48 protein-coding genes, 3 tRNA genes and 1 riboswitch (1 of these 52 only partly in view) are annotated in these 56361 nt (G+C 61.1%); of the genes, 18 read left to right on the top strand and 33 right to left on the bottom strand.

From position 1 onward, the window contains the following. The 4 genes from GG26_RS03055 to GG26_RS03040 all read left to right on the top strand — a co-directional run. Window positions 1–2954: the 3' portion of an NINE protein gene (locus GG26_RS03055; protein ID WP_414388823.1), read on the top strand. Its footprint begins 1669 nt before the window's first position; the window shows 2954 of its 4623 coding nt (coding positions 1670–4623); the start codon falls outside the window, past its left edge; its stop codon occupies window positions 2952–2954. A 90-nt stretch (window positions 2955–3044) separates the two neighbouring features. Further along, window positions 3045–4355: a rod shape-determining protein RodA gene (rodA, locus tag GG26_RS03050; protein WP_414388821.1), complete on the top strand. Its 1311-nt coding sequence runs from the start codon at window positions 3045–3047 to the stop codon at window positions 4353–4355. Between the two features lie 349 nt (window positions 4356–4704). Next, window positions 4705–5931 carry a cysteine desulfurase family protein gene (locus GG26_RS03045; protein WP_011431661.1) on the top strand — a complete coding sequence of 409 codons (1227 nt, stop codon included), beginning with the start codon at window positions 4705–4707 and terminating at the stop codon, window positions 5929–5931. Window positions 5932–5964: 33 nt separating this feature from the next. Continuing rightward, window positions 5965–6564, top strand: a complete 600-nt coding sequence (locus tag GG26_RS03040) for a CPP1-like family protein (protein WP_099813293.1) — start codon at window positions 5965–5967, stop codon at window positions 6562–6564. Window positions 6565–6723: 159 nt separating this feature from the next. On the opposite strand, the gene GG26_RS03035 is transcribed toward GG26_RS03040, so the two are convergent. From GG26_RS03035 to lysA, 3 genes are all read right to left on the bottom strand, one after another. Beyond that, on the bottom strand, window positions 6724–7470 hold the full coding sequence (locus tag GG26_RS03035) for an isoprenyl transferase (RefSeq protein WP_011431663.1): 747 nt from the start codon (window positions 7468–7470) through the stop codon (window positions 6724–6726). A gap of 5 nt (window positions 7471–7475) precedes the next feature. Further along, the gene (gene cdaA, locus GG26_RS03030) at window positions 7476–8399 is read right to left on the bottom strand and encodes a diadenylate cyclase CdaA (RefSeq protein WP_011431664.1); all 924 of its coding nucleotides are present in this window, start codon (window positions 8397–8399) and stop codon (window positions 7476–7478) included. Between the two features lie 235 nt (window positions 8400–8634). After that, entirely contained in the window at window positions 8635–10011 is a 1377-nt protein-coding gene (gene lysA / locus GG26_RS03025) for a diaminopimelate decarboxylase (RefSeq protein ID WP_011431665.1), read from the bottom strand. Window positions 10012–10229: 218 nt separating this feature from the next. Here lysA and GG26_RS03020 point away from each other — a divergent pair. After that, window positions 10230–10315: transfer RNA gene (locus GG26_RS03020), tRNA-Tyr, on the top strand. Between the two features lie 4 nt (window positions 10316–10319). Then, window positions 10320–10391, top strand: a tRNA-Thr gene (locus tag GG26_RS03015). On the opposite strand, the gene miaB is transcribed toward GG26_RS03015, so the two are convergent. The 8 genes from miaB to rpmH all read right to left on the bottom strand — a co-directional run bounded on the left by miaB (window position 10391) and on the right by rpmH (window position 21362). Continuing rightward, window positions 10391–11752 (bottom strand): tRNA (N6-isopentenyl adenosine(37)-C2)-methylthiotransferase MiaB, encoded by a 1362-nt coding sequence (gene miaB, locus GG26_RS03010; RefSeq protein ID WP_414388817.1) that lies wholly within the window; start codon window positions 11750–11752, stop codon window positions 10391–10393. The genes GG26_RS03015 and miaB overlap by 1 nt on opposite strands. A 182-nt stretch (window positions 11753–11934) precedes the next feature. Beyond that, window positions 11935–13284 carry an adenylosuccinate synthase gene (locus GG26_RS03005; protein WP_414388815.1) on the bottom strand — a complete coding sequence of 450 codons (1350 nt, stop codon included), beginning with the start codon at window positions 13282–13284 and terminating at the stop codon, window positions 11935–11937. 157 nt (window positions 13285–13441) lie between these two features. Beyond that, window positions 13442–14962: a S41 family peptidase gene (locus GG26_RS03000; RefSeq protein ID WP_041438701.1), complete on the bottom strand. Its 1521-nt coding sequence runs from the start codon at window positions 14960–14962 to the stop codon at window positions 13442–13444. 179 nt (window positions 14963–15141) lie between these two features. Further along, window positions 15142–15729, bottom strand: a complete 588-nt coding sequence (locus GG26_RS02995; protein ID WP_414388813.1) for a Uma2 family endonuclease — start codon at window positions 15727–15729, stop codon at window positions 15142–15144. After that, window positions 15647–17032, bottom strand: a complete 1386-nt coding sequence (locus tag GG26_RS02990; protein ID WP_414388811.1) for an SH3 domain-containing protein — start codon at window positions 17030–17032, stop codon at window positions 15647–15649. Before GG26_RS02990 ends, GG26_RS02995 begins: the two co-directional genes overlap by 83 nt. A 100-nt stretch (window positions 17033–17132) precedes the next feature. Then, window positions 17133–20675, bottom strand: a complete 3543-nt coding sequence (smc, locus tag GG26_RS02985) for a chromosome segregation protein SMC (RefSeq protein ID WP_414388809.1) — start codon at window positions 20673–20675, stop codon at window positions 17133–17135. A gap of 75 nt (window positions 20676–20750) precedes the next feature. Beyond that, window positions 20751–21131 carry a ribonuclease P protein component gene (gene rnpA / locus GG26_RS02980; RefSeq protein ID WP_011431672.1) on the bottom strand — a complete coding sequence of 127 codons (381 nt, stop codon included), beginning with the start codon at window positions 21129–21131 and terminating at the stop codon, window positions 20751–20753. Between the two features lie 90 nt (window positions 21132–21221). Further along, window positions 21222–21362 carry a 50S ribosomal protein L34 gene (gene rpmH / locus GG26_RS02975; RefSeq protein WP_011431673.1) on the bottom strand — a complete coding sequence of 47 codons (141 nt, stop codon included), beginning with the start codon at window positions 21360–21362 and terminating at the stop codon, window positions 21222–21224. 241 nt (window positions 21363–21603) lie between these two features. On the opposite strand from rpmH, the gene dnaA reads away from it, so the two are divergent. Next, window positions 21604–23007: a chromosomal replication initiator protein DnaA gene (dnaA, locus tag GG26_RS02970; RefSeq protein ID WP_011428926.1), complete on the top strand. Its 1404-nt coding sequence runs from the start codon at window positions 21604–21606 to the stop codon at window positions 23005–23007. Window positions 23008–23201: 194 nt separating this feature from the next. Further along, window positions 23202–23867 (top strand): hypothetical protein, encoded by a 666-nt coding sequence (locus GG26_RS02965; RefSeq protein WP_206336916.1) that lies wholly within the window; start codon window positions 23202–23204, stop codon window positions 23865–23867. Here the strand turns inward: GG26_RS02965 and GG26_RS02960 are convergent. From GG26_RS02960 to GG26_RS02950, 3 genes are all read right to left on the bottom strand, one after another. Further along, a complete protein-coding gene (locus tag GG26_RS02960) occupies window positions 23864–24685 on the bottom strand; it encodes a class I SAM-dependent methyltransferase (protein WP_099812651.1) in 822 nt (273 codons plus the stop codon). The two genes, GG26_RS02965 and GG26_RS02960, sit on opposite strands and share 4 nt — an antisense overlap. A gap of 103 nt (window positions 24686–24788) precedes the next feature. Beyond that, the gene (gene ftsH, locus GG26_RS02955; RefSeq protein ID WP_414388805.1) at window positions 24789–26675 is read right to left on the bottom strand and encodes an ATP-dependent zinc metalloprotease FtsH; all 1887 of its coding nucleotides are present in this window, start codon (window positions 26673–26675) and stop codon (window positions 24789–24791) included. A 136-nt stretch (window positions 26676–26811) separates the two neighbouring features. Continuing rightward, complete coding sequence (locus GG26_RS02950) at window positions 26812–27687, bottom strand: SDR family NAD(P)-dependent oxidoreductase (RefSeq protein ID WP_414388803.1); 876 nt, start codon at window positions 27685–27687, stop codon at window positions 26812–26814. 372 nt (window positions 27688–28059) lie between these two features. Between GG26_RS02950 and GG26_RS02945 the strand changes: the two genes are divergently transcribed. Beyond that, window positions 28060–28563, top strand: coding sequence for a hypothetical protein (locus GG26_RS02945; protein WP_228375381.1), 504 nt, complete (start codon window positions 28060–28062; stop codon window positions 28561–28563). Between the two features lie 37 nt (window positions 28564–28600). Here GG26_RS02945 and GG26_RS02940 read toward each other — a convergent pair whose 3' ends face one another. After that, a complete protein-coding gene (locus tag GG26_RS02940; protein WP_011428933.1) occupies window positions 28601–31150 on the bottom strand; it encodes a DNA topoisomerase (ATP-hydrolyzing) subunit A in 2550 nt (849 codons plus the stop codon). A gap of 451 nt (window positions 31151–31601) precedes the next feature. On the opposite strand from GG26_RS02940, the gene GG26_RS02935 reads away from it, so the two are divergent. Further along, entirely contained in the window at window positions 31602–33005 is a 1404-nt protein-coding gene (locus tag GG26_RS02935) for a phosphoglucomutase/phosphomannomutase family protein (protein ID WP_099812648.1), read from the top strand. A gap of 58 nt (window positions 33006–33063) precedes the next feature. On the opposite strand, the gene GG26_RS02930 is transcribed toward GG26_RS02935, so the two are convergent. From GG26_RS02930 to GG26_RS02900, 7 genes are all read right to left on the bottom strand, one after another. After that, window positions 33064–33456 carry a VOC family protein gene (locus GG26_RS02930; protein WP_414388800.1) on the bottom strand — a complete coding sequence of 131 codons (393 nt, stop codon included), beginning with the start codon at window positions 33454–33456 and terminating at the stop codon, window positions 33064–33066. A 149-nt stretch (window positions 33457–33605) separates the two neighbouring features. Further along, window positions 33606–34973: a phosphomethylpyrimidine synthase ThiC gene (gene thiC / locus GG26_RS02925; protein WP_011428936.1), complete on the bottom strand. Its 1368-nt coding sequence runs from the start codon at window positions 34971–34973 to the stop codon at window positions 33606–33608. A 5-nt stretch (window positions 34974–34978) separates the two neighbouring features. Then, a riboswitch (TPP riboswitch) is annotated at window positions 34979–35079 on the bottom strand. A gap of 202 nt (window positions 35080–35281) precedes the next feature. Continuing rightward, window positions 35282–36049 carry a hypothetical protein gene (locus tag GG26_RS02920; protein ID WP_414388798.1) on the bottom strand — a complete coding sequence of 256 codons (768 nt, stop codon included), beginning with the start codon at window positions 36047–36049 and terminating at the stop codon, window positions 35282–35284. Beyond that, window positions 36013–36753: a DUF1995 family protein gene (locus GG26_RS02915; protein WP_011428938.1), complete on the bottom strand. Its 741-nt coding sequence runs from the start codon at window positions 36751–36753 to the stop codon at window positions 36013–36015. The genes GG26_RS02920 and GG26_RS02915 overlap by 37 nt, the downstream gene beginning before the upstream one ends. Window positions 36754–36800: 47 nt before the next feature. Continuing rightward, window positions 36801–37265 (bottom strand): GUN4 domain-containing protein, encoded by a 465-nt coding sequence (locus tag GG26_RS02910; protein WP_011428939.1) that lies wholly within the window; start codon window positions 37263–37265, stop codon window positions 36801–36803. A gap of 50 nt (window positions 37266–37315) precedes the next feature. Beyond that, window positions 37316–37843 (bottom strand): hypothetical protein, encoded by a 528-nt coding sequence (locus GG26_RS02905; RefSeq protein ID WP_011428940.1) that lies wholly within the window; start codon window positions 37841–37843, stop codon window positions 37316–37318. A 160-nt stretch (window positions 37844–38003) separates the two neighbouring features. Continuing rightward, window positions 38004–38768, bottom strand: a complete 765-nt coding sequence (locus GG26_RS02900) for a GvpL/GvpF family gas vesicle protein (RefSeq protein ID WP_099812645.1) — start codon at window positions 38766–38768, stop codon at window positions 38004–38006. A 200-nt stretch (window positions 38769–38968) separates the two neighbouring features. Between GG26_RS02900 and GG26_RS02895 the strand changes: the two genes are divergently transcribed. Then, window positions 38969–39589 (top strand): DUF3318 domain-containing protein, encoded by a 621-nt coding sequence (locus GG26_RS02895; protein WP_011428942.1) that lies wholly within the window; start codon window positions 38969–38971, stop codon window positions 39587–39589. On the opposite strand, the gene surE is transcribed toward GG26_RS02895, so the two are convergent. After that, on the bottom strand, window positions 39572–40303 hold the full coding sequence (surE, locus tag GG26_RS02890) for a 5'/3'-nucleotidase SurE (protein WP_011428943.1): 732 nt from the start codon (window positions 40301–40303) through the stop codon (window positions 39572–39574). The two genes, GG26_RS02895 and surE, sit on opposite strands and share 18 nt — an antisense overlap. Before the next feature lie 188 nt (window positions 40304–40491). Here surE and gap point away from each other — a divergent pair, with 188 nt between their 5' ends. Further along, window positions 40492–41523 (top strand): type I glyceraldehyde-3-phosphate dehydrogenase, encoded by a 1032-nt coding sequence (gene gap / locus GG26_RS02885; RefSeq protein WP_099884412.1) that lies wholly within the window; start codon window positions 40492–40494, stop codon window positions 41521–41523. On the opposite strand, the gene folK is transcribed toward gap, so the two are convergent. The 7 genes from folK to GG26_RS02850 form a co-directional block, all read right to left on the bottom strand. Continuing rightward, complete coding sequence (gene folK / locus GG26_RS02880) at window positions 41509–42015, bottom strand: 2-amino-4-hydroxy-6-hydroxymethyldihydropteridine diphosphokinase (protein ID WP_011428945.1); 507 nt, start codon at window positions 42013–42015, stop codon at window positions 41509–41511. The genes gap and folK overlap by 15 nt on opposite strands. 6 nt (window positions 42016–42021) lie before the next feature. Further along, window positions 42022–42393: a dihydroneopterin aldolase gene (gene folB, locus GG26_RS02875; protein ID WP_099884410.1), complete on the bottom strand. Its 372-nt coding sequence runs from the start codon at window positions 42391–42393 to the stop codon at window positions 42022–42024. Continuing rightward, window positions 42380–43249: a dihydropteroate synthase gene (gene folP, locus GG26_RS02870; protein ID WP_414388793.1), complete on the bottom strand. Its 870-nt coding sequence runs from the start codon at window positions 43247–43249 to the stop codon at window positions 42380–42382. Before folP ends, folB begins: the two co-directional genes overlap by 14 nt. A 637-nt stretch (window positions 43250–43886) precedes the next feature. Continuing rightward, the gene (gene ychF, locus GG26_RS02865) at window positions 43887–44978 is read right to left on the bottom strand and encodes a redox-regulated ATPase YchF (RefSeq protein WP_011428949.1); all 1092 of its coding nucleotides are present in this window, start codon (window positions 44976–44978) and stop codon (window positions 43887–43889) included. A gap of 153 nt (window positions 44979–45131) precedes the next feature. After that, a complete protein-coding gene (gene rlmD / locus GG26_RS02860; RefSeq protein WP_011428950.1) occupies window positions 45132–46526 on the bottom strand; it encodes a 23S rRNA (uracil(1939)-C(5))-methyltransferase RlmD in 1395 nt (464 codons plus the stop codon). Window positions 46527–46713: 187 nt separating this feature from the next. Beyond that, window positions 46714–48012 carry an O-antigen ligase family protein gene (locus tag GG26_RS02855; protein ID WP_071813484.1) on the bottom strand — a complete coding sequence of 433 codons (1299 nt, stop codon included), beginning with the start codon at window positions 48010–48012 and terminating at the stop codon, window positions 46714–46716. Continuing rightward, on the bottom strand, window positions 48005–48370 hold the full coding sequence (locus tag GG26_RS02850; protein WP_011428952.1) for a 2Fe-2S iron-sulfur cluster-binding protein: 366 nt from the start codon (window positions 48368–48370) through the stop codon (window positions 48005–48007). The genes GG26_RS02855 and GG26_RS02850 overlap by 8 nt, the downstream gene beginning before the upstream one ends. A 125-nt stretch (window positions 48371–48495) precedes the next feature. On the opposite strand from GG26_RS02850, the gene GG26_RS02845 reads away from it, so the two are divergent. Then, on the top strand, window positions 48496–48948 hold the full coding sequence (locus GG26_RS02845) for a phosphomannose isomerase type II C-terminal cupin domain (RefSeq protein ID WP_011428953.1): 453 nt from the start codon (window positions 48496–48498) through the stop codon (window positions 48946–48948). 7 nt (window positions 48949–48955) lie between these two features. Here GG26_RS02845 and GG26_RS02840 read toward each other — a convergent pair whose 3' ends face one another. Together GG26_RS02840 and GG26_RS02835 are read right to left on the bottom strand one after the other, a co-directional pair. Continuing rightward, complete coding sequence (locus tag GG26_RS02840) at window positions 48956–51337, bottom strand: M48 family metalloprotease (RefSeq protein ID WP_414388789.1); 2382 nt, start codon at window positions 51335–51337, stop codon at window positions 48956–48958. 180 nt (window positions 51338–51517) lie between these two features. After that, window positions 51518–51964, bottom strand: a complete 447-nt coding sequence (locus GG26_RS02835) for a Fur family transcriptional regulator (RefSeq protein ID WP_414346803.1) — start codon at window positions 51962–51964, stop codon at window positions 51518–51520. 330 nt (window positions 51965–52294) lie between these two features. Between GG26_RS02835 and GG26_RS02830 the strand changes: the two genes are divergently transcribed. Together GG26_RS02830 and GG26_RS02825 are read left to right on the top strand one after the other, a co-directional pair. Next, entirely contained in the window at window positions 52295–52675 is a 381-nt protein-coding gene (locus GG26_RS02830) for a hypothetical protein (protein WP_011428956.1), read from the top strand. 46 nt (window positions 52676–52721) lie between these two features. Further along, window positions 52722–53996 carry a D-alanyl-D-alanine carboxypeptidase gene (locus GG26_RS02825; RefSeq protein WP_099812638.1) on the top strand — a complete coding sequence of 425 codons (1275 nt, stop codon included), beginning with the start codon at window positions 52722–52724 and terminating at the stop codon, window positions 53994–53996. A gap of 196 nt (window positions 53997–54192) precedes the next feature. On the opposite strand, the gene GG26_RS02820 is transcribed toward GG26_RS02825, so the two are convergent. Continuing rightward, window positions 54193–54265 (bottom strand) — tRNA-Ile (locus tag GG26_RS02820). 183 nt (window positions 54266–54448) lie between these two features. Here GG26_RS02820 and GG26_RS02815 point away from each other — a divergent pair. The 3 genes from GG26_RS02815 (at window position 54449) to GG26_RS02805 (ending at window position 56030) form a co-directional block, all read left to right on the top strand. Continuing rightward, window positions 54449–55027, top strand: coding sequence for a TMEM165/GDT1 family protein (locus GG26_RS02815; protein WP_346426049.1), 579 nt, complete (start codon window positions 54449–54451; stop codon window positions 55025–55027). A 369-nt stretch (window positions 55028–55396) separates the two neighbouring features. Then, window positions 55397–55867 carry a photosystem I reaction center protein subunit XI gene (locus GG26_RS02810; RefSeq protein ID WP_099812636.1) on the top strand — a complete coding sequence of 157 codons (471 nt, stop codon included), beginning with the start codon at window positions 55397–55399 and terminating at the stop codon, window positions 55865–55867. Between the two features lie 49 nt (window positions 55868–55916). After that, on the top strand, window positions 55917–56030 hold the full coding sequence (locus GG26_RS02805) for a photosystem I reaction center subunit VIII (RefSeq protein WP_011428960.1): 114 nt from the start codon (window positions 55917–55919) through the stop codon (window positions 56028–56030). Window positions 56031–56361: the final 331 nt, after the last annotated feature.

The following is a 56361-nucleotide window of genomic DNA, read 5'->3' as shown; positions in this document are numbered from 1 at the left end:
CGGCCCGCTGGCAGAGGAGCGGTCCAGAAGCCGGTGAGACAGACTTTTCTGGGCTGGTGGAACCAACAGAGCGCTTGGTTTTGGGGCTAGGGGGATCCCTGCTGCTCTTGAGCCTTCCCTATCCGGCCATTCGCTTTTGGCACTTGCTTTTGAGCGCCGGGATCCTGGCCTGGTGGCTACAACAAAAGTCCAGATCAGGAGAAACTCCCAACTTTCTTTGGGTACTCCTGACCCACGCCTACGGAGTGGGGGCGCTGCTGGCCGGGATCCGCTGGCTTTTGCCCGACTTGTTCGCGCCAGCGGTGCGGAGCACTAGCCTGTCCAGTTGGGGAGTGGTTCTGCTGCTGGTGGGCCTATTGCAATGGGCAGGGCGGGTAGCTCTGGGTGGGTCAGAGCGCTTTTTTTGGGGAGTGCCTGCGGAGCTGTGGCAGCGAAGTGCAGATGGCATAGGGCTGGTGCTGGTGGGATCCAGCTACTTGGCGTTTTTGCTGCAACGGTTCCTTGATTCGTCTGCGACTGGTGAACAATCCATGGGCTGGCTGTGGCTGCTGGTGCCTCTTGCTTTAACGGCAGCTCAGGTATTGGCCCTGCCCCCCCTGGAGTTCATGCCCCGCTGGCTGCAGAGCCCAGAGCAAGGGGGATTGGGATCCCTTTCCTGGCGGCAGGGGATCCCAGTGCGGGGATCCCTGCGTCTTTGGGCCGTGCTCTCGCTGGTGATGGCGCAGTTGCTCACCTTGGGCAGGCCGGGCCCGGATCTGCTCGGGCTAGGGCTGGGGTTGCTGCTGCTAGCTACCCAGGTGTGGCTATGGGCTTGTCCCTTGCCAAGTTCCCCTACTCCTGGAGCAGAGGGGGAAGCCCTGCTGGCGGTGGCCTTCGGCTCAGGGTTCGGCCTGGTGGGGATCAGCCGGCTCTTGCCGACACTTACGGAAGCGGAATGGCTGCTGGTTTTGGCAGCGCTGCTGTTGCTCTTGAGCGGCTGTCGCTACGGCATCCGGCACCTCTCTTCTCGCCTGCAAGCCGCTTACCGGCCAGCCCTGGATGGCTGGGGTATACCCTTGGGGTTGGTGCTCTTGCTCTCCCTAACGTTGCCCACCGCGGCGGCCCTCTTCACCCCTTCCTCGCCCCCTGCTTTCTCGGCAGCCATACCGCTGGCCTCTGGGGTTACCTGGCTGGCCATTGGTCTCCGACTTTGGGTAGAGGTTGCTCCGGTCTTCTCTGCTCCCATTGCCGAGACGGGATCCTCTCCGACCCTCCCCCCTAGCGCTAGCGGGACGGAGTCCTCTCCGACAGGGGATGCCCCTGAAATTGCCCAAGCCCTTTCATCTGGCCAGATCAAGGGTCAGATGGATGGGTTGTTGTACGGGCTGGGCTGGGCTTTGGAGCTACTGGCGGCAAGCGGCGTGTTGTGGGCTGTGCAGGGATCCCGTCCTGTTGCCCCTCTGCTTGCCGTCATCAATCTGAGCCTGGGGATCCTCTTTTGGATTGGGCCGGAGAAACTCCTCTTTGAGCGGCCCGATCGCGCTGGTGGGACGGAGTCCTCAGGGGGACAACTCCTGCAGCGGGTCAAGGCTCTGAGTTGCTGGGGGACAGCGCCGCTGATCTATGCCGGCTTGGGCTGGCTGGGATCCCATGCCCAGTGGAGTGAGGTAACGGGCTTGGGCAGCTTAGGTCTCTCCATCGTGTTGCTGGGCCTGGGGCGTCGACAGGCGGTCCAACGGGCGCAAGAGCAAGGCCGGGAAGACCTCCGTCCTGCCAACTGGAAAGGGCTCCTGGGCGCTTGGGGCGTGTCTGTGGCCGCCTACGAGAGCTGGCTTTACTTCCTCAGCCAGCGAACTGGGGGATCCCTGGCAAATGGGTTGGTGTTGATCGCTCTGTTAGGGCTGAGCTTGGCCTGGGGCTACGGCTTTTGTCCCCCTTGGCTGGCGGCGACCCTGCAGCTTAAAAGAGCTGGGTTGCGCTGGATGGCCTTGGCCAACTGGGCTCTGGCCAGCCTTGTCCTCTGGTCTGCCCTTTTCGATCCTCGCCTCAGCCGTTGGGGACAGCTCCTCTGGGTGCTGACGGGATCCGGCCTGGTGGCCTATGCCGCCGGACAGGCGAGAACCTCAACTCTAGAATCTCCAACAGAGCAAAATTGGGCGCCAACGGTCTGGGGTTACCTCAGTGCTTGGCAGGGGGCTGGGGTTCTGCTGGGCAGTGTGTTCCTGGGGCTGCCACAGCTATCAATAGCGCGGTGGGCCGGATCCCTGCTCTGTGGGCTGGGGCTGGTTTACCACGGCTTGCCCTGGCGACGGTGGGGCTGGCCGGCGGCTCCTTGGCAGAATACAGCCTTGGTGCTGCCCCTGGCCGCTTTTCTGGTAACCGCGGGAGGAAATAACACCCTTAATCTGCTGCTGGGGGCAACCTACTATGCCCTGCTGGCTATCTGGAGATCCCAAGTGCGCCTGGGCTATGTCAGCCTGTTCTTGAGCAACTGGATCCTGTGGAGTTACGGCTGGCATCAGGATTGGGCTTCCCTGACGTTCTATGCCCTGCCCCTGGTGGGATCCCTGCTCTATGTGGCTCAGGTGGATCCGGGATTACAGGAAGCCAGCGGGCGACAGGGGCGACATTGGCTGCGGCTAGTTTCCTTGGGCACATGGCTGCTGGTGGTGATGGTGGAAACCCACGGGCAACTGTGGGCGGGATTTTGGCCGGTGGGGCTGGGCTTAGCTTTGGGTCTGCTGGGCTTGGCCTTGCGGGTAAGAGCTTATCTCTTCGTGGGCACGCTGGCTTTTGGGCTGGGGATCCTGCGGCAGGGATGGCTACTGGTGACAGCTTATTCGCTGCTGTTCTGGGCCACTGGGATCCTGCTGGGCCTGCTTCTGATTTGGACGGCAGCCAATCTTGAAGGGCGTCGAGAAGAGGTGGGATCCCGCCTCTCCGCTTGGCTAGGGCAACTGCAGAGCTGGGAATAGCTCCCCCCGTGGGAGAGGGGTCGAGAGTGAGCCAGTGGGGCAAGGGGCATGTCAAACTGGTGCTGGCCTTGCTTTGGAGGATGGGGTCTATTGCTGGGCAACGTTGACCCAAAGGTGTCTTCTCAGCCTAGGTGGAAAAAGCTTCTGCGGCAGATCTTGGCTCCTTGGCGCGAGTTCGATGGCATGTTGCTGGCCACGGTGCTGGCCTTGACAGGCATCGGCATTCTTGCCATCCGCAGCGCAGTCTGGGAGCGTCCTATCAGCCACTATTGGCTGCAGCAGTTGATCATGGCCGGGATCAGCCTGGTGTTTTTGGCGATGGTGGCGCGGATCCCCTATGAGCGGCTGCTGCGCTGGCACTGGTTTACCTATGGCCTGACCTTGGCAGGTTTAATTGCAGTGCTCTTTTTCGGCACGGCAGGAGGGGGGGCGGAGCGGTGGATCTCCATTGCCGGCGTCCAGGTGCAGCCTTCCGAGTTTGCCAAGTTGGGGGTCATTATTACCCTGGCGGCCATTTTGCACCACTGGCCGATCAAATACTTCAGCCAAATTTGGGTGGCCGTTGCCGTCATCGCCCCTCCTTGGGTTTTGATCTTCCTACAGCCCAACTTGGGCACGGCCCTGGTGTTTGTGGCCATCTTGCTGGCCATGCTCTACTGGGCCGGGGCCAAGGGCAGTTGGATCCTTTTGCTGCTGTCGCCGGGGGTGGGGGCCATCCTCTACGGCCTGCACACCCGCCCCGAGCTGAGCTGGATGCTCTGGGTCTGGCTGATCTGGTGCTTGGGCATGGCGAGCCTGGCGGCTTGGCGGCTGCCTTGGCGGTGGACAGGAGCGATGACCTTTGGAGTGCTCAACCTGCTCTCCGGGCATCTGGGCCAGGCGGCCTGGCACATCCTCAAGCCCTACCAGCGGCGGCGGCTGGAGATCTTCATCGATCCCATGCAAGAGCCCTGGGGATCTGGCTACCACCTGATTCAGTCCCGCATCGCCATCGGGGCCGGCGGGCTCTGGGGCCGTGGCATCCAGCAGGGCACCCAAACCCAACTGGACTTCATCCCCGAGCAGCACACCGACTTCATTTTCTCGGCCATTGGGGAAGAGATGGGCTTTGTCGGCACCCTGACGGTGCTGATTCTGTTTTGGATTCTCTGTGCACGGCTCATCTGGATTGCCCAGGGGGCCAAGGACAATTTTGGCTCCCTAATTGCCATCGGGGTGCTGGCCATGATCCTCTTTCAGGCAGTTGTCAATATCGGCATGACCATCGGCCTGGCCCCCATCACCGGCCTGCCCCTGCCTTTTTTGAGCTATGGCCGCTCGGCTCTGCTGACCAACTTTCTGGCCATTGGCCTGGTGGAATCGGTGGTCATGCACCGCCAACGCACCACCTTATTCAGGTAATTTCAAGAGTTTTCTTCCCCCTCCTTTTCTGGCGACGCTGGCTCAGGTCGGTAGCCATGCCGCTCCGCAGCGCTCTCCTATCCGCGCGCAACGCTGCTGACGAGCCAGGGATCGACCCCTGCTTCTACTCCCTCCTAGTCTTTTCGTCCTCTCTCCTGGAGGGCCCTGGCGCGGTTGAGATCTCGATGCACCTACCCCACTTGCCTATGCGGTGGGGTAGTCAGACGCTGCCCAAAACCCCCTCCCGCCTAAAGAGCTGGCACGACTGCAACGCCTGCGGCAAGGGGTGTAAATTGCCAACGCGCCAGCACTAAGATGGGGACATCGAGTCCTGGGTTGTCAAGCTCCCATGTCGCCTCTCGATCCCGCGCTTTACTTTGACCACAGCGCCACCACTCCGCCTCGGCCGGAGGTGATCGAGGCCATGCGGCTGGCGATGCAGGAAAGTTGGGGCAACCCCTCCAGCTTGCACGCTTGGGGCGAACGGGCGGCCATGGCCATGGAACGGGCGCGGCAGCAGGTGGCCGAGCTGCTCAACTGTGAGCCGGAGACGCTGCTGTTTACCTCCGGCGGGACGGAGTCCAACAACCTGGCCCTGTTTGGGGTGGCGCAGCGCTACTCCACTCCCCAGCACCTGATCATCTCCAGCGTCGAGCACGCCTCGGTGGAGAATGCCGCCCGCCGCTTGCAGGCCCAAGGCTGGAAGGTAACCCGCCTGCCGGTGAACGCCGCCGGCCAGGTGGATCCCCAAACCCTGCTCCGGGCGCTGCAGCCCACCACCGTGCTGGTCTCCATCGTCCACGGCCAGAATGAGGTGGGATCCCTGCAGCCCATTGCCGAGCTGGGCCGCCTCTGTCGCCAGGCGGGAGTTCTCTTCCACACCGACGCGGTGCAGACGGTGGGGCGGATCCCCTTGGATCTGGCGCAACTGCCGGTGGACCTGCTCTCCCTGTCTGGGCATAAGCTTTACGGGCCGCAGGGGGTGGGGGCGCTCTACGTACGCCCGGGGGTGGAGCTGCAACCGCTGCTGCGGGGGGGCGGGCAAGAACGGCGGCTGCGAGCTGGCACCCAGGGGATCCCTGCCATTGTCGGTCTAGGGGTGGCAGCGGCCTTGGCAGCCCAAGAGCTGCAGCAGGAGACGGCCCGCCTGCGGCAGTTGCAACGGCAGCTGGCCCAGTTGCTGGCCTCTGTGCCAGGTTTGCGGCTAACTGGCCCCTCGGATCTGGAGCAACGCCTGCCCCACCACCTCAGCTACTGCACTGCCGCCATGCCGGGGAATGTGCTGGTGAGGGAGATGAGCCGCCAGGGGATCGCCATCAGCGCCGGCTCTGCCTGTAGCAGCGGCCAACGGATCCCCAGCCGCATCCTTTTGGCCATGGGCTATTCCGAGGCCGAGGCCCTGGGATCCATCCGCCTCAGCCTGGGCAAGGCCACCACCCAAGCCGCAGTTGAACAGGTGGCGCAGTCGCTGCGGGCTCTTCTCCTCTCGGCTGCGGGCGCTGGATCCCTTGAGGAGAAGGCAACCCAACCCCTGCCAGCGGCTCCTGCCGCTGAATTGGCGGCTGGGCTAAGGTGATAGAGAGTTACAGGGCTGGTCGTTATGGCTGAGATGAGTCCCTATCAAGTGTTGGGAGTCAGCGAAGAAGCCTCCTTTGAGGAGATCCAATCGGCGCGGGCACGGCTCCTGGCCAGCTTGGGTGCGGATGAACAGCAGCAGGAGCGGGTGGAACAAGCCTACGACGCCATCCTGATGCAGCGCCTGCGCCTGCGCAAGGAGGGCAAGATCGCCGTCCCCGACCGCATTCGCTACGCTGAACAGCGGGCTGCCCGTCCAGAGACAGAACCGAGTTTGCCCCGTCCCGCTGCCCAAAATCCCCCCTGGATCAGCCGCTGGCTGGATAGCCCCTCTGCCCCGGATATGCTCTGGCCCGCCGTGTTGCTGGGAGGACTGGTGGGTTGGGTTGTCTTGGCTCCCGATGAGTATCCCTCCCTGCAACTGGCGCTGGGGCTGATGGCCTGTATCTATTTCCTGTACCGCAAAGAGCGCCGCTTCCTTCGCGCTTTTCTCTTGGCGCTGGCAGGACTGAGCCTGGGACTGATGTTGGCCTACGCCATTGCCCTTCCCCTCACCGGCGGCGATGCCCCCGGCGCCCTGTTGGTGGGGATCACGTTTGCGGTGATGTGGCTGGTCACAAGCTTTCTGCGCTAGCTGGGGGGCTTCAGGTACACATTCCTACATATGTGCTGCCTGTCCATCTAAGTCGTTCCCTAACTCCCCTCTCCCTGAGGGAGAGGGGTTGGGGGTGAGGGCAGGAGCGCTTGGGTCGGCCCCTAGTTGGATTTGACCAGGCGGGGATCCGTCAAGGTCTTATCTGCCGAAGCGCCGCTGCCGCGACTGATAGCTGAGCAGGGCTTGGTGAAAGGCGGCGCGGTCGAAATCCGGCCAGAGGATGGGGGTGAAGTACTGCTCGGTGTAGGCCATCTGCCAGAGCAGGAAGTTGCTGATGCGCATCTCGCCGCTGGTGCGGATCAACAGGTCGGGATCCGACAAGCCAGTGGTGTAGAGAAATTGGGAAAAGAGGGCCTCGTCGATCTGATCCGGTTGCAAAAGCCCCTGCTGCACCAGGGTGGCAATCGAGCGGCAAGCCTGCACGATCTCCTGTCTGCCGCCGTAGTTGAGGGCCACCGTCAGGCAAATGCCCTCGTTGTGCTGGGTGCGTTCCACCGCATGCAGGATCGTGTCCTGCAAAGATCGGGGCAGGGCCGACAACTGGCCGGCAAACTGGATGCGCACCCCCTGCTGCACCATTTCCGCCAGTTCCTGCCACAGCACCTGCTCGAACAAGGTCATGAGGAAATCCACCTCCTCGCGGGCGCGGCCCCAGTTCTCCGTGGAGAAGGCGTAGGCGGTGAGGAGGGGGATCCCCCAATCGTGACAGCAGCGGAGCAACTCCTTCAAAGCCGCTACCCCGCGCTGATGCCCGACACTGCGGGGCAAGCCTCGTTTTTGCGCCCACCGCCCGTTACCATCCATGACCACTGCCACATGGCGGGGCAATAACTGCGGATCTAGGTCGGCAGGCAACTGCAGAAGATGGACAGGAGAAAGGGTCATGCGGATCAGTCTTTAGGAAGGGTTTTCTCAGGTTTGCGAAGGAGTTTGGCTAGATCTGGCAGGGATCCCCACCAGCGCAACAGCCCATTGTGAATCCACGGGTGGGCCCACAATCCCTGCAGAGGAGCATCCCGTTTTTTGGCTTCGCGCGGATGGCGCAACCGCTGCACCAGCAGTTCGTGGAGCTTGGCACTGGTCAGAGGTCGCTCGAGGCGTCCGCCTTCTGCCAGTGAGATGGATCCCGTCTCCTCTGAGACCACAATACACAAGCAATTGGCCTGTTCTGTGATCCCCATCGCCGCCCGGTGCCTCGTGCCCAGTTGGCGAGAGGCAGTTCGCTCCGAAACCGGCAGGATCACCCCTGCCGCGCGAATCCGATCCCGATGGATAATTACAGCCCCATCGTGCAGGAGCGTCGAGGTCTGGAAGATCGTCTGTAAGAGCTCCCGGGACACCCGCGCCTGGAGAGGAACCCCTTTATCGGTGAACACCCGCGAGTCAATGGGCTGATCTGGCTCGATGACAATCAGCGCCCCTGTCCGATTTTGGGAGAGTTCTCGCACCGCCTGCACCACCTCCTCCACCAAATCCTCCTTAGGGTCATCCTCGTCATCGTCTGTGCTGTTCGGCCACTCAACGCAGATGGCCCTCGCCAGTTGCTCCAGGAGCCGCCGAAACTCCGGCTGAAAGAGTACCCCCATCGCCACAGCCGCGGCCAGGAGCAAGCGATCCAAAATCAGGTGCACCAGCGGCAGCGAGGCGGTGGCCAGATACAGGACCAGCAGCACCATAAACCCCCGCACCAGCACCCCGGCCCGGCTCTCGCGGGTGTAATAGAGGGCCAAAGCCAATAGCAAGACGGCCAGAGCCCAGTCCAACAGGCTGAGAACATTAAATTGCTGTAGCCAAGCCCATAAGGCCGCCAGCATGCCGAAAAACCCCGTTCACGCTCCCCTCGTTGCGGACCCTTTGCCTACGCCATCCTGCGCCCCAGAACCTTTTGGCTCCGGAACCCCTGTTGGACTGCGGCCCCCTGACCAGCCTACCACTCACCTCCTACCTGTCTTCCAGTCTTTCCTGCCCCAGAGCCAGCGGGGTCGCCGCTGCAGAGAAAGCCGGGCCCCGCCCTCAACGGCAACGGTTACAGGCAGCCGTCTCTGCCCTTCACCGCTGCAACCGCTCCGGTAAGATGTCCTGACGGATCAGATCTGCATAAGTTTCCCGCCGCAGGATCAACTGGGCCTTCCCTTGGTTGACCAGCACTGCCGCGGGCCGAGGGAAGCGGTTGTAATTGGAGGCCATGCTGTAGTTGTAGGCCCCGCTGGTCAACACAACTAGGACTTCGCCGGGCGCTGGGTTGGGCAAAAGCACATCTTTCAAGAGCACATCCCCCGACTCGCAGTGTTTGCCGGCCACTGTCACCCGCTGGGTGGCCTCGGCCTCAGGGCGGTTGGCCAGAAGGGCGGTGTAGCGGGCTCCGTAGGTGATAGGGCGGGGGTTATCGGACATGCCGCCGTCAATGGTGACGTAGAGACGCCCTTCGGGAAGGTCTTCGCTGGGCGGGATCCACTTCTTGCCCCCCAAAGTGTAGGCGGTTACAGCCGCTGGCCCAACCACAGACCGTCCAGGCTCGCAGAGCACCTTGGGCAGCGGGATCCCGGCGGCGGTGAAGCTCTGCTGCACTGCAGTGGCCACGGCTTCCACCCACTCCGGAATGGAGGGGGGATCGTCGGATTCGACATAGCGGATCCCTAGTCCGCCGCCCACATTCAGCTCCTGCAAGGGCAGCCCCTTCTCCAGCCCTTGGCGCCAGACCTGGGCCAGTACCCCTGCCAGATCCCGGTGGCCTTGTAGGTCGAAGATCTGGGATCCGATGTGGGCGTGGAGCCCGACGCATTGCAATTGGGGATGGGCTGCCAAAAAATCAAATACCTCCGGCAGTTGCCACTGGCCGATGCCAAATTTGCTGTCGGTTTGGCCAGTGCGGATGTACTCGTGGGTGTGGACGTCAATGCCGGGGTTGACCCGCACCAACAAGCGGGCCGGTCGTGCAGGGGTAGCCAGAGCGGCCAGTTGCTGTAGCTCGTAGAGGCTATCGGCCACCAGGGTGCAGCCCACCTCCAGGGCCATGGCCAGCTCCTCCGCCGACTTGGCGTTGCCGTGCAGGTAGAGCTCCTCACCCCTGGCTCCTGCTTGAATAGCGGTATAGAGCTCCCCGCCGGAGGCCACGTCCAGCCCCAGCCCTTCTTGTAAGGCCAAAGCGCAGATGGCCAAGCAGTTCCAGGCTTTCGTAGCATACAAGACCTGGGATCCCCCAGGGTAGCAGCGGGCCCAGGTGTCGCGGTAGAGCCGGCAGGCGTGTCGCAACGTCCACTCGTCCAGGATGTAGAGGGGAGAGCCAAACTGGCGCACCAGCTCTACCACGTCGCAGCCGCCGATTTCCAGGTGGCCCTGGCTGTTGGTGCGGCTGGTCAGGGGCAATAGCGACTGGTTGGGAGAAACTTGTTCGACGGAGGTGGAAGTGCCGAGGGTTGAAACCATAGGGACAAGTGAAGGGACTGTCCTCCACCCTATCAAGTTTTCTCTCCAGTTTGGCCAAATGCCCTCAAGCCCCTTGTTGCCAGCAGCCCCCGCAAGGTAGGGCATGATGTCTTGCCGGGAACTCCCTCCCTGTTTAGCTCCCGTCCCCAAGACAGCTCTTCTCGCCTGGATTCGATCTTGGGCAGCACTTTCTGCTAATATAGGAAGCCAGTGTCCAAGGGTCGATGCCCGAGTGGTTAAAGGGGGCGGACTGTAAATCCGCTGGCTTATGCCTACGTTGGTTCGAATCCAACTCGGCCCACCATGCCGCCCACGTAGCTCAGTGGCAGAGCACCCCCTTGGTAAGGGGGAGGTCACGAGTTCAATCCTCGTCGTGGGCTTACGTGCAGGCTCCAAGTTCCGCCGCTTGAGGTTTCTCTTCCCCTGGCTTGACGATCTCGCCGCTGAGGGAAAAGGCCCGCGTGGCAGTGATGCGCACTGGCACCAGGGATCCCTGCAATTGCTCGGGATCGCCGTCGAAGAAGACGATGCGATTGCCGCGGGTGCGCCCCATGGCCTGGCGGGGGTTTTTGGGATTGGGGCCTTCCACCAGCACCTCCTGCACCTGGCCCAGCAGCCGGGCGCTGCGGGCGGCAGCCACCTCCGCGACCAAGCGGTTGAGCCGTTGCAGGCGGTCGCTTTTTTCCTCTTCCGGCACCTGGTCAGGCCACTCGGCTGCCGGCGTGCCAGGGCGGGGAGAGTAGGCGGCAGTATTGAGGAAATCAAAGCCGATATCCTGAACCAGTTGCAGGGTTTCCTGAAACTGGGCTTCCGTTTCGCCGGGGAAGCCGACGATGGCATCGGCGCTGATGGTGGCCTCGGGCATGTACTGGCGGATGAGCTGGATGAGCTGGCGGTAGCGCTCCTGGGTGTAGCCCCGCCGCATCCGCTTGAGGACGGCGTCGCTGCCCGCCTGGAAGGGGATGTGGAAGTGCTCGCACACCTTGGGCAGCTCGGCACAGGTGGCGATCAGCTCTTCAGTAAAGTAGCGCGGGTGGCTGGTGGCAAAGCGAATCCGCTCGATCCCTTCCACCGAGTGGACAAAGCGCAGCAAGCTGGCCAGGTTGGTCTTGGGATCCAGATCCCGCCCGTAGGCGTCGATGTTTTGCCCTAGCAAGGTGACCTCGCGGTAGCCGGCCCGGGCCACGTCCTCCATCTCGGCGCGGATGGCCTGCGGCTGGCGCGACTGCTCCCGTCCCCGCACCAACGGCACAATGCAGTAGGTGCAGCGCTCGTTGCAGCCGTAGATGACGTTGATCCAGGCTGTCACCCGGCTATCCCGGCGGGGCTTGGTGATGTCTTCCGGGATCTCGACAGGCTCGGTGGCCACCACCTGGTTGCCCGCCTCCACCTGGGCCAGCAGATCCCCAAGGCGGTTGACGTACTGGGGGCCCATGACCAGATCCAACTCGGGGACGCGGCGCAGCAACCTTTCCCCCTCCTGCTGGGCCACGCAGCCGGCCACGATGAGCTTGATGGCTGGGTTTTTCCGCTTGCGCTGCGCCTGGATGCCCAGGTAGGAATACACCTTTTGCTCAGCGTTATCGCGGATGGTGCAGGTATTGAAGAGAACTAAGTCTGCCTGCAGCTCGTCTTCGGCGGGCACATACCCCAGCGACTCGAGGATCCCGGCCATGCGCTCGCTATCGGCCCGGTTCATTTGACAGCCGAAGGTGATGGTGTAATAGGTGGGAGCAGCCATGGCAAGACCAGAAGACAGGGTCAGCAATCTCTACCTTTTTTGAGCTTAGCGGATCCTTATGGGGCGGTAGCGGCAACGTAAGGGTTGGGGGGCAGATCCCTCTCCCTTGGCTCCCTCTGCGCGGCCCAGGCTGGTTTGCTAAGCAGTGTCCCTCAGCAGAGTAGCCACTGAGCTAGGGCGCGTCAGTCGGGCATGAGGGCGTGAACTTGCTTGCGGCCGTTGGGGTAGAGCAAGGCGCGCTTGGGGCCGTGGATGGGATCCTCCACGATAATGGTTTGGTCGCGGCTGGCTCCCAGGGAGACGATGGCAATCGGCACCTGCATCAACTGGGCCAAAAACTTCAGGTAGTCGTAGGCTTCGGGGGGCAAGTCCTCAACGGAGCGGCAGCCTTTGGTGGAGCACCTCCAGCCGGGCAGGGTTTTGTAGATGGGTTTGCACTGGGCAAAGACCCGAGCGTCACTGGGAAAGTGGTGGATCTCACGGCCCTGGTACTCGTAGGCCACACACACCTTGATTTCGTCCAGAGCATCCAGGACATCCAGCTTGGTGATGGCCAGGCAGTCGAGGCCGTTGATGCGCACGGCGTAGCGCCCGATTACGCCGTCGAACCAGCCGCAGCGCCGCTGCCGCCCGGTAGTGGTGCCGACTTCGCCGCCGGCAGATTGCAAATAGGCGCCAATCTCGTCTTTCAGTTCGGTGGGGAAGGGGCCTTCGCCGACGCGGGTGGTGTAAGCCTTGGCTACCCCGATCACCCGGTCGATGCTGGTGGGGCCAACTCCAGCCCCCACGCAGGCGCCGCCGGCGATGGGATGGGAGGAAGTGACGTAAGGGTAGGTGCCGTAGTCGAGATCCAACAGCGTGCCCTGGGCCCCCTCAAAGAGGATGTTCTGCCGCTCCTCGATGGCCTGGGTGAGGAGTAGGGCAGCGTCGGTGACGTAGGGGCGCAGCCGCTCCGCGTAGGCCAGGTATTGCTCGATGATCGGCTCGGGATCCAGAGGGGGTAGGTTGTAGATTTTTTCCAGCAAAACGTTCTTGTAGGGAATGGCCCAACTGAGGCGCTCCCGCAGTTGGTCGGGGTACATCAAGTCCACGACGCGGATGCCCATGCGCTCGGCCTTGTCGGCGTAGGTAGGGCCAATGCCTCGCCCGGTGGTGCCCAGCCGGTAGATGCCGCGTCGCTCTTCCTCGGCCACGTCGATGACGCGGTGGTAGGGCAAGGTTACGTGGGCTGTCTCGGCGATGTAGAGGTTGTGGGTGGAGATCCCCAGTTGGTGCAGTTGGTCGATCTCGGCCAGCAACACCTCAGGGTCGATCACCGTGCCGCTGGCGATGATGCAGCGCTTGTCGGGGTAGAGGATGCCGGAGGGGATCAGGTGCAGCTTAAAGATTTGGCCCCCCACCACCACGGTATGTCCTGCGTTAACCCCGCCTTGGTAGCGGACGACCACATGCGCCTTTTCACTGAGGAGGTCGGTGATCTTACCTTTTCCTTCGTCGCCCCACTGGGCACCGACAACCACAACGTTTGCCAAGGGCTTCTCCTACAGTCTCTGAACGGCACAAAAAATCCCCTTTGCGGGGTCGCTGCACTAATTTACCGCATTGCTCCAGGCAGTGTTGAGGGCTTCGGACAAAAACGTTAACAATCGATTAATTTCGACCCCTCGCTAGGGCAGCAGCCCGCTCCCTTTAGCTCCCCGGCTTGAACAGGCCAATGGCGGTGACCTGGTTGGATCCCGCCGCAAAGGCAAAGGACAGGCCAAGGGCGTCGTAGTTGACATAGTAGCGATCGTCGCGCAGATATTCTCGGCTCCCCTTGGGGTAGGGCACCACCTCGTTGTAGCCGTTCTCGCCAGGCCCGCCGTAAATGGCGATCACTTCCGAGTAGGTGGAGCCGATACGGATCCCTTCGCCAGTCATGGCTTCGGGTTGGGTGGTGTAGATGCGGTCGGCAAAAAAGCTATTGAGGACGCCCGGACGGCGGTAGGCAAAGAGGATGTAGTCCTGCAAGTAGAAGATCTTCAGGTCGCTGTTGGGCTGAAATACATTTGCCCGCGATTCGGCCGGGATCAAATCCACGTTGCCCAAGAGGTGGGTATCGACGTTGCGGGTATCCATGCCCAGGACAAAGCGACCAACACGGCCCTCTTGCACCAGGACGGTGGGGCGGGGGGGAGGGCTGGGGCGGCGGGGCAGGGCCAGCGCTTCTAGGGCGGCCTTTAGCCAGGCGTTCTCATCCCCCTCCACCTTTTGCAGGGGCACCAAACCCTGGGCTAGGGAGCGTCCATCGCCTGTCTTCCAGGTGGCCACGGCCAGTTCCACCGCCGCGCCAGAAGGAAGGGCAAAGAAGCGGGTCTGGCGTTCGCTGCCTTGAGTGGGTTGCCCTACTATAACGGTGCTGCCGCTGGCTCCCAACTGGGCCGCCAGGAGGGTGGCCCCCTGGCGGGTGTTGCCGTCGACCAGGACGGCCGATGGGATCCCAGCAGCCAGTGGCAGGTTTTCGCTGTTCCAGGGGGTAGGCTGGCCAAAGCGGTCTTCGGTAACCAGCAGCGGCTGCACGGAGCGGGGCAAGAATAGGCGTGCCACATCCGCTATCACTTGCGGGTCATAGCCCACCGAGCTGCGCAGGTCGAGGACAATGCCTTGGCTGTAATCCTGGGTGTAGAGGGCTTGGCGGATCTGCTGGGCTGTGGCAGGGGTGAGCTCCGGCACTGCCAGGTAAACCTGGCGCGGCCCAATCTGACGCGCCTGCAGGGGTGGACGAGGGCGGTTGAGCAAGTCCCTGAAGCTTTGGGGATCCCAGAAGCGATCGGCGGGATCCCCGTATTCGCGCAGAACCTCTCGAATCAGCTCGTACTCGACTTCGATGGGCGGACGGGGATCGCTGTAGGTGCGGGCCAACAGGCGGGTGTAGAGGTCGTTGTAGTTAACCGCAGCGGCTTGCTTGCCCGCCTGCCAAGACTCGTTGATGAACAACTCCACCAGATAGCGCAAATCCTGGCCCATTGCTGGCAAAGGAGGAGCTGCCGGGATGCCCAGATCGGGCGACGCACCCTGGAAGGGAGAAATCGGATTCGCAATCGGATCCTCAACTGAGGGCATGACCGGCACAGGGGGCAAGGCCGCTTGCCCCATCACTCTGCCAGAAAGGACTCCGCTGAGCGCCCCGACTGTGCCCCACACCTGAACTGCCCGCGCAAATCCCTTCATGGTGGCCTGCCCTTGTTTGCAGATGCTGTGAATAGGATAAACTCTGGGCAATCTCCTCTACCACTGTCGGCAGGGCCAAATACTTGTTTTTTAAATCATGAGACACTACTGGTTGTCTTGCCCTCTTGCCTCTGTCTGGGCGTTTCCCGGTTCGGATCCCGAAGCAGCGCGGGTGTGCCCTAGCTCTCGGCAGACCAGATTGTGCGGATAGGCAGGGTGAAGCCGGGGAGCACGTCTTCTCCCGACAAGGTTTCTGGGTCTTCCACTAGCTCCGGCGCCTGTCCTGCCCGGTAGATCATCACCCGCTTGGCCTTGGGATCCAAAAGCCACCCCAAGCGACAGCCGTTGTCTATGTACTCCTGCATCTTGGCCTGGGCTTGAACCCAAGAATCGGTGGGCGAGAGGATCTCCACCACAAAGTCAGGACACAGGGGCAAGAATCCCTGGCGGGTCTGGGGATCCAGAGCCTCCCACTTTTCCAGCGGGATCCAGGCCAGGTCAGGAGAGCGGTCGCTGCCTGAAGGCAGAGAAAACCCCGTGGAAGAATCAAAGGTTTTGCCTCGGCCTGATTGGCGATTCCAGAGGGTTAGCTCTGTGGTGATCTCTGCATTCCAGTGGCCAACTTCACCGCCAGTGGGGGACATGATCACCAGCTCTCCTCGGGCAGTGCGCTCTAGCTTTAGCTCAGGATTGGCCGCACATAGCCGGATAAAATCCTCTCGCGTCAGAGTCATCAAGGGGCTGAGATTGAGCGTCAAGGCCGTCATGGCATGAACTGGACATTCCCATGCAAAACTGGATTCCAGAATAACCCCCTGCTGAAGGGCAATAGGAAGCAATTGGGAGCCCTGGCTCTAGTTTATAAAGTCTCAGTCTGGTTTGGCTCTGATTCAACGTTTTCCAGGTCTTGAGAGTAGGGGAGAGAGTCTTGCTCTGGGCAATTTCCTGCTCGAAGTGTGTCCGGGCTTGAGGATGGATCCCTGCTGCGATGGCTTGCTGCAATACGTGACGACGCACCTCTTCAGTGTGCCTGTCAAGCACCATTTTCAGAGCATAAAACCGGTTGATGGCAAGCTTGTTGAAGTGGTCCAGCGCCGCTGCGGCAAAGGATCCCTCTGCACCCCGATAGAGGTATCGCACCAAGGTATCGGCGGCTTCTATGGCCAGTTCCCCTTCCAGAGAATGCAGAGCTTCTAGATTCTTTTCCACTTCTGCTAGCGAGTTGCCACAGGATACCCGTGTCAGACCCATCGATACCCAGCCCACCAATGGCTGTCGAATCTTGAGCCAGCCGTTGAGTACTTCCATGACCCGCACTTCGGTTCCATTGGGCAGTTGACCGATAACATTGCCTGCGGCTACAGCGGGTGTCGATCGTACATTAGTCGGCGGATTGGGATCCTCTATCTGAGTAATGCAGGGCAGGGGGACATCTGTGTACAAGGTGTCGTCGATCTCAACCTCCTTGCCGGCACTGCGAAGTGTATCAATTAGCCGACTGACAACATCTTTGGGCACATCTAGCACTGTCGAGAGCCAACTTGGATTAATGCTTAGCCCTGGCTCCCAGCCCGCCTGAGCCACCACTACCCACTGACCACTGTGTTTTTTAAGCAAATAGCAGCCATCAATTACCGGAAGGTCGCCAACTCCGGCAGAGACTTCAACCAGAGCATAGTTTTCGGCAATGGCGATTGCTCCGGTTTCCAGAGGATGAACCGGCACACCGGGAGATCGAGCTGCTGCTTGTCGGAGATACTCGTTGATCAATGGGTCGGTGAGCACAGCTTGCCTTATGGCAGTGCGATCACCAGAGCTGCCGGGGTTTGGCAAGGTTTGCGCGACCCAAGTTCTCGCTGTGGCAGCTGGCAAAGCCGACAAAACTTGAAGGGAAGCTGTAGGAGCTTCTGCCTTGGATCCACCCTTGTCCAGGAATTGCGCTGTTGGAGAAAAGACATTGCCGCCCAAAAGTAGTAGCGTTGGTGCTATCGACAATGCTGATGGGATTTTCCTCAAGCTCAATATCGATCGGCAGCTTTGGGATAGAAGAGCTTGCATTTTCATCAACATCTGCTGAAATGGTTTGCCCTGCGGAGTTTTTGGAATCTACGCTCTTCTCTAGATAGCAAGCGAGATGGGATCCCGCCGCGATTGCCGCCTGCTGGGTGCTTTAGCCGACGTGAGCGGTGGGGTTGACTAGGCCGATCACTTGAGTGTAGGCGCCGCGAGCTTGGGTCACTCCAATGGTGCGCTCCGCTTTTTCAAGCATGGGACGGCGCAGGCTGACCACCAAGAATTGCGCCTGGCGGGATTGCTGCCAGATCATGTCGGCCAATTTTTCTACATTGGCCCCATCCAAAAACATGTCCACCTCGTCAAAGGCATAAAAGCTAGAGGGGCGATAGCGCTGCAACGCAAAAATAAAGCTGAGGGCCGTCAAGGATTTTTCTCCGCCCGACATGGCGCTGAGACGACGCACTGGCTTGCCTTTGGGGCGGGCCACCAGGGTCAAACCCCCGGCCAACGGATCCTCTGGGTTCTCCAATTCTAAATAGCCCTCTCCCTCGGAAAGCTGGGCAAAGATGGTCTGGAAATGGCCGTTGATGGCATGGAAGGCATCCAAAAACGCTTGGCGGCGCAGGGTGGAAAAGTTCTCGATGCGCAGCAACAATTCGGTGCGCTCTTGGTGCAGGGTTTCCAGTTTGGCGCTGAGATCCCCTAGGCGGGCCTGGATCTGTTCGTATTCGGCGATGGCCAACATGTTCACCGGCTCCAGGGATCGCAATTGCTCTTCGATTTTGCGTTTTTGCCGTTGCAGCTCGTCCAGGGTCAGGTGGGGGGGCAGGGGGGGAAGGGGATCCGGCAGCTCTTGGGCCGCGGCTTGCAGTTGGGCTTGCAGTTGGGCAAGGATGGCCTCTTTTTCCTGCTGTTGGGTGAGGGCGTGGTAGCGTTCCCATTCCAGGCGTTGGAGCTGCTGCTGTTGGGCGCGCAGTTGAAATTCTTGCCGCTCCCGCTCTTGGCGCAGGTGGGCGAGGCGGGCTTCGATCTGGCCCATCTGTTGCCGTTGCTCGGCAATGTGCTGCTGGATGTGGGCGAGAGTGGCCTGGGCCTGGGCGATTTGCTCTTGAAGTTGGGCCTGACGCCGTTCGCCCTCTTGCAGGCGCTCCTGGTGGTGCTGGATCTGGGCCTGCTTCAGGTGTTGCTGGCTGAGGTTCTCCTGCTGCTGTCGCTCCAGGTGGGCCAGGTGGTGTTGCAGCTCCGCCAGGTGGCTCTCCTGCTGCTGTACCGCCTGCTGCAATTGCTGCCAGTGCTGGTTGACCGGGGATCCCTCCAGTTGGCTGAGCTTGCGGGCGAGATCGGCCAGGCGCTGTTGCAAGGGATCCCAGCGGAGTTGAATCTGGTGCAGCCGCTCTTGGATCTGCTGGCTTTCGCTTTGCCATTGCGCCAGGGATCCCTGCAGGTGTTGCAGGCGGGCCTGCTGGTTTTGGCAGTCGGCCTGGTGCCGCTCCAGGTATTGCTGGGCTTGCAGGGCGTCCTGGCGGGCCAGGAGCAGGGCCTGGGCCAGTTGTTTTTCGCGGGCTTGGGCGGCTTGGAGGCGAGGGGCGAGGGCGGCCAGCAGCGCTTCCAGATCGGCCAGGCGGGCGCGCAGGGCTTCCCCTTCCGAGTGTTCGCCCGCAGAAAAATGGACCCCAGCTCGTTGGGGGCCGGTGCCGCCAGTGATGGCTCCCGAGGTTTCCAGCAGCTCCCCTTCCAGGGTGACCATGCGGTGCTGGCCGATGTAGGGCCGGGCCAGCTCCAGGCTCTGGAAAACCAGGGTGGAGCCGAACACAAAGCCAAAAACATCTCGGTAGCGCTCTTCAAAGTGCACCAGGCGGATGGCGTAGTCGATCAGACCGTTTAAGTTGAGGGGGGCGGGCGGGCGGGCGGGCTGCAATTTGTTGAGGGGCAAAAAGGTGGCGCGCCCCAGTTTTTCCCGCTTTAAGAGGTTGATCGCGCTGACGGCGACGCTTTCATCTTCCACCACCACAAAGTGCAGTCGGTTGCCTGCCGCAATCTCCAGCGCCAGTTGATACTGGGGATCCACCTGCCCCAACTGGGCCACCAATCCCAAAACCCCCGGCAGGCGGGCGCTCAGGATGGCCTGGGTGGCGCGGGATCCCTGGGATTCTTGCAGCAGTTGGCGGCGGGTCTCCCACTTGTCCAGTTGCCGCTGCTTGGCGTGGAACTCGGCGGCCAGCCGCTCGTGGGTGGCGCGATCCAGCTCCAGGTTGGCTTGCAGTTGCGCCAGCTCTTGCGCCAGGGCCTGCACCTGGGCTTCCGACTGTCGGCAGGCCTGTTCCAGCTCGGCGGTGAGGGCCAGGTGGGATCCCAGCCATTCTTCAATCTGGGCGATCTCAGTTTGGGTGTCTTGGACTTGTCGCGCCAGTTGCCGTTGGCGCTCTTGCAGGCGAATTTGCTCCTGTTGCAAAGGCTCTTGTTCGGCGCGGATCTCTTCCAGGTGGCGGGTGAGGTAGCGCTGCTGCTTGACCCAGGCCTCGGCAGATTGGGCCAGGGCCCGCAGTTGTTCGCGGCTTTGTTCTAGGCTGATTTGGGCTTTCTGCACCTGGGCTTGCAGGGATCCCTGGGCCTGGGCCAGTTGCTCCTGTTGGCTTTGCAGGCGTTCCAGCTCTGCCTGCAGGTGCTGCTGTTGGGTTTGGCGCTCCTGCTGCAGGCGCTGCGTTTGCTCGATTTCCTGCTGCCAGGCGGCGATCTGTTGGCTGAGCTGTTGCCGTTGCACTTCGGCGGCAGCGATCTGGGCTTGCAGGTGCAGGTATTCTTCCTCTCCGAGGGCGTGGATGCGGCTTTGCAGCTCGCTCAGGGCGGCTTCCGCCTGCTGTAACTGCTCGCTCAAGGTCTGCACCTGAACAGTGGCTTGCTCCTGAGCCTCCAGAAGCTGCCGAATGGCTGCCTGGGTTGCTTCCACTTGGGCTTGCAAATGCCGCCAAAGCAACACCCGTTGCTGTCGCTCCAGCGTTTGCCACTGCAGCCGCAACTGCTGGTACTGCTGCGCCTTTTCGCTTTCCCTGAGCAGCCGCTCTCCTTGGGCTTGCCATTCCTGCTCGATGAGCCGGAAGCGCTCAATTTGTTCGCGCACCACCTCCAGCTTGGCGTTGGCCTGGGCGATCTTGCGGTCGAAGGTGGCCACCCCCGCCAATTCGTCGAGGATCTGCCGCCGCTCCTTGGAGTTCATGGAGATGATGCTGGTAACATCCCCCTGCAGGACCACGTTGTAGCCGTTGGGGTAGATGTGCATCGCCTCCAGTTGCTCGTGCAGCTCGCTCAAGGTGCAGGGCACATCGTTGATGTAGAAGGTGCTGGTGTAGGGCAGGGAATCGGGATCCTCTCCCTTGCCGGGGCTGACCCGCAGCCGACGGCTGACTTTCCATTCTCTCGGCTGGCCGTCTTCTCCCGGCCCCAGATCGAAGGTGACGGCGACGTGGGTCTCTACCCGCCGGTTGCTGCTGAGGCTGCCAGAATGCACCAGATCCGAAAGCCTCTCTGCCCGCATCCCCCGCGAGGACGATAGCCCCAGCGCGAACAGGATCCCATCCAGGATGTTGGACTTGCCGGAGCCGTTGGGGCCGGAGATGACCGTAAAACCCGGCAACAGGGGCAGCGAGGTCGTGCTGCCAAAGGACTTAAATCGGGTCAGCTCGATCCGCTTGATGTACATCCCGCCCCATATCTAGCGCAGCCAGCAGCAGATGATGGCACCAGGCTAGCACGGGTAGCGCAGCCTGCCCAGCTTCTAAGAAGGCTCAGGATCTGGGCTCGGGCTGACGAGCAGATCGGCCTTTTGCAAAAGACGATGCACCTCTGCCTGTAGCTCTGGCCACTTATAGGTGAGCAGGTTGGGCTTGGAGATGAGCAGTAGCCGGTATCCGGGTTTCAGGTTTGGGCACAGGGGCCGCAAGATTTCTCGCAACCGGCGTCGCAGCCGATTCCGCTTGACAGCAGATTTGCTCACCTTTTTCCCGATCACCAGCCCCACCTGGCTGGGGATCCCTTCGCACCCCGCCGGCATCGGCTGAAACAAAAGGATCAAGCCTGCACCGGAACGGCGCTGCCCCGCCTGGTAAAGCGCCTGGAAAGCTCGCCGATCTCGCAAGCGATAAGGAGCAGGCAGCATTGGGCACTGAAAGGGAATCCCAGGCAGGAGTCAACCCGTCTTGGACGCCGACACCCCAAGAGTTTGAGATGGGATCGGCTCTGCTAACCCTTAAGAAACCGCCAGGCGATAACGCCCCTTGGCCCGCCGCCGCCGCAAGACCTGCCGCCCGCTTGCCGTGCGCATCCTGGCCCGAAACCCAGAGACGCGAATGCGTCTGCGATTGGTGCCACGAAGGGTACGCTGAGTCATGGTGGAGACCAACTCATCCTGTCAACAAGGCCTGCTGCGACTGGCGAGGGAGAAGCCCAGTTCACCGGCAGACAATTAGCAAAGCTTTATCGTAGCAGACTCGACGGAAAATCGCTAGATTGGCCGCCTCACGCCGAGCAGCTAAATTGGGGATCCTACAATCCCAGTCGAGAGAGCAGAGGCACCGGGTTGGCGCCCCTGTCTTTGCTGGGCTTTGGCTGTGTCGCTTTGGGTGTGTGGTGTGGACATCTCCCTAGATCGACTCTGGGACGAAGCTTTGGGGCATCTACAGGTGCAGCTCAGCCGTCCAACTTTTGAGGCTTGGATCAAGACGGCGCGAGCTGAATCCTTGGTGGACAACCGCCTCACCATCTCCACTCCTAGCGAATGGGCGCGGGGCTGGCTGCAAAAGCACTACGCCTCCACCATCACCGAGGTGGTGCAGCGGGTGGCCGGAATCCCTTTGCAAGTGGAGTTTTCCGTCGCTCCCCAGGCTTTGGTCGAGGAAGAAGCTCCTTCAACGGCTGTGGCCTCAACCTCCCGCAAGGCCGGCAGTTTTCCTGCTTCCGCCCCCTTGGGGCTGGAGGTGAGCGGCAGCCTGCCCATGCGAGCCCCGGATCTCAACCCCAAGTATTCCTTCTCGCGGTTTGTGGTCGGCCCCAACAACCGCATGGCCCATGCAGCGGCTCTGGCCGTGGCCGACAAGCCTGGGCGGGCCTACAATCCCTTGTTTCTCTGCGGCGGGGTAGGGCTGGGCAAAACCCACCTGATGCAGGCCATCGGCCACTACCAACTGGAGGCGAATCCGCGGGCCAAGGTCTTTTACGTGTCCACCGAGCGCTTTACCAACGATTTAATCGATGCCATCCGGCGAGACAGCATGCAGTCTTTCCGGGAGCACTATCGAGATGTGGATATTTTATTGGTGGACGACATTCAATTTATCGAAGGCAAAGAGTACACCCAAGAGGAGTTTTTCCACACCTTTAATACGTTGCACGAGTCGGGCAAACAGATCGTGCTAGCTGCCGACCGCTCCCCTCACCTCATCCCTCGGCTGCAGGAGCGGCTCTGTTCTCGGTTTTCGATGGGCTTGATTGCGGAAATTCAGCCGCCGGACATCGAGACCCGCATGGCCATTCTCAAGAAAAAAGCCGAGTACGAGGGGATGATCCTACCGCCTGAGGTGATCGAATACATTGCTACCACCTACACCAGCAACATTCGCGAGCTGGAGGGCGCCCTCATCCGTGCCGTTGCCTACGTCTCCATTTCTGGCCTGCCGATGAGTGTGGAGACGATTCAGCCCATTCTCAACCCCCCCAGCGAGCCCAAGGAGATCACGCCCGACATGATTATTGACGTGGTCTGTGAAGAATTCGGCGTCGACCGAGAAAGCTTATTGGGATCCTCTCGCAAGCGGGACATCAGCCAGGCGCGGCAAATTGCCATGTTTTTGATGCGTCACCATACCAATCTTAGCTTGCCCAAAATTGGCGATTACTTTGGCGGGAAAGATCACACCACCGTTCTCTATAGCTGTGAAAAAGTTAGCCAGTTGCAGCGGGAAAATCTGCAATTTGAGCGGCAACTGCAAAACCTGGCCCAGCGGCTGCGAGTCATGGCCAACAGCCGAAACCGCTAGTCTTTGCCTTGCCATTGTTGAACCGTCCTTGGGGTGTCATCCTACGCTGCTGAGAGCCGCGGCGCCCGCGAGCTGGCGTGAAAGCTCCTATTGGAAGCAGCTACAGTTAAGGACGGGAGGGGCGGGGGTTGCAGGTGGTAGGGCAATCTGGCAAAGGACTTTGCTTGGGTATGCTGCTCCTTGGGGCTGGGCTGATGCCAGCATGGCCGGCCTGGGCCCATTCGACCCAAGCGGGCCGCAAGGAAGCAGATCCGCGGCCAACCGCGCTCTCAGGCGTTTTAGATCTGGGGCTGGATAGCCAAATTGTGGAGGATAGCCCCGTGTTGCGCCGCTGGCTGCAAAGTCCGCCCAATCTCCTGGAAGAAATCCGCAATACTCCCGTCTTGCCCACCCGTTTGCAGGCGGGTTTCGAGTCGGCTTCTGAGTGGCGAATCAGCCTGCAGGACTTGCGCCTGGGAGATCGCCTCACCCTCAGCGGCGACTATCGCCAATCTTCTGAGAACCCAGAAATCCGCCAGTACGGGTCAGAGGTGCGCTACTTTCTCGCCCCTATGGGCTCCCGCTTGAACCTGGCCCCCCAACTGGGCTATCGAGCCTTGGAAGAAAAAAACCGCCGCCTCAGCGGGGTGAGCTATGGGGCCTTTGTTGTTTTGGCCCTGGCTCCCGGAGCCGCCGACTTGACTGGCAGCTACACTTGGGTGGCCCCGCAGGAGCCGGAAGAAGGACAGGCCACCCTAGCGGAGATCACCGCCGCCTACGCCATTAGCCCTTCCCTTCGTCTTGCTGCCCGCTACAGCCTGCGCCACTCCACCTTGGCGCGGGAATCCAGCTTTGGCGTTGGCCTGGAGTGGATCCCCTAGAGGCGCACTGCCTGCACAAAAGCCACCCAGCCGAAGCTGAGATAGCGCTCCAAGCGCAACCCCACCTGGGCAAAGTGCCAGCGCAACTGGTCTGCGGAGAAAAAGCGAAGGCCGGTCGCCTCCAGCAACTGCTGCACCCTCTGCCCCCATCCCTGCACCTGCTGGCTGTGCATCGAGACAAACACCCCTCCCGGTTTCAAAACACGGGCCACTTCCCGCAGACAGGGATCCAACGGCACCTCGTTCAGGGTGGCGCCGCTGATCACCGCCCCAAAGGCTCCAGAGGCCAGGGGAAGCTGCTCCGCCCGGGCTCGCACCAGGCTGTAGCGCTGCCAGTGGGGCTGGGCCTGCTGGGCCGCCTCCGCCAGCACTCCCGTCGCGTTGTCTAGGCCGATCACCGTCCGCTGCGGATCCCTGGCCAAGAGGAGGCGGCTCCAGTACCCCCCTGCCGTGCCCAAATCCAAGACGGGATCTGCCTCCCCCACCAGTTCCGCCAGCAATTGGCCTTCCCGCTCGCTGCCGAAACGCTCCCCCGACAACAGCGACAGCGCCCAAGGCCGCCAGAGGCGATCGTAGCCCCAGGCAAACCCGGGCAGATGGGCAATGGCCTGAGCGGGAGTGAGCGGCAAGTCCCGCGCGGCGGCCAAAAAATCCACCGCTCCAAAGGCGGTGATGGGGTAGATCTGGCCGCAACGGGGACAGTAAACCCGATCCGCCGCGGCTCCCGGCTCACGTCCCGGTGGCAGGTTCAGCCCTTCCTGACCACAGCTCAGACAGCGGTAGAGGTGAACCGGCAAGGCAGAGAGAGAAGAGAGCATGACACAACCTGACGACAGCCGCAAAACAAAAGGGCAGTTGCCGGGCGCCGGCCCCAACAACCACCCTCCCAGGTTAATCAATCCCGCAGCGAGAGGAGATCCCTCAAGCCGTCTTCGGGCTGGGCAAGCCGATCTTCTCGGGGATGGGCACGTATTCTGCCACAATGGCCCGAAACTCGTCCCCATCTAGGGTTTCCCGTTCCACCAGGGTGTCGGCCAGGCGATCCAGCAGCGCCCGGTGCTCCAGCAGGATTTGCTTCGCTCTTTGGTAGCAGCTCTCCAGGATTTGCCGCACCTGCCGGTCGATCTTGGCGGCCACATCTTCGGAGTACTCGACGCGGTTCATCCAGCCGCCGCCCAAAAAGATTTCGTTGTTGGGCGGATCCCACATCAGGGGCCCCAGCTCGGACATGCCAAAGCGGGTCACCATTTGCCGCACCAGGTTGGTGTTTTGCTGCAGGTCGTTGCTGGCCCCCGTCGTCACTTCCGAGTAGCCAAAGACGATCTCCTCCGCCGCCCGACCGCCAAAACCGACCACCACCCGATCCAACAGCCAGGCGCGGCTGTACATGCCGGAGTCGATCTGCTCCTCGTTGGGCAGTTGCTGGGCAAAGCCGCCGGCACCTCCGGAACGGGGGATGATCGTTACCTTGTTCAAGGGATCCGCATGGGGCAAGAGGGTCATCAACAGAGCATGGCCGCACTCGTGGTAGGCGATGAGGCGCTTGCTTTTGCCGTCTAATAGCGGCGGCTTGGTCAGGCCAATGGTGATGCGGTCGATGGCGTCGTCGATGTCCTGGTTGGTGATGGCTTTGTGCTGACGGCGGGCCGCCAGGATGGCCGCCTCGTTGAGCAGGTTGGCCAGATCGGCGCCGGCAAAGCCAGGGGTGCGGCGGGCAATGGCCTCCAGGCTGACCTCTTCTGCCAGCTTCTTGTTGCGGGCATGCACGCGCAAGATCTCGTAGCGCCCCTTGAAGCTGGGCCGATCCACGGTGATCTGGCGGTCGAAGCGTCCAGGCCGTAGGAGCGCCGCATCCAGCACATCCGGGCGGTTGGTTGCGGCAATAACAATTACCCCTGAGTTGCCCTCAAACCCATCCATTTCCGTAAGCAACTGGTTCAGGGTTTGCTCGCGCTCGTCGTTGCCGCCGCCAATGCCCGCTCCCCGCTGCCGGCCCACCGCGTCGATCTCGTCGATGAAGACGATGCAGGGAGCATTCTCCTTGGCCTTCTTAAAGAGATCCCGCACCCGCGAGGCCCCCACGCCGACGAACATCTCCACGAACTCGGAGCCAGAGAGGCTGAAAAAAGGCACTCCCGCCTCGCCAGCAATGGCTTTGGCCAAGAGGGTCTTACCCGTCCCCGGCGGCCCCACCAACAGCACGCCTTTGGGGATCTTGGCCCCTACGGCAGTGAAGCGCTCCGGCTTCTTCAGGAAGGTAACCACCTCTTGCAGCTCTTCTTTGGCCTCCTCGATCCCGGCTACATCGTCAAACTTGACGCCGGTTTTGGCTTCCATCTGGAAGCGGGCCCGCGACTTGCCGAAGTTCATCGCCTGTCCAGGACCGCCTGCTCCTCCGCCAGCGCGGCGCAGGAACAAGAACAACCCCCCCAGCAGCAGCACCGGGATGACCAGGTTGCCCAAGATCGCCCAGAAGGCGCTGCCATCGCGGGTGGGCACTACAGCCACCTCGATCCCCTGCTCGGTGAGGCGATCCACCAGTTGCGGCACGGTGTTGGGCAGCAGGTTGACCCGGTAGCGGGTGGAATGCTGCGTTTGTGGGTCAACAGCCGTCACTTCGGCTACCAGGTTGTTATCGAGGAGGCGCACATCGGTAACGCGACCCTCCTCGACATAGCGCAAGAAGCGGTCATAGGTGAGGGCAGAGGCCAGAGCGGCGTGGGCAGGAGCTAGGCCGGATCCCTGCCAGAGACAAAAGCCCAGCAGGAGGGCGATCAGCCAGCGCTGGGGAGATAGAGGCTTGTTCATAGGGAAGAGAACGCTCGGTTATTAAAAGTCCTTTAACAAACTTAACCTGTCCCTCCTGGAAGGCACAACCCTACCCCCGCAAGGATGAGCTCCTGAGGGATCCCTGCCCCATCCGATGCCCGCCACAAGCCTGCAGTTAGGCCGAGCCGGGGGATCCCAGACCATCCAGCCCATAGACGCGCCGCCACATAGAGTCGGCCAGAGCGGCGGGCAGCAACCGCATCAGCCCCAGCGCCAGCTTGCCGCCCGTAAAAGCGGTGTAGCGGTCGGAAGGGTGGGGATCCGTCATGGCTCTCAGGATCGGCTCCACCACCTTCTCCACCGGCCAGGCCATTTTGTGGAACGAGCTGGCCAGCTCGGCAGCCTTGTCCAAGATCGCTTTGTAGGGGCCGTTGGGATTGACAACAGCAGCAAAGGTCTCTTCGGCCACGCGGCCAAACTCGGTGGCCACCGGCCCTGGCTCGATCACGATAACCTTGATGCCAAAAGGGGCCACTTCCACCCGCAGGGCGTCGCTGAGGGCCTCCACGGCGAACTTGGTGGCGCTGTAAACCCCACTGAAAGGCATCGACATCTGGCCGGCCACGGAGCTGAGGTTGAGGATGCGGCCGCTGCCCCGCTCCCGCATTTGGGGCAAGAGGGCGCGGGTGAGGGCGTGCAGACCAAACACATTCACCTCGAACTGCCGCCGCATCGCCGCCACATCCACCTCTTCCACCGGTCCCATTTGGCCGTAGCCGGCGTTGTTCACCAGGATGTCCACCCGGCCAAAGCGATCCAGGGCCTTTTGGGCCAGCGCCTCCACCTGGGCTGTATCGGCCATGTCGGTGGGCACCACCAGCGCTTCTGTCCCCTGCTTCTCCACCAAGTCCTTGACGTTTTGTAGCAGCTCCTCCCGGCGGGCCGCCAGCACCAAGCGGGCCCCGCGTTTGGCCGCTTCCAGGGCGACGGCCTTGCCAATGCCGGCAGAAGCGCCGGTAATCAGCACCACCTGATTGGCTAGTGAAAGCATGGCTTTCCTCTCTGCAAACTTTCTTCATCCTAGAGGGACTTCCGGGATCCCTGGAAAGAGGCAGCCTCGCTCCTTGGGCTGCGGTGCTGGGCCGCTGTTTCTAACTCAAGGGGTGCTCTGCCAGATGGATGGATCCCTGCGGCCCAGAAGCTGCTCAGACGGTTTTTCGCGCCCAAATTGCAGGGGGGGTTGGGAAAAGCGGTATGATCGATGGACAACTTGCTGGGACAAACTCCCTCGCTCGAGTGTACGCCTAGTCTAATGTCCTTGCCACAGGTACGAGGTGCAGTGACCGTAAGATATTTCCGCAGGCGGGCTAGCCGAGGCCGATCTTCCTTGCCGGAGGAGCGCTGGGCTCTCGCCGAGGCCTGCTTGGATCGATTGCTCAGAGTGGCGGAAGCCAACCTAAGGGCCAATTCCGAGCTGCGCCAACAGCAGCAGGAGCAGCAACGCCAACTGGAGGCCGAGCGGCGCCACAGCGAAGCCCTGCGCGATGCCACCGCCGATTTGCGCACCAGCGTCATGGAGTTGCGAGAGGGGCAAGCCCTTTGGCAAAACCAGGTGGACGAGCTGCGTACCTGTTTGCGAGAGTTGCTCAAGGAACAGAGCGAGCTGGTGCAGATCATCGCCCAGCAGCAGCACATCCTGAAGGACTGTAAGGAAGTCATCCGCGCCATTTTGGAGCAAATGCGGGATGACCACCGGGACTTCCGCTCCGCCATCGGCATTTTGCTGGAGGAACTGCACCAAACTGTGCGCTGCCTGGTTCTTAAGTCAGGTGGCACTCTCCCTAAGCCTGTCCGCCATCCCGAAGCGCCGGATCCCGGCTCCCAGCCGCCTGATTCTGCCTCGCCTGGGGATGGCTCTCTGTCCTAGCGATCCAGACTTCTGCTTTCCCCCAAAAGCTCCAGAGCTATCCAATCCCGCCCTCCGGCAGCCACTGCGGCCAAAACAGGCGCAACTCCCTAACCTGCTCCCCCTTGACCAACAGGGATCCGCCGCCGGACCGGCCTTGCAGGGGAATTTCCTCAGGAGAGAAGGAGTGTACCCGCTCGGACTCCGCGATCACATCCACTTGCAGATGGGGGTGCGCCGCCAGATCGGGGGGAAAACCCACCAAGCCCACCAAGCCATCCCCTTTGTTGGAGAAGTGAAAGGCCGACACGCCCACTTTACCCTGCTCCAGGATGGGGATCTCGCCCAGGGGTAGCCGCTTCAAATACCCCGACCGGCTGGCCAAAACTAAGATCCCTTGCGGGGGCAGCAGCGCCATACCGACGATCTGTTCTGTGCGCCCCAAACGTAGAGCTGGGGATCCCATAGCTGCCCGACCCATCAAGGGGATCTGTTCGGCGTCCAGCCGCAGCACCCGCCCGCCGGAGGTGGCCAGGACAACGCTGTAGCCTTGGTGGCCGGGATGCCAAAGGGCCGCCCAGCCCAGCTCGTCTCCTTCTTTGAGCTTCAAGACGGCGGCTCCCCGTTGGCTGAGGCCCACCAGCTCCGCCAAGGCCACCCGCTTGATCCGCCCCTGCCGGCTGAGCACCACCAAGCTGGCCTCGCCGGGAGAGTGCTCCGCACCGCTGACGCGAACGGGATCCAACGGGAAGGCGGCAACAATCGGCTCGGGGTTGGGGAGAAGGGTGACCAGAGGCACCCCCCGCGAGGAGCCGGTGCTGAGGGGGATCCCTTCGATGGGCACGGTGAAAGCCCTGCCGCTGGCGGTGAGCACCAAGATTGCCTGCTCTGGGGTCACGCATTCCAGGCTGACCAGGGTATCTTCTCCCAATTCCCGCTGCGCCGGGTTGCTGCGGGAGCGAGGCCCAGGCAGAGGCAGGCGGCGCACGTAGCCTTTGCGGGTGAGTTGCAGCAGAAAGCGGCTGTCTTCGCCGGCTTCGCCGCCGGGGATCTGGGCCGCCTCCGCTTCCAGTTCCGAGGCCGAGAGAATCTGGGTGCGCCGGGGATCCGCAAAGGTTTTTTTCAAGTGTCGCAGCTCTTTTTTCAGGTAATTCAAGAGCTTGCGGCGATCTTGCAGCAGTCCCTGCAGCTCGGCGATGCGGGCCTGCAGCTCGGCTTGCTCTTGATAGAGGCGCTCCCGCTCCAAGGTTGTCAGGCGGCGCAGGGGCATGGCCAAGATCGTCTCCGCCTGCTGGGAGGTGCAGCCCAAGCGGGTTTGCAGCTGGGCTTTGGCCGTGGCGCTATCGGGCGCTTGCCGCAGCAGGTCGATTACCCCTTCCAGATCGGCCAGGGCCAGCACCATCCCCGCCACCTCTTCGGCTTTGCGCTGTACCTGCTGCAGTTCGGCGCGAAACATCCGCTTGAGAGTGGCCTCGCGAAATTGCAAAAAGTGCTGCAAAATCTGCTTCAAGCTGAGCTGCTGGGGTTTTCCCTCCACCAAGGCCAACAGGATCACCCCAAAGGTGCTCTGCAAGGGGGTGAGCTTGTACAACTGCTGCAAAACCGCCTGCGGGTTGGCCTCCCGCTTCAGCTCCACCACCACGCGCATGCCGCTGCGATCCGACTCATCCCGCAAATCTGCGATGCCGCTGAGACGGTCTTGGGCGACCAGCTCGGCCACCTTCTCGAGCCAGGCAGCCTTGTTCACCTGATAGGGAAACTCGCTGATGATCAGGGCGGGCCGGCGGTGGCGTCCTCTGCCCGGCTGGATCTCCTCAAAGCGGGCCACTCCCCGCAGGGTGATGGAGCCGCGGCCGGTGAGGTAGGCCTCGCGGATCCCCTGGCCATCGACAATTTGGCCGCCGGTGGGAAAGTCCGGCCCCGGGATCCAGCGCAACAGCTCCTCAGGGCTGAGATCGGGCTCGTCGATCAAAGCCAGCAGGCCGTCCACCACTTCCCCCAGGTTGTGGGGCGGGATGTTGGTGGCCATGCCCACGGCAATGCCAGCAGAGCCGTTGAGCAGCAAGATGGGCAGGCGGGCCGGCAGGACGGTGGGCTCCGCCTGGGAGCCGTCGAAATTGGGCATAAAGTCCACAATTGCTTCGGAGATCCCCTGCAGAAGGGCTGTGTGGCTCAGCTCCGCCAGCCGACACTCCGTGTAGCGCATGGCCGCCGGCGGGTCGTCGTCCACCGAGCCGAAGTTGCCGTGCCCCGCCACCAGGGGGTAGCGGCTGGAAAAGTCTTGTGCCATGCGCACCAGCGCGTCATAGACCGCCTGATCCCCGTGGGGGTGATATTTCCCCAGCACGTCCCCCACGACGCGCGCGCACTTGCGGTAGGGGCGATCCGGCGTCAGGCCCAGCTCGTGCATGGCGTAGAGGATGCGGCGATGCACCGGCTTGAGGCCATCCCGCACATCCGGCAAGGCCCGCCCCACGATCACGCTCATGGCATATTCCAGGTAGGAGCGCTGCATCTCCCCCTGCAAATCGGTTACGATTACTCGCCCTAGACGGGATCCCCCACCCGATCCAGATCCCAGTCCGTCGAGAGTCAGTTGCTGAGTCATGGCTCATTAGGAGCGGAACGCTTTCCAGGTTACTGTAGCCGTTTCCGCAGCTTTTGCGACCCCACCCAGCCGCTGCCGTTTTTGAAACGGGGGAGTGGGGTGGCGGCTCCGCCGTGCTATTTGACACTCCCACCGCCTAAAGGCAGGGGATTCTTACGCAGTTCAACAACGACCTCGTAAAGGCGCTGTCAAGACGCCCCCAGACAGTTCCTCGAGGCAAAGCCCCAAGGTTCTGCTTACTCTTCTGATGGCGTCAGCGGGACGAAGTCTTTGCAGGTTGGCTGAGATGTTCGGACGCTTGCCACCGGTCGGTGCTCGCCTGGGAACGGTACGCCTTGGTGGCAACTCTTGGCGAGCCACTAAAGTTGCTTACGGGCTTTTCCGCCCTGCCCTCAAGTGCAGGGCTACCAAGCTATCCTTCTCTGTAGTCGGGGTGGATCTGGGTGCAATCATGGCCGGGAACTCCATTCGTTTTGGCACTGACGGCTGGCGAGCCGTGATCGCCGATGGCTTTACCTTCCAGAACTTGGGCATTGCCGCCCAAGCCAGCGCCCAGGTGCTGGCCCGCACCTATCCTGGGGCAGGGATCCTGATCGGCTACGACAACCGCTTTCTCTCAGAAAAATTTGCTGCCCACGCTGCCGAGGTGGTGGCGCGGCTGGGGATCCCGGTTTATCTCTCTGCCTGTGTGGCCCCGACACCGGCCTTTAGCTGGGCGGCCAAAGAGCGCGGCTGCCACGGCGCCTTGGTGATCACCGCCAGCCACAACCCGCCCCACTATTCCGGCCTCAAGGTCAAAGGCGGATTTGGCGGCTCCGTGCCGCCGGAGGTTACCGCCGCCATCGAGCAGGAGCTGCACCACCTGCAACCTCTCGCATCCAACCCAGCCCCCATCGAAACCTGGGATCCCTGGCCCGGCTACCTGGCTCAGCTCAGCCGCTTTGTGGATCTGGAGAAGCTCAAAGGATCCCCGGCCAAGATCTGGGTGGATGTCATGTTTGGCTCTGGCGCCGGGGGCCTCAGCCGCCTGTTGGGGGAGAAGGTGATCGAATTGCAGGCACGTCGGGATCCCTTGTTTGGCGGGTTCCCACCGGAGCCGCTGCCGCAAAACCTGCAGACCTCTGCCCAGATCATCGCAGCGGATCCCGCCCCGTTAAAGATGGGTCTGGTCTTCGATGGCGATGCCGACCGCATTGCTGCCCTCGATGGGCAAGGCCATTTTCTCAGCCCGCAGATCCTCATTCCCATCTTGATCGACCACTTGGCGGGGCGGCGCGGCCTGCGGGGCGAGATCGTCAAAACCATCAGCGGCTCGGAGCTATTCGTGAAGGTGGCCGAGCGCTATGGCCTGCCAGTTACGGAAACGCCGGTGGGCTTTAAGTACATCGCCGAGCGCATGCTGAGCACACCGGTGTTGCTGGGGGGAGAAGAATCGGGCGGCATCGGCTATCTGGGCCACATCCCCGAGCGGGATGCCCTCCTCTCTGCCCTGTACTTGATCGAAGCCGTCACCGAAACCGGGCAAGATCTGAGCGCCCTTTACCGAGCTTTGCAAGAACGGGAAGGGTTCACCTCAGTTTACCTACGCCGCGACCTGCACCTGGCGGATCAAGGTCAACAAACCCGGCTCTTCCAGCAGCTACAGACGGATCCCCCCCTTGAGATCCTGGGGCAAAAGGTAATCAAGCATTTCGATCGCGACGGCCACAAGTTTAGCCTTGCCGACGGCAGTTGGGTGATGATCCGGGGCAGCGGCACCGAACCTCTGCTGAGGCTCTACTCGGAAGCCAGAACCTCAGAAGAAGTGAACCGTCTTCTCGATTGGGCAGCTGGGCTGCTCAGCAAGATTGCTTAGGGCTACAGAAGGACGCCCACGGCCCCTAGCTTGCTTGTGCGCGATAGCAGTTCAGAGCTCAAGCAGTTGCCTCGGCTGTCTTGGCCTTGGCTTGGTCAAAAGTGCCTGGCGGCTCGTACAGAAACTCAAACAGGTTGCCATCGGGATCCTTGCCATAGAAGGAGGCAGTGCCATCCCGATGGCTGTGAATGGCCCCTACCGGGATCCCTGCGGCTTGCAAGCGCCGATGCTGCTCCTCCAGCTCCTCCCTGCTGCTGAAGACAAAGCCAAAGTGGGGCCCTGCCGCCCGGTAGCCCGGCCCCAAGAGTGCCAGCCCATCGTCTCCGGCTTTCATATAGGCCCAGTCGGGATCCTTCCAGACGTTGACCATCCCCAACTTTTCGTAGAACTCTACTGCCTTAGAGATGTCTTCTACGCGGACGGCAACATGTCCAAGTTGCTTCAGTGCCATGCTCTTCTCTCTCCTCCACAGAGACAACCGCAAGGGTTTCTCTATAACCCAGCATAGCTTGCAGAGAGAGCCCCTCCCCACTCCCCCGAGAGCAGGGATGGAACCAAGGTCGATTCCAACTTCGTTCGAGGCCCAGGGCAAGCTAATGCCTAAGCTGTTGGCTGCTTGGCCAAGAATCGCTCCAGCTCGCTCAACGCTTCTGCGTCCATTTTGGTCTGCATGGGGCAGAACTTCGGTCCACACATCGAGCAAAACTCCGCCGTTTTGTAGATATCTGCCGGCAAGGTCTCGTCGTGATATTCTCGCGCCCGCTCTGGGTCTAAAGACAACTCAAATTGTCGGTTCCAATCAAAGTTGTAGCGGGCTCTGGACATCTCGTCATCTCGATCCCTGGCCCCAGGACGGTGGCGGGCAATATCGGCAGCGTGGGCGGCAATTTTGTAGGCAATGAGGCCGTTGCGCACATCCTCGGCATTGGGCAAGCCCAGGTGTTCTTTGGGAGTTACGTAGCAGAGCATCGCCGCCCCGTACCAGCCGGCCAAGGCCGCCCCAATGGCAGAGCTGATGTGGTCGTAGCCAGCGGCAATATCGGTTACCAGCGGCCCCAAAACGTAGAAAGGAGCCTCGTCGCATTCCTCCATTTGCTTGCGCACGTTAAACTCAATTTGATCCATCGGCACGTGCCCTGGCCCTTCCACCATCACCTGCACATCGTGCTCCCAGGCCATGCGGGTCAACTGCCCCAGGGTTTTCAACTCCGCCATCTGGGCCTCGTCAGAAGCATCGTGCAGACATCCGGGCCGCAAAGCATCGCCCAGGCTAAAAGAAACATCGTATTTCTTGAAGATCTCGATGATGTCGCGGAAGTGGGTGTAGAGCGGGTTTTGCTTGTGGTGGGCCAACATCCAACGGGCCAGGATCCCACCTCCGCGAGAGACAATTCCTGTGAGACGGTTGCGCACCAATGGCAGATATTCGATGAGGATCCCGGCATGGATGGTCATGTAGTCCACCCCTTGCTGGGCCTGCTTTTCGATGATGTGCAAGATATCTTCTGCCGAGAGTTTTTCGACATTGCCATGGACACTTTCTAGAGCTTGGTAGATGGGCACCGTGCCGATGGGCACCGGAGAAGCTTGGATAATAGCCGTGCGAATTTCGTCCAAGTCGCCGCCGCCGGTGGACAGATCCATAACGGTATCGGCGCCGTATTTAATGGCCAATTTCAGCTTTTCCAGCTCTTCGGCTAATCCAGAGGAGCTGGGGGAGGCGCCAATATTAGCATTGACTTTGCAGCGGGAGGCGATCCCGATGCACATGGGCTCTAGGTTGGTGTGATTGATATTGGCAGGGATGATCATGCGGCCCCGCGCCACTTCTGAGCGGATCAGCTCCGGCGGTAGGTTCTCTCGCCGAGCCACGTAGTCCATCTCTTCGGTAATCACGCCCTGCCGGGCAAAGTGCATTTGCGTAACATTTGCTTGCCCACGACGGCGGGCAACCCATTCGCTGCGCATGGTGTCAACTCCGGTACTCGCTTTCCTACGCTGGTATGACCCAGATCAGGTTCTGAGGATGTAATCTCAGCCTGGGGGCAGCCCCCAGACACTCCTAGCGTGTTGTGATTCTATCACCGAAATTGGAACTGGATTGGAACTTTGGGATCGATATCAGAGTAGTTTGAGACAATGCCCTGGCGCGTCGCGCCGCTGACCCTTCCAGTCTCTCCCCTCACCCCCAGTCCCTTTCCGATAGGAGCAGCGATACGAGCAGTCTGCCCTGGGGAAGGTGCTGCAGCTAGGGGGCAAAAATATCATCAGAAGCATTAGATGCTGGCGAACCCTTCAGGCAGTGGCTTTTTTCTTTCTAAAACGGGCTTATCTGCCTTCAATAACCACTGTGCCTTGGCCGAAAGCTTTTTGAAAAAGGGATCCGAGAGGATACTTTTTTCTTCTAGCTGTGGGATCCACACATGTTGCCTCTTGGGATCGCTTTGGATCTCGATTTTGCTCGAAGTGAGCAAGTGATCAGTTAATCTCGCCGAGATCTCTGACCAGTCGATTTCCTGCCCTAAGTAGAAGCTATGTTGCTCAAGAACGCAACCGATAATCTTGCTTAGGAGATCGTCCTCTACGGGTTTGAAAAAGCAGTTGTCGTGAATGTAGATTTGGTGGACAACTCTATTTCCAAGCCTCTCTTGGTTGACAACAAGAAAGTCTTTGCCTTCAAATCGGATTTCTAATTCATAGGCGACGGCATCAGTTAGCAAATATTCAGTAAAATGTTTGGAAAAATTTTCTCGGCAAAGTTTCTGAATAGGAGACTGTTCTAGGCATCTTACACGATCCGATAGTCCTTCTAAATCTGGAGAGCAGGCCAGCAATAAAACATTATCCTGATACTCTCCATAAATCTTTGAATACCAGATCGCGCCGACGTTTTTAAATGGCTCTAAAATGACTCGCAAAGACACACTTGCGCCGCTGAGAGATAGGTTGGGGTAGCTAAGCTGGGTGAGCCGTTGCCGCGACCACCAGTCTTGAAGCTGCAGGTCGATCATGGGATCCCGCCCAGCCAGCGCCGCCAGCTCCACCAGGGATCCCCTCTCTTGCTGGCCCTGAACAGCTCGGCCACTTCTTCGCCGCTGGGCCGAGCCCTAAAGGTTTTGAGGACGCTGTAGAGGCCGGGCTCTTCCTGCTGCCACACGCTCCAGGGATCCGGGTAGGCGCGAAACAGGGCTCCTTCTACCAGCGAGCGCAGGTAGTAGCTGGTCTCAAAGGTGCTCAGGAAGCGTTGCCGCAGCCGGCGCCCGGCCAACCCCACCCCCACTGCGGCGGCATCCTGAAGTTGCGGGTTGAGGAGAACGACGGGCTTGGGATCCCGGCCTTTGGCCGCCAGCCCAGAGGGATCGCCGCCGCTCACCAACTGGCAAACCCGCTCCACCTGATCCAGGCTGTAAACCGCCGGCATCACGAACAGGACACTTTGTTCTGGCGTAGGTTGGGTGCGGGCAGTCAGGCTCTGCAGTTGGATCCCGTCGGGGAGGGATCCCCATTCCCGCTGGGCCAGGGCCGCTCCGCCGGCATCGCTGAACAACACCAAAGCCGGTGGCGGCACCAACTCCAAAAATGGACGAGCCAAGACTTCCGGCTTGATGTCGGGGGCCAGGATCTCGATGAGCAAGCGGCGGTATCCCGCTTGCAGGGCCAGGCGTGTGGCCTGGATGGCCTGCTCGCAGGCTTGGGCCAGATCGCCGGGCAGGTGGGGAAATTGGGTCAGTTGCAGTTGCTCGGCCACAGTCCAATCCAACTTAGATTTTAGATTCAATAAGATTCAAAAGACGCTCAGCCGGATAGGTCTTCCCAAGCTCTGTGGGTAAGCAGCTCCTCCAGCACCCGCACCCCCCGCAGTTGGTTGGAAAGGGGCAGGTGGCCCTTGGGAGCGGACAGATCCCAGGTGAACTCGTCGGGATAGCGAGTCCAGTGGTAGCCTTGCTTCCAGCCAATCAGCGGCCAGAGGCGCTCCCAGTTGCGGTTGACCCCCAGCCAGAGTTGCCGCTGCACCGAGTAGCCGAAGCGATCCCCGGAGGCCGCCCGCCACAGGCCATCGATGGTGCGCAGATCCTCTGCCGGGATCCGGCTCACCTCGGAAAAGTACAGCCAGCCCCGCCGCGCCGCCCCCTCCCCCGCCGCCCGGCACAGCAGTTGCAGGCTCAGCCGATCCGCTTCCAGCCAAGCTCCCGCCGCTAACAACTCCTGCAAAGGCCGGTAGTCGATGTTCAGGGCTGAAATCAGAGGGACTGTCACCATTGCCGTTGCAAAGGGTTTCTTTCGAATTCTAGTCCCTGTCGGCCAGCCCCTCAGCTTTCGGGCGGGTACTGGGGCGGATTCCCAAAGAGGATGCGATAGCCAATATAGGCCACCCCCAACAACCCCGCCAGGATCCACAGAAAGGCCGAAAAGGGTAGGTAAGAGAAAAAGACAACATAGACCCGGCGGCTGAGCCAAGAGAGGATGAGATAGACCGCCGCCAAAATGCTGATCCCTTGCAAGGTGCGGAAAGCCGGCACCCGCGAGAGGGGCATGCGCTGCCGTGCCACCCAGATGGAGCTAAGGAAATAGTAGGGAGGCACCAGCAACAAGAACATATCCGCCTGCTTGACCACCGCCTGCCAGCCGGCCGTGTTGGTGGCATAGGCCAAGTAACCGGCCCAGAGGACAAGGCTTGCCGCTGCTAAGCCAATGTTCAAGCTGAGCAAAAAAGGCTCTTCCCACTGCCCTGGGATCCAGTGGCAGAGAACCCAAACCAACCAAGGAGCTGCAAAGAGCAGGATGGCAATCGTTAAGCCGTTGGCGTTGAGCTGGGTAAAAAATGTTTCCAGGGTCATGACGGCTGAGGGGACGGGAGGTCACTTTCAAAAATAGTAGTGTAGTCCCATCCCTCACCAGAATCCGTAAGTAATACCCTGAAAAATTACAGCCAAAACATTGCATCCTCGCTGGGTCAGGGTTTCCGGGCGCGCGAAACGGGATCCTTTTGCTAGGGCACTACTGAGTACATCTGGAGGGATCCCGCAGGGCACCCACAAAGTGATAGGGGGGCAGGGACTCGCTCCAGTCCAATTGCCAGTGGGGGTGTGCTGCTACCCAGGTTTGGGCGAGCTGGGCTGCCGTTTCCCGTTCGGCAGGGGTGAGCAAGAAGTAAAGCCGCAGGACTTCTCCCGGCTGCGGATCCCCTCTTTGCACTGGCCAGGTAGAAGGCCAAAGCTGCTGCAGGGCCGCCAGCTCCTGTTCTTGCCGCTCTTGGGCCTGTCGTTGCTGGAGATAGGCTTGTTTGCGGGCCAACAGATAGGCTGTGCCGCTGGGAGCGGGTTGGGGATCCGGGGGGGGCTGGGGCGACAGTTTTCCTTTCAGGCAGTACTCGGCTCTTCCCCCGATGGCCGCGAGGGCCTGTTCGTACTCCGCCTGCTGGGCCAATAGGTGGGATCCCAGCTTTTCGGCTGAGAGAAAGCAGGTGCCAAAGCGCAGGGGCAGCAGCGGCATCTGGGCAAACAGCCGGCAGATCACCTGGTCGTGGCGCAGGGCAGAACGCAGCAGCACCTCATCCGAAGCCTGCAGCGACGCAGGATCCGGCATCGGCTCCACAGCAGCGGCAATTCGGCCTCCTGTGGGAGAAAACACCTGCAGCGGCCCGCGGATCCCTTGAGTTTGTTGAATGAAATGCCAAAGCGGCGCGTCTGGCATCGGCAAGAAGGCATAGGTGTAAAGGGGGCTGCCGGCGCTCTGTTCGCTGGGTTCCGGTAAAACTGGCATTGGCTCGGATCGAGGCGTAGACTTTTCCTCTCAGTCTAAGCAAACTTGCTGGCGCTTTTTGCCCTGGGGGGCTGCTACTGGCGACCTGAAGATGCGGTAGACTAACCTGGCAGGGTTTTTCAGGTCTGGGGTGTTCAGGGCCGCAAGGCTGCCGGGGGGTAGGTGGGATCCTCTCTCTCCGTGCCTCTACAGGTAAAACTATGACCAGCCGCTCAGACTTCAAACCCTTGGAAACCTTTCAAAAAGAAGAGATCGAACGCTTGCGGGATCTGCTTCCCGCTTCTCTCCGGGCCTTGATCCGCGTTGTCCCCCACTCGGGAGGTGAGGCCCTGTTGTTCTCCCGCCGCAAGGCCCCTTGGCAGCCGCAGGGCATCATTGCCATCGATTTTCGCCGCTGGCAAGGGATCCCGCAGCCGCAGCGGGATCTGTTGTTTTTGCGGGAGGTGGGCTGGTTCGACAACCGCAACTGGCTACAGCCGGGGTTTTACCAGTCGCTGGCCTTGCTTGGTGGCATCACCACCGTGGCAGAGCTCTCTTTGCAGCACCCGTTTTCTGCCCTGTTGGCGGGGGGCATCACGGCGCTCTCGGTGCGGCAGATCTGGCAAAACCTGAATCGGGAGAGCGCCCATTTCGATGCCGACGAGTTTGCCTTGCGCCGCGCCCAGTTCCGCGGCTACACCCGCCAAGAGGCAGCCCAACACCTAGCAGATGCCCTGGAGCAGGTTCTCAAGCTGGATCCCACCGATATCCTGACGGCACTGCGGCTGCAGCGGCTGAGAACCATCGCCCGCAACCTCACCCCCTCACCTGGGAGCTCCTGAGCACAGGTGCACCTGGGTGATGGCGATCCGACCGGAGAAGCAGATATCGGTATCGGTCTGGGGATCGCGGGCTCGCTCTGCGTAGCGCCCCTGGTAGCGAAACCACAGCGATGCCAAGCCTTCCCCCTCTGCTTCTACGGCGTAATCGAGTGGCAGCGGCTGCGTGCAGAGGGGGCAGTAAACTCGCTCCGGCAAAGGGGATCCCGGTGGCAGGTGGGGCAAGTTGACATTCCAGAAGGAGCCGGCTGGCAGGGGTTGTTCCATCAGCTCGGCCAGGATCTCCCGCGTCCACCGCTGGGCCTGCTCCCAATCGATGGGTTGGCTCCCTGCCCGATACTGGGAAATGGCGATCCCTCCGATCCCACGCAGCGCCGCCTCCCGCACCGCCGCCACCGTGCCGGACAAGTACACATCCGATCCCAGATTCCCTCCCTCGTTGATGCCAGAAAGCACCCAATCCACGGCAGGGGCGAGCTTAAACAGGGCCACCCGCACACAGTCGGCAGGGGATCCCTCGACGGCAAAGGTACGCTCGCCGCGGGCCCAGGCGCGAAAGGGCCGCCCCGTCGTTACCTGGTGGCTACAGCCGGAAATCGGCTGGTGGGGGGCCACAATCCAGCAGTTTTCCTCGGCAACGAGAGCGCTGAGGGCCAGTCTGAGGTGTGCCAGCCCCGCCGCCTCGATGCCATCATCGTTGGTCAGCAATACCTTCATCTGAATTCCTCTACCGGCAATTCCTGGGTTAGCCTAAATCGCAAATCTCCGTTGGGATCCAAATCTGGAGATCTGAAGTGCAAAGGCAAGGCGGATCCCGTTCTTCTTCTAACCTATCCCTAAGGGGTTGGCGTCTCCTGCGCCGCAGCCCTCGACCCATGACCATGAACTGATACCGGAGGATTGCCATGACCACACGGGTAGCCATCAACGGATTTGGCCGCATTGGCCGGTCGTTTTTGCGGGCGCTGCTCTCCCAGCCGGGGCGAGGGCTGGAGGTGGTGGCGGTTAATGATCTCACCGAGCCGGAGAACTTGGCCTACTTGCTGCAATTTGACTCCGCCTACGGGCGCCTGCCCCAGACGGTGAGCGTTGTGGATGGCCACCTGCAAGTCGGCAGCCACAAGATCCGGGTTCTGGCAGAACGGGATCCGGCGCAACTGCCCTGGAAAGACCTCGGGGTTGACCTGGTGATAGAGTCCACCGGCCTGTTTACCAAGCGGGAGGGGGCGGCCAAACACCTAGAAGCCGGCGCCAAGAAAGTGATCATCTCCGCTCCTGCCAAAGGCGCCGACCTGACGGTGGTGATGGGGGTTAACGACGACCAGTACGACCCAGAGCGGCACCATATCGTCTCCAACGCCTCCTGCACCACCAACTGTCTGGCGCCGCTGGCCAAGGTCTTGCTGGATCGCTTCGGCATCGAGACGGGCTTTCTCACCACCTGCCACGCTTACACCGCCACCCAGGCCATTGTGGATCGCCCGGATCCCAAGGACTATCGCCGGGGCCGCTCGGCGGCGGTGTCGATTGTGCCTTCCACCACTGGGGCAGCCACGGCAGTTGCCGAGGTTTTGCCTGCCCTGAAAGGGAAGATGGACGGCCTGGCGCTGCGGGTGCCCACCCTAACCGGCTCGATTGTGGACTTTGTCGTGCGCACCGAGCAGCCTATCACCAAAGAGGCGGTCAACCAAGCCTTTGTGGAGGCAGCAGAAGGGCCGATGCGCGGTATCCTGGCCATTGCCCCGCCGCACATTGTCTCGGCCGATATCATCGGCGATCCCCATTCTTCGATTGTGGATCTGGAGTCGACGATGACGCTGGGGGATCGCACGGTGAAGGTGCTCTCCTGGTACGACAACGAGTACGGCTATGCCTCGCGGCTGGTGGATCTGGCGGCGAAAATGGCGGCTGCGCTAAAGAGCTCAATCCCAGCCTAGGTCAGTGCGCTCCAGCCAGGAGCTATCCAGGGCAGCCAGCGCCTCAGCTGCGGCTATGCCGGTTTCGGGGTGGCGCCAATGGGGAGCAATCTCGCACAGCGGGGCCAGGACAAAAGGGCGCTCCATCATGCGAGGGTGGGGCAGGGTTAGCTCAGGGCTCTTCAGGATCCGGTTGCCCATTGCCAGCAGATCCAAGTCCAGGGTCCTGGCCTCCCAGCGGATGCGCCGCACTCGCCCTGCCTCCTGCTCGATGGCCAGCAGCGCCCTCAGCAACTCCAGGGGCGATTGGTAAGGGGGAAAGGGATCCAACGCCACCACAGCATTGAGGTAGTCGGGCTGGCCGGGTGGCCCCCCTTGGGCGGGGCTGCGGTAGAGGCTGGAGCGAGCCACCACCTGGCCCAACCTGAGCAACTTCTGCCCAGCCGAGCGCAATTGCTGCAGCGGATCCCCTAGGTTGCTGCCCAGGGCAATGTAGGCTAGGTCGGGCTGCATCGAGGGTTAGCTATTGGGAGAACGGTGGCGGACAATCTCCACGTAGACATCGTCGAACAAACCGGGCAGGGGGGCCTGTGGCTTGTGCACCCGCACCGTCAGGGCTTCCACCTGGGGATAGCTTTGCCACAGCCGCTCAGCAATCCGGTCTGCCAACGTCTCGATCAGCCGGTAGCGTCGCTGGGTTACCTCTTCCCGCACCGCCTCGTACACCTGGGCGTAGTCCACTGTGTGGGCCAGGTCATCCGCTTGGGGAACCCAACCAAGCTGCATCTCCACATCCACCACAAAGCGCCCTCCCAACACGGCCTCCTCAGGACGATAGCCGTGGTGGGCATGGAAGCTAAGACCCCGCAGCACCAGCCTAGTTGGGTTCATCGTGGAGACCTGCCCAGGCCGCCAGAGCCGAGACATGAGCAGGGACGTTGTGCGCCCGCACCAGGGTAGCGCCCCGGCTGGCGGCAAAGAGGTGCACGGCTACGCTGGCGCTATCCCGCTCTTTGGGCACAGCAATGCCGGCAAGCTGGCCAACAAAACTTTTGCGCGAGGCTCCCACCAGCACCGGGTAGCCATAGGCCACCAGCCGCGGCAGCGCTCTGAGGAGGGCAATGTTCTGCTCGGCGGTTTTGGCAAAGCCCAGGCCGGGATCCAAAACCACGCTGGGAACACCGGCTGCCAGGGCCCGTTCCGCTTGATCCTTGAGAAACCCAAAAACTTCTCCCTCAAGGTCGTCGTAGTCGGTGAGCTGCTGCATGGTGCGCGGCTCTCCCCGCATGTGCATGATGACCGCTGGCACCCCCTTCTCGGCACACACCTGCATCATCTGTGGATCCCGCAGCCCGGTGACATCGTTGATGATGTGTGCCCCCGCTGCCAGAGCAGCAGCAGCCACCTCTGTTCGCCGTGTATCGACGCTGAGGAGAATTCCGGATCCTTCTAGAGCCCGAATTACAGGCAAAACCCGGTCGCACTCCACCTCTACCGGCACCGGCTCCGCCCCCGGCCGGGTAGACTCGCCGCCGATATCCACAATCAGAGCTCCCGCTGCTGCCATGGCCTTGGCCGCTTGCACGGCTGCCTCCAAGGATCCCCACTGGCCGCCGTCGCTGAAGCTATCGGGGGTTACATTGAGTACCCCCATCACCGCCACACCCCGCCAGGAAAGGCAGTACCCCTCCGGTGTTTGTTCTGCCCCAGGCAGGGGACGGCGAGAGAGCAAGCTGGTAACGCCCATAACTCCTGCAAGCTAATTCGCTGTCAGAGCAGCCGCCCCAGATAGGACCAGCGCGTGCCTAGCTGAATTCTAGAAGTAGGGAAGCGCAGGGGGCAGTAATCTATACAGATCCCTCGCTCCGTTTGTTTTGGGGTATTGCTAGGTGTCTCCCGTGAAGGGGAGGAGTGGCTGCGTGGCGCGGGCCGCGGTTGTGTATCTGCCTTGGTATGACCCTCAGTTGGTTGAGTGAGTGAGGGGAAACGTCACCTGAGGTCGGCAAAAAGCCATACCTAGGAGGGATCCCCTGCCAGCCTAAGGCCAAGGAGTAGCCTTAGCTCGCAGAGGAACCCCTCCCGCTTGAGCTAAAACATGATGTCGTCTTCCGAACGACCCCAGATGCACCAGATGATGGAGGCAAAAATTGCTAGGTAAACCCAGGCCATCGGCCCGTATTGCAGCAGATCCATCAATACATCCCTTAAAGTACTTGTTTATCTAGTCCAATTATTGTGATGTTTCGTTACAGCGTCAACAGTTTTCTCAGGAAAACGGTTGCGTCAAGCAGACCCCTTGGAAGCAGGGATCCCTGGCTAGATAAGTCGTTTTGCCTAGAGGCACTGCTGAGAAACCACGGCTTGGCTGAATAGGCTAGGGAGTCCTAGACATGGAAACGGAAGAGCATCACATCTCCTTCCTGAACCACGTAGTCTTTGCCCTCGCTGCGCACCAAGCCCTTTTCTCGGGCGGCACTCAGGGATCCCGCTGCCACTAGGTCCTCATATGCTATCGTTTCCGCCCGGATAAAGCCCCGCTCAAAATCCGAGTGAATGACCCCCGCTGCCTGAGGAGCAGTGGCACCGGCAGGGATTGTCCAGGCGCGGGTTTCTTTGGGGCCGGAAGTAAAGTAGGTGCGCAGGCCCAGCAGCTCGTAGGTGGCGCGGATCAAAGATTTCAGCCCCCCTTCTTTCACCCCCAGCGAGTCTAGATAAGCCTGTCGCTCTGCAGGCGGCAGCTCCACCAATTCCGCCTCCACCTGGGCTGAGACCACCACCACACGCGCCCCTTCTGCCTGGGCCACTTGCCGCACCTGCTCTACCCAGTCGTTGCCAGTGGCTAGCTCCGTTTCTGCCACGTTGGCGGCATAGATCACCTTCTTGCGGGTGAGCAGCCCTAGCCCTTTGATGGAGGCCTCCTCTTCTGGGCTGAGGGGCACCAGGCGGGCCGGCTTGCCCTCGTCCAAAGCGGCCTGCAGCTTCTCCAGGGCCTGCAGCTCTACTTGAGCCGTTTTGTCGGACTTGGCCTGTTTGCGCACCCGTTCTAAGCGCCGCTCGATCTGGGCCAGATCCGCCAGGGCCAGCTCCAGGTTAATCACGCCCATGTCTCGCACCGGATCCACGGAGCCGGCCACATGCACGATGTTCTCATCTTTGAAGCAGCGCACCACATGTACGATGGCGTCCACCTGGCGGATGTGGGAGAGAAATTGGTTGCCCAGCCCCTCGCCTTTGCTGGCGCCGGCCACCAGGCCAGCAATGTCAACAAACTCAATCTGGGCGGGGACGATTGCCGCCGAGCCGCTGATCTTGGCCAGCACCTGCAGGCGTTCATCCGGCACTGCCACCCGTCCTATGTTGGGCTCAATGGTGCAAAAAGGGAAGTTGGCCGCCTCGGCCTTGGCATTTTCGCAGAGGGCGTTAAATAGAGTCGATTTGCCCACATTGGGCAGGCCAACAATTCCAGCTCTGAGCATCGAGATCGCGGAAGAAAAACTAGGGTAATGGAAAGGGATCCGTTGCGAAACTTTAAGGTCGCTATTTTGACGTTAGCATTTGTCGCCTCTGGCTGCTGCGTTTACCAAGAGGGCGGCTCTGCGGCAAGCTGGGCAAGGTTTTTGGAGTTGCCCTCAGACCCGCTCCAAAAAGGCCACCCCCTCTACATGGCCTGTTTGGGGAAAGAAGTCGGCCGCTCGCCATTGGGTTAGGCGGTAGGATCCCTCGGCCATGAGAATTTGCAGGTCGCGCGCCAAGGTGGCAGGGTGACAGCTAATGTAGACAAGGCGCTGGGGTTGTCGCTGCTTTAGGATCTCGAGTACCTGCCGCTCGCAGCCGCGCCGCGGCGGATCCAACACCACAATATCGGCAGGAGGCAGAGTTGGCAAAACCGTTTCCACTGCGCCCTGGAAAAATTGGGCCGAGGGGATGCCGTTGAACTGGGCATTGTAGCGGGCCTGGGCCACCGCCGCCGGCAGGACTTCCACCCCTATCGCCCGTTTGGCCCGCCGGGCCAAGAGCAGGGTTAGGGTGCCGATGCCGCAGTAGGCGTCCAGGACGATCTCCTCGCCGCGCAGCTGGAGCTGATCCACTATCCAGGTAAAAAAGGCCTCCGCCTGCTCCGTGTTGACTTGAAAGAAGGAGGTGCTGTCAATCCAAAAGGAAAGACCGGCCAATTCTTCCCGCAGGGATCCCCGCCCGGCAATCACCTCCGTTTGCGGGCCAAAGATGGTGTTGGTGCGGGCCGGGTTGAGGTTGAGACAAACCCCCACCAGGTCGGGGTAGCACTGCATCCAGCGCTTGGCCCACCTTTCTAGGTGGGGCAGGTCGCGGCTGCAACTGACCAAGGTGAGGAGCACCTCGCGGGTGCGGCGACCAATGCGCAAGCCCAAGTGACGCAGATGGCCCTGGTGGCGGCTTTCGTCGTAGACGCTCCAGCCGGCCTCCTGCAGATCCCGCTTAATTTCCCGCAAGAACACATCCAGCCGCTCGTCCTGCACAGGGCACTGGTTGAGGTTCACCAGGCGGTGGCTGCCCGGTCGGTAGTAGCCCATGCGCAGCGGCTGGCCCTCTGCTTTGGCAATGGGGTAGGTGACCTTATTGCGGTAGCGCAGCGGCTGCGGGGATCCCAAAATCGGGACAGGCTCCGGCAGAGTAAGACCGCCAATTCGTTCCAGCGCATCCCTGAGGATCTGCTGCTTGGTAACCAATTGCTGAGCGTAGCTGACGTGCTGCCACTGACAGCCACCGCACTTGTCCGCCACAATGCAGGCCGGCCGCACCCGCTGCGGCGAGGGAGCTATGAGGGAGCGAATTCGCCCGACCAGATAGTTGCGCTTGATCTCAGTTATCTGAGCCACCACGCGATCCCCTGGCACCGCTTGGGCGACAAACACCACCCGACCCCGCCCGTGGCCAAGCGTATGGGCAATGCCATCGCCCTCAGGGGTTAGGTCGGTGATCTCCAGGGATAGGAGATCCCCCGGCTTGATGGGATCAGGGGCCAGAGAAGGGATTGGCTGCTCCATGGAAAAAGGTGGTTGACGTTCTCCCCAGCCCTATTCGCGCAAGCGGGACAGAGTCCTCAGGGCGGGGCCTGCGCCGCCAAAGTTTTGGTCAATCGAAATCGGGTGAGACCATCCAAAGCTAAACTCGATACGTAAGAAAATCCGGCAACCGAAACAGAGTAATCCCAGAAAACCCAAGGGAGGAACTCTATTGTGGCATTGACCGGGGTGCCTGGGGATCCGCCGGAACCCTCTTTGCCTGGCTGCAGCGGAGCTCGAGGCTGGCCCCCCAAGCTGCGCCCAAGAGCAAGGTGATCAACAGGTGAAGGCGGCCATCCAAGATCACCACATCCAAAAGCCCCGCAGCAAAAAACGCCGTCAAGGCCAGTAAAACTCCCAAGAGGATCTCGTCTTGGGAGCAACGCCAGGCTCGCCAGCCCCGCGCCAAGATCCAACCCCAAAGGGCCAAGTAGCCCAGCAGCAGAGGGATCCCGCCTTCTGCCGCCAGATGGAGGTACAAGTTGTGGCAGTGGCCCAGCAGCTCTGGCGGATCCTGGGCATTGTAGAGGGCAGGAAAGCTCTGCCAGCCCCAGCCGGTCAGGGGCCGCTCCCACACCATCTGCAGGGCAAAGCGCCAGGCATCGAGGCGGTTGGCCGTCGAGCTGAAATAGGGGGCCTGGGGGTCAAAGGTGTCTGCCAACCGGCTCCAGATCAAGGAAGGGACAACCGCCCGCCAGCCGGGCCAGTCCAAAGCAGCGGCCAAGCCGGCTAATCCCAAGCCGGCCAGGAAGGCGAGCCCCCACCAGCAGCGCCGCAGGGCCAGCCCAATCAGTAGCGCCAGCCCCCCTGCCCCCCAGCCGTTGCGGGAGGCTGTCAGCAGCAACAGCAGGGATCCTAACCCCAGCAGCGCCGCCAGCCCTGCTCTGGTGGGGTGAGATTGAGTTGCCCCCCACAGCCCCGCCGCCAAGCCCAGATGGATCACAAGATAAATGGCCAGGAGATTGGGGGAGGTGAAGGCTGCCGCCGGGCGCTCCCCACCGGCCACGCCCGTAATCCAGAGCGGCCCCAAGAAGAGATGCCCCTGCCACCCCCACAGCACTTCTCCCCAGCCCAAGAGCAGCATCAGGCCACTGCCCAGCACCAACACCTGCGCCAGGCAGCGGCGGCTGAGGGGATCCCTCAGCGCTGCAGCAAAGGCCGGCAGCATCAGGAGAAAAGGCCAGTAGTTGAACATCCCCGGCAAGCTCAGCCGCCAGTCCTCCCCCAGCAGCGCTGTCACCACCACCGCCAGGCTCAGCAGGCCCGCCAGCCAAAAGCCGGGATCCCGCCGGATTTGCTGCCAGTAGCGGCCATAGCTTTGCACCGTCCCCACCACCGCCAGCAACAGACTAGGGGCCAGGTTGACCGGGATCAGCGCCGCCGAGCCCAACAGCCAGCCCTGGAGCTGCCAAGGCCGGGGGGACGGCGGCAGGTCTTTAGAGGCAACTGAGGCAGAAAAATTACTCATCGTCGAGGGGGATCCCCGCTCGTACCCGCCCCTGGCCAAAGTAGCGGCCAAACTGCAGCTCGTACACCTCATCTTCATCTTGCGTTTCCACCCACAGCTCGGAGCGGGCATAGCCCACGCACAGCAGCCCGTAGCCCTGCTCCTTCAGCTCCCGCGAGATCCCCATTGCCTCCGGCTGGTAGAGGGATCCCTGCCGGATCCGCACCGCACAGGTGGTGCAGGCGCCGTTGCGACAGGCAAAGGGAAGCTGGATCCCTTGGGCTTCGGCAGCCTCCAGGATGTATTGGTCGGCAGGCACCTGGATGAAGTAGTGGGCGTCTTTCTGGCGGTCGTGGATGTGAACCGGGTAGGAATGCATGGAGAAGAAGGGCCTTTTCCCCCGATGAGGAGACTTCTCCATGATCCCACAAGATTTGAGTGGAGTTGGGCTACTGCCCAGCTCCATAGGATAAGCTGAAGGCAGGGCCCCCAGGAGAGCAGCCTATGCTAGAAACTCCCAATTCCCCCATGCCCTCAGTGGAAAAACTGCCAGCTACCTTCTCGGCTGAAGTTTTTAACAAGCTCATCGAGAGCAATACTGAAACTCGTCCCTGGGGCAGCTTTACGGTGCTGGACGAGGGCCCCGGCTACAAGATCAAGCGGATTGTGGTGCTGCCCAAGCATCGCCTCAGCCTGCAGATGCACTACCACCGCAGCGAACACTGGATCGTCGTGGCCGGCACCGCCAAAGTGACCTGCGGCAATGAAGAGCGGCTGATCACCACCAACCAGTCCACCTACGTGCCCCCCTGCACCAAGCACCGCCTGGAAAACCCCGGCGTCATCCCCCTGGTGATCATCGAAGTGCAAAACGGCCAGTACCTGGGCGAAGACGACATTATCCGCTTCAGCGACGACTACGCCCGCGCCGACAGCGGGCAGTCGACCTCATCCTGAGCCCGTCCTAGAAGGGGAAAACGGTCATCAGCAGCAAGGCGGCCATCAAGCCCAGCGCCACCTGCACCGCCTGTCCAAAGGCCGGATGGCTGGTCACCACTTCGCCATAGCGGCTCTGGAAGCGGGACAGATCCAGGTAGGGAGCTATCCCCCGCCGGAACCATCCCACCACCGTCCCTTCTTGACCCACCAGCCTGCCTGCCCGGCTGGCCCCAAACAGGAAGTTGCCCAGCGGCCCAAACCGAGAAACATAGCGCAAGAAAATCATCCCCGTCTCATCCTGGAACTTGAGATCGGAGCCGAAGCGATAGCCCGCATCCCCCCGCCCGATCACCCGCCCCTCTAGCTGCATCGGCAAGCCGCGCAAGGGGCTGGCGTAGGGGTTGCTCATGGCCTTCAACACCGTCAATGCCGGCGGGTTTTCCAAGCTGGGGTACATCACCGTCATCTTCAGCAGCAGGCCCAAGCTGGCTCCCGCCAGAACCAGGCCGGCAAACATGCCGTAAGACCCCGCCTGCAGAGCGGGGATCCCAAGCACCATCCCCAAGATCGCCCCCAGCCACTCGGCGTTTAACAAAACCACGTCCAGAAGAAAATTGCCGTAGAGCTGCTGGCGGTTGAGCTGCTTGCCCTGGGCCACCACGCTGGCCATGTCGAACTCCACCGGCAGATCCAGTTGTTCGGCATAGGTGCCCAGCGCCCGCACCCGCTTGCCGGTGAGGGGATGGGTGGAGTTCAGCTCCATCCACCCGGCCCAAGGGTTAAACAGATCCCACAAAAACACCCTGCCCACCTGGCTGGGATCCGCGGCCACCCGGTAGGCTGTCCCCGCCATCACCGCCGCCTTGGCATCGTAGATCCCCAAGGCCCGTGTGCCTTCCAGCAGGCGAGCGCTGCGCTGTCGGGTTTCCTCATCCTGTTGCCGCTCCCCTTCTTGCACAATGCCAAAGGCTATTTTCACCAGAGCCCGCGAGAGGGCATTGGGGTTGCCGGTGATTTCGGCGGCAAAGTGATCGGCAAAGTACTCCCGCACCCGCGACAGGTACAGCACCAAGTAGGAGCCGGCCACGTAGAAAAAGTAGGCGACCAGAGCCAAGGAACCTATGTTTTTGCCCCCTCTGCGGTCTCGGCGCGTGTCGCGCAGGTAGACGTAGAGGAGGTAGAGAATCTGCACCAACGTGGAAGCCAGGGTCATGACAGCAAAATCCCAGTGGATCACATGCCCCAGCTCGTGGGCATAGACCGTGGCCACCTCCTCATCTTCCAAGTAGGTGAACAACCCTTCGCTGACGACGATGCGGGCCGTATCCGGCAGGCTGCCATAGGTAAAAGCAGTAGGGTTTTGGTCGCGGATCAAGCCCAGCTTCGGCTGCTTCAGCTTGTACTGGCGACAGACGCGGGCGATCACCTCCGCGCTCTCTGGGCTGCGACGCCCAATTTCCCCCAAGCTCACCCACTGGGTGCTGTAGAGGCTGTGCTGGATCCAGTCCATCAACCAGGGAGACAAAAAGAAAATTAGGGCGTTGAAGGCCAGGGTGAGCAGAACGGCGGAAAGAAAAGAGCCAAAAGAGAACCCCCCTTCCAAGGTGCCGAAAACGGCCAGGGCCAACACAAACACCATGCCGAACAACAGGCTCAGGGTCACGCCGGCGGCCAGAGTGAGGTTGCCAGCAAAGCTGGCCAAAACCAGCGAGACCCCTGTCTGAGGAGCGCGGTACCGGCGTCGGGTCTGACCGGTTCTGAGATTGGAGGTGGCGGGATCCAAGTCGGCCAAGGCGCGGCTGGGGTTGAAGCAATAGCGGCTCAGCCAAACGCTCAACAGGCGCAGCTCGTGGGGATTGAGGCTTTTCAAGGGCTCTAGCCACAGGGCCGCATCCACCGACAGCATTGCCGTCGAGACAGCACCGGGGTTGCAGAACAAGGTGGGCAACAGGGGCAGCACTTCTTCCTTTTGCCCAGCGGTGAGGTTATGAAAACCCAAGACCGCCTGGCGCACCACGCTGGAGGGTTGAGGCAGGTCAGCGGTGAGCAACTGGCGGTCTTGGACAAAGCAATAGCGGCTGAGATCTGGACTGTCGGCGGGATCCCCCCTGCCCGTCGCCGCTTCCGGAGCCAGCCTCACCTGAGTTTTCCAGTTGGCCTGCTGTTGGCCGATGGGGCGGCTGTAGAGAGCCAAGCGCTTGACTTGGGGATAGCGGCTGGGAATTGCCTTCTGGAACCAGGCCGTCAGCCTCTCATGGTCGAGAGCAACGTGAGCAGGGTGGTTGATCATGATCACCAAAGCGTAATCCCCAGGACTGCTTTGGAGGGGCTGGGCCTTCACCTGAACTCTCAGACGCAGGTCTGCCAGAGCTTGCTCTAGCCACTGCGCCAATTCCTGCTCGTTCATGGCCGTCTCCCGGAGGGGGTAGGGTAAGCTGAGCTATTGCTTCAATTGCCAATGGCTTTCGACTTTACAGCGGCTATTCTGGCATTTTCTCTACCAAGGGATCCCCATCTCCCCCCAAACCCAGTACAGAACGCCCAGGGCAAGCATTTATCCAGGAGCTGAGCTGCAGAAATTGTTTGGCTACAAGATCGAGCGCTGTCCCTCCGGGCTGATGCCGATGATGGTGAGCTGGCAATCCAGCACTTTAAAGCCGTACTTTTCAGCCACCTTCTGGCTGATATTCAGGATGGCGTTGTTTTTGAACTCAATGACCTTGTTGGTCTTGACGCACACCAAATGGTGGTGGTGGTGGGGGGCCGGCTGGTTGATCTCGTAATGCTTGTGGCCTTCGGTCAGTTCCAGCTCGCGCAAAATGCCCATGCGCGCCATCAGCTTGACGGTGCGATAGATGGTGGAAAGGCTGATGTTGTGGCCTTCTTCCCGCAGCTTTTTGTGCAGCTCCTCGGCGCTCAGGTGAGTCCCCTCAGGCAAGTTTTGAAAGGTCTGGAGGATGATTTCCCGCTGCCGAGTGGCTCGCCAGCCTTTGGCATTTAGCTCCGCTTTGAAGGCTTCTTCCGTGTAGACCATGATGCCCCCCTCCGCTGTTGGGCAACGTCGCCGTAACAGTCAATAAGTTCTGTAATTGATAATAGCCTCATTTAAGTAAGATAGCGCCACTGACTTTCGGCTGCCAAAGGGATCCTGTTGCCTTCTTGAGAAGCAACGGCAGCGCCTGGGCCGGCAGAAGAAGGGGTGCGGGAAACCGGATCCCGCGTCTATTGGAAATGAGCTAGCCTACAGGGTATGCCCAGGTGGCCTTATAGTTCGAGTGAGTCTGGGCTAACATAACTCGGGAAAAGGCCCGCGGCATCCCGGCGGCGTTGCTAAGCGTAGTCAATACGGGAAGGGAAAACAAAGATGCGGTTTGAGCAGCCCAAAACCTATTCCATTTCTCTAACCGGCTGGGGCTTCTGGCTGGGATCCCTGGCCTTGGCAGCTTTGCTGACCCGTGTCGGGCTGGGGTGGCTGGTCGCCGGGTTGGTGGCTCTGTTGCTGTTCTTGCTCTCTCTGCCGGTGCTGGTGCTGCTGGCCTTTCGCTGGTGGGCGCGCCGCTGGATCGCCACGGATCGCTGCCCGGTGTGTGGGTCCGAGTCTCAGGCCATCGAGGGCAGCCGCTTCTTTTGCCCCAGTTGTGGCGAGCCGCTGTTTGTTGCCGATGGCCATTTTTATCGGCAAACGCCCCCCGGCACCATCGACGTGGAGCCGCTAGAAGAAAGCGGCTGGGAGTTGCCAAGCTGAGGGCTCCGCTCTGGGGGTGGGTTGGCGTTTTTAGAGGGCATTTTGGGTGAAAAGTGCTCCGCAACGCTATTGCCAACGACAGCGGCCGGGCTGGCGGCTGGTTGCGATCTGGGGGGGGACGCTCTCGGCGGCGTTCCTTCTGCTGAGCTCAGCTCAGGCGACGGCGCAGGGATCCCTGCAACCTCAGGTGGAGACCTACCTGGCCCAGTTGAGCGGCCGCGGCTTTGCTTCCACGGCCCAGGGGGTTTGGCTGCAGAGGGGCGACGAGGTTTTGGGGCAACATCAGGGATCCAAGGCTTTGCCGGCGGCCTCCCTGACCAAGGTGGCCACCACCCTGGCTGCTCTGCAGCAGTTTGGCCCGCACCACCGCTTTGTGACCACCTACTTGGCAACCGGTTCGCTGGGAACGGACGGAGTTTTGCAGGGCGATCTCTGGGTGCTGGGGGGGGAGGATCCCTTCTTTGTCTGGGAGGAAGCCTTCGCGGTGGGGAACGCCCTCAACGCCCAGGGGATCCGCCAGGTGCGCGGGGATCTGGTGGTGGTGGGCCGCTTCTACATGAACTTTTCCCGGGATGGGGCCCGTTCGGGATCCCTGCTGCGCCAGGGGCTGGATGCCCGCCTCTGGCCCCCGGAAGCCCAGGCGCAATTCCAGACCTTGCCCCCCGGCACCCCCAGGCCGCAGGTGGAGATTTTGGGGTCGGTGCGAGTTGCCCAGCAGATCCCTTCGGAGGCCCAGGTCTTGCTCAGGCATGAGTCGCCTCCCCTCATTCACCTGCTCAAGCTGATGAACCTCTACAGCAACAATGCCATGGCCGAGATGCTGGCAGAGGCGGTGGGAGGAGCGGCCCAGGTTGCCCAAATAGCCCGCGCTGCAGCAGGGATCCCGGCAGAAGAGCTGCACCTGATCAACGGCTCGGGATTGGGGGTGGAAAACCGCATCTCCCCGCGGGCCAATGTAGCCATGTTGCGGGCAACCCAGGCGTTGCTGGAAGAGCGCGGCTTGTCGCTGGCGGATGCCTTTGCCGTCGTCGGCCAGGATGTGGGCGTGCTGGAGCGGCGGCTTCTGCCGGGGATCTTGATCGCCAAGTCGGGCACCCTGAGCGGCGTCAGCACCTTGGCGGGCGTGTTGCCAACTGAGCGGGGCGATATCTGGTTTGCCGTCATGAACGGCGGGGCCAACTTGGCCGACTTGCGCACCTGGCAGGGAGAGTTTCTCAGCCGGCTCCAGTCCCGCTGGGGATCCCCCGCCGCCTTGCCCGAGCGCTGGCTGCCTCGTCCCTTAGATACGAGATCCCGCAGGGAGTCGAGCCCTCGCCTTTGACGGTTTGCCTGGGAGGGGTCGCCTCAGCAGCAAAGCGCCTGGGGATGGCAAACCCTCGCAAGCCGGTTTCAATTCAGCCAGAAGCCGCAGGAGCCCCGCCCCCCAGTCCCCCCGTGTACGGGGGGATATAGGGGGGATTGAGGGGGCAGTCGGAGTCGGGTAGTTTACAGCCCTTCTCCGGAGAGGGTTGCGGCGATGGGGCGTACAGGAATCGAACCTGTGTAAGGCAAATTATGAGTTTGCTGCCTAAACCGCTCGGCCAACGCCCCTTCTTCTTCTACTTTTTACTCTAGCGCCCTTGTTCTTTCCAGAACCGGTGAAAAAGAGCCCCGCTACAGGATAAGCTGCATGTCGGTGGTTAGCGGACAGCAGAGACCATGGCATCAGCGCGTTCCTGGCAGAGGCAACTGGCTTTAGGCTTGGGGCTGACTGCCTTATCCTTGGTTCTCGGTTTGGTTTTTTGGGCCGTTGGGCAGCACTATCTCCCCTGGAACGAAGCCGCCTCTGTGGACTGGCAACCCACCGGCCAGAACCTGGCTCTGTCTCCTGCCCTGGAAGCGCAGACGGTGCCGTCCCCCCCTGAAGCGCCTTCCGCCGTCAACAACCCGCCAGAGGGATCCCCGCTACAGCTCTGGCTTGTTACCTTTTTAACCGTGTTTGTGGCGGAGATGGGCGATAAGACTCAGTTGGCCACCTTGCTCATAAGCGCCCAGTCCAAGTCTCCCTGGGCGATCTTTTTCGGCTCTGCCAGCGCCCTGGTGACCGCCAGTTTGCTCAGCGTAGCCTTAGGGGGATCCCTGGGGCAGGTGATCCCGGCAGCCTGGCTAGAATGGTTGGCTGGCCTCGGCTTCCTGGCAATCGGGAGCTATGTTCTCTGGCGAGAATGGCAAGGGAAGCGTGAGCCCTCTGGAGGAACCGAGGATGGCCTGCCAGGGAAAATTGACACTCCCACCCAGGGGATTCTTACGCAGCCCAAAATGGACTCGCGAAGGCGCTGTCAAGACGCCCCTAGACAGTCCTTTGAGGCATAACCTCAAAGTTCTGCTTACTTCGGACTTAAGTTCCTCCAGGTTAGTTATTGCCGCGCGGGTTTTGCACCGCAGTAGGTTGTTTTCCTGGAGAAGCTCTGTACTAACTATAACAAAGAAGCAACTAAAGTTGCTCAAGGGCTTTTCCGCCGCGTACTAAAGTACGGGGCTATCAAGCTATCCTTTTGTGTAGCGCGGCTCGCAGTTGCATTCTATCTTCTGGGGTGGCACGGCGTCGTTGAACCAAAGCGCGAGGGTCTGTATCTCTGTTAAGCAAGCATGAACTTTTTTAACGATCCGGATAGCGGCTGCTGAGAGGAGAACTGAGGCCCCGTAGAATGAATCCCAAAATTCCAGCCAGGATCTTCGGACATGGATTACATTCGCACCTTTAACGACGATCCCTGCGAGGGCCATCTTTCAACGCCCATCAGTGACTCTCCTCTCACCCGTCTGTTTATCAACAACCTCCCCATTAACCGGCCTGGCCTATCGCCGCTGTTGCGAGGGCTGGAGATTGGGTTGGCGCATGGCTATTTTTTGGTGGGGCCAGAAATCGTGGTGGGCCCGCTGCGCGACTATCCTGAGGCAGCCAATTTGGGCGGGCTGGTCACGGCGATGGCGATTGTGCTGCTGGGAACCGCCTGTATGTCCGCCTATGGCAGCGTTACCTTTGGAAACAAGCCGGAAACGCCGGGCGCCAATCCTCTATCTACGGCCCGTGGCTGGGGGGATCTGACAGCAGGATTTTTCTTGGGAGGTATGGGTGGCGTGTTTGCTGCCTACTTCTTGTTGGAGAACTTTGCCGGGATCGACGCCATCTTTCGAGGGTTGGTGAATTAAGGTTAATTGAGTTGTCAAACTTGTCAAGGCACTGGAGAGGAGCAAGATCATGACCGGTTCTTACGCTGCTGCTTATCTTCCTTGGATTTTCGTCCCCATTGTCGGTTGGCTGCTGCCGGCAGTAACCATGGCTGTGCTCTTTTTGTACATTGAGCGCGACTAACTGGTTCTCATCTCAATGGGTTTCGGAAGAGGGATCCCTAGCTAGACAAGGGATCCCTCCCTTTTTGGCACAGCGGCTGTTTCTGGACGCGCTGCCGTCTTGCCTGGGGCAGTACCCGACCAAGGTTGGGTCTTCTTGCTTTTGGGAAAGGGGAACTTCCAAAGGACTTTAGAGTGGAGCAGGATCCGGCGAGCTGATCCCATACCAACAAGGAAAAGGGCAGCTTGCGCAACCCCCTTTCAACTTTTAACGAGAAGAAGAAGTCGATGGCCAGCCTTACAGCCTTTTAATTTAAAATAGGGTACAGGTATTCAAGAGGAAGGAGAGAAAG

The sequence above is a fragment of the Synechococcus sp. 'PEA 65AY6A-5F PE A' genome (genome assembly GCF_047462575.1).
Classification (GTDB): Bacteria; Cyanobacteriota; Cyanobacteriia; order Thermostichales; family Thermostichaceae; genus Thermostichus.
Note: the sequence above shows the minus strand (reverse complement) of the source record. Positions and strands in the feature narration are given on the sequence as shown.

Excerpts from the sequence above, each read along its gene's own strand:
- surE (WP_011428943.1), bottom strand. The coding sequence starts at position 40,303 with ATGAAGGTATTGCTGACCAACGATGATGGCATCGAGGCGGCGGGGCTG.
- rlmD (WP_011428950.1), bottom strand. The coding sequence starts at position 46,526 with ATGGAGCAGCCAATCCCTTCTCTGGCCCCTGATCCCATCAAGCCGGGG.
- lysA (WP_011431665.1), bottom strand. The coding sequence starts at position 10,011 with ATGGTTTCAACCCTCGGCACTTCCACCTCCGTCGAACAAGTTTCTCCC.
- GG26_RS02900 (WP_099812645.1), bottom strand. The coding sequence starts at position 38,768 with ATGCCAGTTTTACCGGAACCCAGCGAACAGAGCGCCGGCAGCCCCCTT.
- GG26_RS02895 (WP_011428942.1), top strand. The coding sequence starts at position 38,969 with ATGACCAGCCGCTCAGACTTCAAACCCTTGGAAACCTTTCAAAAAGAA.
- thiC (WP_011428936.1), bottom strand. The coding sequence starts at position 34,973 with ATGCGCAGCGAATGGGTTGCCCGCCGTCGTGGGCAAGCAAATGTTACG.
- folK (WP_011428945.1), bottom strand. The coding sequence starts at position 42,015 with ATGCAGCCCGACCTAGCCTACATTGCCCTGGGCAGCAACCTAGGGGAT.
- GG26_RS02845 (WP_011428953.1), top strand. The coding sequence starts at position 48,496 with ATGCTAGAAACTCCCAATTCCCCCATGCCCTCAGTGGAAAAACTGCCA.
- GG26_RS02990 (WP_414388811.1), bottom strand. The coding sequence starts at position 17,032 with ATGTTGATGAAAATGCAAGCTCTTCTATCCCAAAGCTGCCGATCGATA.
- GG26_RS03035 (WP_011431663.1), bottom strand. The coding sequence starts at position 7,470 with ATGACCCTTTCTCCTGTCCATCTTCTGCAGTTGCCTGCCGACCTAGAT.
- smc (WP_414388809.1), bottom strand. The coding sequence starts at position 20,675 with ATGTACATCAAGCGGATCGAGCTGACCCGATTTAAGTCCTTTGGCAGC.
- GG26_RS03040 (WP_099813293.1), top strand. The coding sequence starts at position 5,965 with ATGAGTCCCTATCAAGTGTTGGGAGTCAGCGAAGAAGCCTCCTTTGAG.
- GG26_RS03000 (WP_041438701.1), bottom strand. The coding sequence starts at position 14,962 with ATGAAGGGATTTGCGCGGGCAGTTCAGGTGTGGGGCACAGTCGGGGCG.
- GG26_RS02995 (WP_414388813.1), bottom strand. The coding sequence starts at position 15,729 with ATGACGGCCTTGACGCTCAATCTCAGCCCCTTGATGACTCTGACGCGA.
- rnpA (WP_011431672.1), bottom strand. The coding sequence starts at position 21,131 with ATGCTGCCTGCTCCTTATCGCTTGCGAGATCGGCGAGCTTTCCAGGCG.
- GG26_RS02810 (WP_099812636.1), top strand. The coding sequence starts at position 55,397 with ATGGATTACATTCGCACCTTTAACGACGATCCCTGCGAGGGCCATCTT.
- rpmH (WP_011431673.1), bottom strand. The coding sequence starts at position 21,362 with ATGACTCAGCGTACCCTTCGTGGCACCAATCGCAGACGCATTCGCGTC.
- GG26_RS02965 (WP_206336916.1), top strand. The coding sequence starts at position 23,202 with ATGCCAGCATGGCCGGCCTGGGCCCATTCGACCCAAGCGGGCCGCAAG.
- cdaA (WP_011431664.1), bottom strand. The coding sequence starts at position 8,399 with ATGCTGGCGGCCTTATGGGCTTGGCTACAGCAATTTAATGTTCTCAGC.
- folB (WP_099884410.1), bottom strand. The coding sequence starts at position 42,393 with ATGAACCCAACTAGGCTGGTGCTGCGGGGTCTTAGCTTCCATGCCCAC.
- folP (WP_414388793.1), bottom strand. The coding sequence starts at position 43,249 with ATGGGCGTTACCAGCTTGCTCTCTCGCCGTCCCCTGCCTGGGGCAGAA.
- GG26_RS02855 (WP_071813484.1), bottom strand. The coding sequence starts at position 48,012 with ATGAGTAATTTTTCTGCCTCAGTTGCCTCTAAAGACCTGCCGCCGTCC.
- GG26_RS02830 (WP_011428956.1), top strand. The coding sequence starts at position 52,295 with ATGCGGTTTGAGCAGCCCAAAACCTATTCCATTTCTCTAACCGGCTGG.
- ychF (WP_011428949.1), bottom strand. The coding sequence starts at position 44,978 with ATGCTCAGAGCTGGAATTGTTGGCCTGCCCAATGTGGGCAAATCGACT.
- GG26_RS02935 (WP_099812648.1), top strand. The coding sequence starts at position 31,602 with ATGGCCGGGAACTCCATTCGTTTTGGCACTGACGGCTGGCGAGCCGTG.
- GG26_RS02840 (WP_414388789.1), bottom strand. The coding sequence starts at position 51,337 with ATGAACGAGCAGGAATTGGCGCAGTGGCTAGAGCAAGCTCTGGCAGAC.
- GG26_RS02950 (WP_414388803.1), bottom strand. The coding sequence starts at position 27,687 with ATGCTTTCACTAGCCAATCAGGTGGTGCTGATTACCGGCGCTTCTGCC.
- GG26_RS02835 (WP_414346803.1), bottom strand. The coding sequence starts at position 51,964 with ATGGTCTACACGGAAGAAGCCTTCAAAGCGGAGCTAAATGCCAAAGGC.
- GG26_RS02805 (WP_011428960.1), top strand. The coding sequence starts at position 55,917 with ATGACCGGTTCTTACGCTGCTGCTTATCTTCCTTGGATTTTCGTCCCC.
- GG26_RS02850 (WP_011428952.1), bottom strand. The coding sequence starts at position 48,370 with ATGCATTCCTACCCGGTTCACATCCACGACCGCCAGAAAGACGCCCAC.
- GG26_RS03045 (WP_011431661.1), top strand. The coding sequence starts at position 4,705 with ATGTCGCCTCTCGATCCCGCGCTTTACTTTGACCACAGCGCCACCACT.
- ftsH (WP_414388805.1), bottom strand. The coding sequence starts at position 26,675 with ATGAACAAGCCTCTATCTCCCCAGCGCTGGCTGATCGCCCTCCTGCTG.
- miaB (WP_414388817.1), bottom strand. The coding sequence starts at position 11,752 with ATGGCTGCTCCCACCTATTACACCATCACCTTCGGCTGTCAAATGAAC.
- GG26_RS02930 (WP_414388800.1), bottom strand. The coding sequence starts at position 33,456 with ATGGCACTGAAGCAACTTGGACATGTTGCCGTCCGCGTAGAAGACATC.
- gap (WP_099884412.1), top strand. The coding sequence starts at position 40,492 with ATGACCACACGGGTAGCCATCAACGGATTTGGCCGCATTGGCCGGTCG.
- GG26_RS02960 (WP_099812651.1), bottom strand. The coding sequence starts at position 24,685 with ATGCTCTCTTCTCTCTCTGCCTTGCCGGTTCACCTCTACCGCTGTCTG.
- GG26_RS02910 (WP_011428939.1), bottom strand. The coding sequence starts at position 37,265 with ATGGTGACAGTCCCTCTGATTTCAGCCCTGAACATCGACTACCGGCCT.
- GG26_RS02940 (WP_011428933.1), bottom strand. The coding sequence starts at position 31,150 with ATGACTCAGCAACTGACTCTCGACGGACTGGGATCTGGATCGGGTGGG.
- GG26_RS02905 (WP_011428940.1), bottom strand. The coding sequence starts at position 37,843 with ATGACCCTGGAAACATTTTTTACCCAGCTCAACGCCAACGGCTTAACG.